Genomic DNA, 52,732 nt, shown 5'->3' with positions numbered 1-52,732 from the left:
GAAAGAAGTCTAAGCAGTAAAAACCGTCCGTGCTGTTGAATTGCCTTTGTGCTTGAAAGTTACCTTTCTCGCAGAAAGGAGGTGATCCAGCCGCACTTTCCAGTACGGCTACCTTGTTACGACTTCACCCCCCTTACCGAGCGTACCTTCGGCGCCGTCCTCCGTAATGGTTAGACTAACGACTTCGGGTACCCCCAACTCGGGTGGTGTGACGGGCGGTGTGTACAAGGCCCGGGAACGTATTCACCGCGCCGTGCTGATGCGCGATTACTAGCGATTCCACCTTCATGGAGTCGAGTTTCAGACTCCAATCCGAACTGAGGTTGGCTTTTTGCGTTTCGCTTGACCTCGCGGTTTTGCTTCGCTCTGTACCAACCATTGTAGCACGTGTGTAGCCCAGGACATAAGGGCCATGATGACTTGACGTCGTCCCCACCTTCCTCCGGTTTGTCACCGGCAGTCTTGTCTGAGTCCCCAACTAAATGATGGTAACGGACAATAGGGGTTGCGCTCGTTGCGGGACTTAACCCAACACCTCACGGCACGAGCTGACGACAGCCATGCAGCACCTGTAAAACCGTCCCGAAGGAGGGCGTAATCTCTTACGCTTTCGGTTCTATGTCAAGCCCTGGTAAGGTTCCTCGCGTATCATCGAATTAAACCACATGCTCCACCGCTTGTGCGGGCCCCCGTCAATTCCTTTGAGTTTCACCGTTGCCGGCATACTCCCCAGGCGGTGCACTTAACGCGTTAGCTACGGCACCGAGTCTTAAGACCCGACACCTAGTGCACATCGTTTACGGCGTGGACTACCAGGGTATCTAATCCTGTTTGCTCCCCACGCTTTCGCACCTCAGCGTCAGTTCATAGCCAGGAGCTCGCCTTCGCCACTGATGTTCTTCCAGATATCTACAGATTTCACCCCTACACCTGGAATTCCAGCTCCCCCTCTTGAACTCAAGCCTAATAGTTTCCAGTGCGTTCCCGCAGTTAAGCTGCGGTCTTACACACCAGACTTACTAAGCCGCCTGCGTGCCCTTTACGCCCAATAATTCCGAACAACGCTCGCCCCATACGTGTTACCGCGGCTGCTGGCACGTAATTAGCCGGGGCTTATTCATGGACTAATGTCATCATACCGGCATTCCCTCCGATACTTATTCTTCATCCATAAAAGGGCTTTACAACGTTTCCGCCTTCTTCACCCACGCGGCGTCGCTCCGTCAGACTTTCGTCCATTGCGGAAGATTCTTAGCTGCTGCCTCCCGTAGGAGTCTGGGCCGTATCTCAGTCCCAGTGTGGCCGTTCACCCTCTCAGGCCGGCTACTGATCGTCGCCTTGGTAGGCTCTTACCCCACCAACTAGCTAATCAGCCGCAGGCTCATCCAAAGGCGAGGCCGAAGCCCCTTTCCTTATTTCACCACAGTAAAATAAGCTCATTCGGTATTACCCTGTGTTTCCACAGGCTATCCCCAACCTCTGGGCAGATCACCTACGTGTTACTCACCCGTTCGCCACTCGTCAGCGCCCGAAGGCCTGTTACCGTCCGACTTGCATGCTTAAAACGCGCCGCCAGCGTTCGTTCTGAGCCAGGATCAAACTCTCCATGATATAATTCTGTCTCATAAAGAGACAGTCTTGTTTCATTAAAGTATGTTTGCAATCCTTCTCGCTAAACCAATTGACTGGTCGCTTCGCACGAGCAGTTCCTACCACTCGTTCTTGACTTCTTTCCCTTCTCTATTTCCTGTTAAAGAGCGTTCAATACCGCGCACAACACTGTCGTGGTGCTTGCCGGTGAGGATGTACAATATAGCATCGTTCCGGTTTTGTCAAGCAGGTCAACCAAGAACCACAGAATGTTGGGAACAGATCCCGGCTCTATGATTCAGGGACAAACCGCGAAGGTTTGTAATGTCTGCGCGTGAGGGTGGAGAATAGCAAGGGGGATGGAGAATGTCAAGGTCCGGCGTACGGTTTTTTTGCTCCGTGGCGGAGGACCGGGCATTGGAATCACCCTAAGAAAAACACTATATACAATTTCAACGATCCCGGCTTGTTGTACTGGGGGATTGCTCGAGTTCCAGGCGCTTAATCTTGAGCGATTCCGATTCCAGAAAGAGTTCCTGTTGGCGGAGATCGAGTTCACGCTTCCGCAGACTGAGACGCCGCCAGCCGAGGATTCCGAGGCCAAGGATTGTGGGTACTCCCAGACCAAGGACTATGGTGATCACCATTTGCGTGATCCAATAGGTGTTTGAATACATACGGGCTCCCTGTGTTGTAATGGGCCGTTTTAAGACACGGCGGTTTCAAGGGGATTTTATCGCATTTTTTTGGGTCCACAATGGGTTTTAAAAAAATTGTTGTTGCTATCCCCTGAGTCGGGACACGGGTAGTTCAGCTATATCCGGTGTGATTTACAGGCTTTTGCGCACAATCTAAGGGTTTTGGCGGGAAAAGACCTTGCCACGGTAGGATTACATGAATTGGCAAGAATTAGCGTCACCAGGGAGGCTTCGGTATGTTATTATAATGAGAAATCACGACAATGCAGGAGGTTTGTATGAGCAAACGTATGGCACTGGTGGTAGTGTTGGCCATGCTGATGGTCGGTACTGCCGCAGGACAGATCGTCGCTGACCGCTTTGCCAGTTTGGCAGACTGGACTCCCGGACCCGGGCAGTGGTCAGCCAGAAATGGACGCTTGGTTCAGGCCAACGAATCTGAGGCTTTAGCCCGGATAGACCGGCGGGTCGATCAGTCCCGTCCCTACGTGGTGGAGTTCTCGGTACGGTACGAGGGCGGCGGGTATGCTGACGCCCAGGCTCTGAGAAATGAGCGGTACCACGGGGGCTTTGGTATCCAACTAGGGGTTGAGAATCCGGCTCTGGGAAGACGCGCCTGGGGTCATGGTCAGAGCTACCTGCTTTGGGTGAACCTGGATACCCGGCCCGAGACCCGTCAGAATTACCCGGAACACTACGGTTTGCGCCTCCAGGTGTATGAGAGCGCCAGTAATTCACGGATGTTCCTGGAACGGGATGCCCGAATCCGCAGAGATCCGGTTACCAGTCGGTATGCTGTGGATGACAGATTGAGCATGGATTATTTGCGGGTTCTCTCGGATATGGGAGTGACGCTCCGAGCCTCGGATGTCGCCTCTCTTTTTGCTCAGGAGGCCACAATCCGCTTGAGTGTTGATCCTCGGACCGGTATTGTTTCAGCAACCCTGCCCGGACTTCCTTCACCGGTTAGCTTTTCCCTTCCTAATCCTGAACTTCTTCGTGGGACACATATTTCTTTACGGACCAATAGTATTGCAGCGAGCTTCGATAATTTCAGAGTGGTCCGACAGTAGCCAATGCTGGAAAGACGGACGTCCCAACCGACTCTAAACTAGTGTTCGGTTTGCCTGGGTAATTCTGCTGTCTTTCCGGATCATACCCTTACCTTCCTAGCTTCTCACCAAGAGGCAGCGGCTAACACCGCTGCCTCGGTATGCGGGTATGTGCTGTTCTATTTTATCCCCAGGAGGTTAGCCCCAGGAGGCTGTAATTTTGCTGCTGACGACCATACCCCTGGCAGGGTGCGTGGGTGGAGTCGCTGTTTCCGGGGTTGTTACCTTTGCGTGTACACAGAGGGTTCGATACTCAGTGCCTAATACAATGTATAGTGCGCAAAAGGTTGTAAACGGCACCAGATATAGCGGTGCAACCTATAAGTTCACCCATGGTGTGGTGTCGCCGGGGTCAAAAGTTACAACCTTTTGCGCACTATCAATACAAGTGAGCCAGGGGCGATTTCTGAAGCCTGATGGAGACGGGTTATTGTTTCATTTCCCCGTTGCCTGGTACAGGATCGCAGAACAGGCGCCCCCCACCCTCTGAACTCACGGGTCCCCCGGGCACGTCCAACTGCCCTAGGCATGCTGCAGCGGGTCGGTGATCGGACGCCGCTTTTATCCCAAGATACGAGGAGGAAGGATTGCACCGGGGCTGCACAATAAACTACACTTTGGAGTAATGACGATGCATCTCAGGTTTTTCTTAGTCTTAGTAGTTTTTGCTGCCTTCGGCATAGTACGCTCTCCCTCCCTACCCGCACAGGTGCCCCACCATGATCAATCCGGACATACTCAGACCGAGGAACCTGGTACCCCTCAGAATCTGGTCTTTGGTATGGACCAGGACTATATTCCCCTGAGTTTTTTGGATGATGGGGAAGCCCGGGGGTTTGATATTGATCTCGTTAAGGCTCTATCGTTAGAAATGGGCGTTGCCATAACTAAAAAACTGGATACCTGGCATAGGACCCTTGAATCATTGGAAACCGGGGGAGTTGATGCCGTTTCTGGTATTGTCAAATCTGCAGGTCGGGCAGAGAACATGGATTTCAGCATTCCATACCTGGTGGAGTCTTATACGGTGTTTTATAGGAAGAATCTCTCGGTAACCCTGGGCAGCCTGGAGGGGTTCCACGGAGTCATTCTCAAGGGTGATATAGCCATCGAAAAGTATGTTGTACCATCGGGATTATCAGAGTCGGTTGAACTGGTGCCTACATATTCTGAGGCCTTTCAACTAATTGAGCAGGGAAAGGCGGATTATACCATCGCACCCTTTAGTCTTGGGCGATACGTTCTGCGAGATCGGGGGTACCAACATGTGGCCGAATCCGGGCGCAGTCTTTTTTCCGTAGCGTATCGGTTCGGCGTGGAGAAAGGAAACCAGGAGCTGCTTTCTACCTTGAACGATGCCTTGAGTTCATTGATTGCCAAGGGAAAAACCAAGGAACTGAGCTCAACCTGGCAGTTTTTCCAGTATTTCCCACTATCACAGGCATCGCCTCCCTCCCAGTTTCTACTACTTTTGGTCTCTTCAATATTTGGTATTGCCCTTGGCGCAATCGTCGGAATACTCCTGTACCGAATAAAAAGTCAAAATCATATTCATCGGCTGGAGCGAGGAATTGCCGAGGGAGATAAGATGCTGCAGATAATCCCTATTCCCCTGATGTGGAAAAAAGAGGGGGATAACCGGATCGGGGTGAATGCTGAACTGTACACAGCGATCCGAGAGCTCTCTCCTGCAAAACAATCATCTTGGGACGGCATCGCAGGCTACCTGAAAGCCAATGGGTATCGGGAGGTTGAACAGATTTATCCTGGGGATTCCCAGAGTTCCCGGTTGATTCTCAGGGCGTACAAGGATCAAAAGGAGATTGAGACATTGTCCTCGACGGTGGAACAGCTCTCTGGCGCAGTGAGCCAAAAGGATCAAACTATTCAGGAACTCAGTGTCCGGGATGATTTGACAGGTCTCTTTAACCGTACCTTTATGTATAGGCAGATTGACCACGAAGTCGTCATGACACAGCGGTATGATTATGCCTTTTCGTTAATTCTCCTGGATATTCGCGGGTTTTCCTCCATCAACCTTCAGTCCGGCTTTGACCGGGCTGATGAACTTTGCTGCGCAGTGGCCGAAGTGGCCTCTACCCATGTTAGGGAGGCCGATATCCTGTCACGGATTAGCGGCGGCCGATTCCTCCTGCTGCTCCCGAACACCAGGGGGCATCAGGCGTATAAAACTACCGAGAAACTGGCCATGGAGTTTTCCCGTACTGCTCAGCTCGCATCCCTTCGGATTGACGCGGCGTATATCGAATGCGACGGCCAGGACCGCAGTGAACTGCTTGCAAGCCTTGAACATACCCTCACCAAACATACCGGGGAGGGAGATCAAGCAGCAATATTACATGCCTCGGGGTGAGCCAGTATGAGTGGTTATACGCTTGGGTAGTTTGTTGTTGGATTATGATTGTTTTAAGAGCCTATTGGAAAAGTCGCTTACAGTTGGCATGTGTGGTAATATGGAATGTTACATTATTTACTATTAATGATGTAATGCAGTTAGTTCAAACCATGGTTCATTCAAACCTGTGTTTCGAAAGAACCTCTTATGTAATAAACGGGAAGGAACCCTCGGATGAATAATTGGACGAAATTTGAAGCACGATTTACCTTTGTCTTGGCCGCTCTGACGGCGATACTGATTGTTATTATCCTCTTAGTATCTCAGTTTGATTTTCAGTCGGAGGGTGCGGCAGGAATTGATTACCAACTCTGGGTGAATCAAAGCAACGTCAGAAAATCTGCCACCCAGCTGGCGGACCGAGACGGGGCGTACCAGGAACTGTCGGCAGACTCCTTTTCCACATCCAGCTTATATGCATATCTGTGGATTGAGATACAGAATAATCAGGATCGTGAACGCTCCGTGATGTTTGCTAATAGAAATTCTAATTATTACACAGAACTGTTAGCCCCAAAACCAAGCGGCGCGGTCACCATGTTCCGTCATGGCGATATTGTGCCGACGTATCAGACTCCCGTCAGAAGCCTGAATGCCGCATTTCCGCTATCGGTCCCGGGAAAGTCCACTCGAACCGTGGTGGTGGAATTCCACGGCCCTCGGGGAATTTTGATTACCCCGGAGTTACTTGGGGTTACGGAATTCACAAACCGCACGGTGACGGAACGTTCGTTGATCGGAGGGATAACCGGTTCGTTTCTCACCTTAGTGATTGTCAGTATTCTAGGGGGCATACTCCTGAGGGAGAGGGTTTTCTTTGTGATTGCAGCCTTTGATACCTCAGTGTTCCTCTTTTTTCTACGCCAGAGCCGGGCTTTGCTGCTGTATTTTGATACCCTGGTGTATCCCGAATGGCTGTTTCCCCTTACGATTTTCTTAAATATGGCGGGAGCCTACGTACTGGCTGAGGGGTTATTTTCCCGGGAACTGCCAAAAAGCATACGGTATTTTCTCAGAAGCATGCTGGGAATCGGATTGGTTCTGGTTGTCATAAGCGGCTTTATGATTCCCTACCAAATCGCGGATATTTTAAACCTGCTGTCGATACTAATGCTGCTTTCTCTGGGATTTCCGATTGCCTTAGTGATTCGAAAGAGAGATGTAGAACGAATCTGGATCATTCTAACCTTCGTTCCTTGGGTTGTTATGATGGTGCTGGATATTCTCAGCGGCTTAGGCGGCCTTCGAGAACCTGCCTTTTTGAAATACCGCCAAATCTTCGGACTACTGGCTCACATGTTTTTGGGCAGTTCGGTGCTGTTAAATAGTATATGGCTCCGCTTTCAGAGATCGGTAAAACAGGCACAATCCGAGGTTGAAAGGCTGAGAAGCCAAGCCGACCAGGAACTCCTATCGCTACAAGGCCTTTCTCAATCCATGGTCTTCGAATTACATAACCAGCTTCGCCGGCCGGTGGAAAGCATTATTGCCACCGCCCGGATTTTAAACCGGAAATTCACCAATCCGCAGATCACGGCTGCAACCCAGGTTATTGCAGACGAGGCGATCGCGTTGAAGCACCAAATCCAGCAGACAGCGGGCTGTATTGACGAGGATGACAGGATTTTGGACCGCCCGGATTGCCGACCCTTGGTTGAATTGCGGGAGCAGGAAGATATTGATGAATCAGCAGAGCACGACCATGGTACCATATGGATATTCGAAACAGACGATAGAAAGGCCACCCACCTCGGTCTGCTTCTCCAGGCAGAGGGATACAGAGTGAATACGGCCCACACCGATATAAGTGTTCTCCAAGCGGCAGTTCATCAGAAGGTTGATACACTTATTCTTGACCCAACATCGACTGGTGAGGGAGCCTACCACCTGTGCAGACTGATTAGAGACAATCACAACCTCTTTGAGTTGCCCATCCTGATGATAACCAATTATTATGCCGATCACCTGATGCAAAAGGGCTATGCGGTCGGTGTAAACGACTTCTTGACCCGGCCCTTTGAGGCTTCCGAATTAGCAGTCCGGGTACAAACCTTGGTTCGGCTTAAGCAGATAGCTGGACATAATCTATCACTTTCTCAATCCGAACGGGAGAAAAACGCCTTTCTCTTCTTTCTGACCCACAACGTAAATACCCCGCTGACCATCCTGCTCAATCGTATCCGGGACCTAGGTTCATTGAAACAGTCTGATGATTCAGGTATTGGAGAAATATATGATGACTTAGCGGTCTCCAGCAGGGAGATTAACGATATCGTCCAGAACGTATTGATTTCCTTTCGACTTTCCGATGGGCGCCAAACCGTTCGACTGGAGGATGTAGATTTGCAGGCCCTTCTCCACAGCGTAATTCAAGACCTGAGCCGAAAGGCGGAGAACAAGGACCAGCATCTGAGTCTCGATATACCCCAGGACTGCCCCCAAGCCTACGGCGATTATACGGCAGTGAAGGGGATCCTCTATAATCTCATAGATAATGGTATTAAGTTTACCCCGCCTGGGGGTACTATTACCGTTACGGTTTCTTCGGAAAACCCAATTCTCGTTGAGGTTGCAGACACGGGACCCGGTGTACCCGAGGAGGAAACGAATAAACTCTTCGGACGGTTCGAGAAACTCACTACCCGGCCAACCGGCGGAGAGTCCTCCACGGGGCTTGGGTTGTTCGTCGGCCGAGAACTGGCGCGGATGGTGCAGGGAGATCTTTATTACCGGGTAAATACTCCCCATGGATCCCGCTTTATTCTTCAGTTGACCACATATGAGGAAGAGATTCATGGTTAAGAAACAGTATATCGTGTATCTGGTTCTACTGCTGACCGCAGGATTCAGTATCCTAACCTGGATGAATGCCAGTAAAAATGCCCAAGAACTAGAAGTTTTTATCATCGACCATGAGTTACCCACCATCGGACTTTCCCTGCAGCTGAGCCTGCACATGAAAGCCTTGGTATATAAACAGGCGGGGGAAGCCCTTCTTCAAGATGGATTTATTGAATCCTGGATTCTGAATGGGGAAAGGGATGTTCCCGCACTGATGGATTTCATGGAGAACGTACGGGCACGCCACGGGTTATTAGATGCAAGTCTAGTAAGTGATGAGACCGAGACGTACTACGGTACGGATGGGAGGGTCGTTTCACTCAGCCCGACAACCTGGGAGAGGGATGGATGGTACTACATATTCCGAGAAGCGGTTCGGGACAATGCAGGACAATCGACTATTGATTCTTGGTACTATCCTGAAGAGGACTTTCTAGGCATTTATGTAAATGTTCCTGTATATGACAGCTCAGGAACCTTCCTCGGGGTTACCGGCGGCGGAATAAACGCCGCAGAATTCAGAGAATCCCTAGACGCCTATGAGGAAGCCTTTCCCATCACGGTCTATCTAGCCCGGAGGGACGGCAGCCTTGTTTACTCTTCCAATCCAGATGAGCTGAAACAACCCGTAAGCATAGGAGACAAATGGGGGGATGATTTTTTTGGAGAACTGCAACGGAATCGAACGACCACCGGTGTTGTTCACCAGGGTCAGTGGGTACCAAATGGTGTCATGTGGAGCAGCTACATGGAGGATTGGGATACCTATGTATTGGTGAGATACTGCGGCATGGCCCTGCAGGAGAAAATAGAGAGCGAATGGCGGGATTCGATTCTGAGATCAGGGATTCCCTTGGGGATTGCCTTGGTTCTGATACTTGGCTTCTTTTTTTTGCTGGAACGGAGGGTGAAAGCCCGGTTTTTGGCGGCAGAGAAAAATGTATCGGTTCGAGATTGCCTGCTGTATATGACCACCTGCCTGGTACGTCAATCAAGAAGCGACTTTATCCGCCAGGAATGGTCGGAGCAAAAATTCTCCGATCTTCAGAAGTTACGGTCTGCCCTGGGCATCCGGGGCCTAGGGTCTCGGGACTACCCCTCCTTCGAGCAGTTTTCAGTAGCACGCATTCTTCATGAGTTGATTCTTGACCTCACGCCTATGGCAGTACAGAGTGATGTTGCATTCCATGCCACTATACCGGAGGAGGTAGCGTCCAGAGCAGGATTGCCAGGAATCACGAGATTATTGTTGGAGGACCTATTTGTTCGGTTTTTGATAAACGCAGAAGCAGGTGCCGCGATCCTGGTGGGGTTGACGGATCGGGAAAATCCCAGAGTATCAGTGGTTTTCCAGACAAAACAGCCGTTTTCGCACCCTGATCTGGAGCTGTGCAGCCGGGTTTTGGGGGATTACATTGGAATCACCCTGGAAACCCAGTCAGGCCAAGAAGGGGGAACTATCTACAGAATTAGCTTTCCCCATGGTCATTCAGAGTGCCCTAGTTGACCAGAGAGGGAATACTCAGCCTGAATCCGCGACCCCTGACGGTTTGCAGGAAGGCGGGTCTGTCCGGATTATCTTCTATAAGGCTGCGGAGTTGTCGGATGTGGACATACAGGGTATTGGAACTGGCCTCCTCCCAGTTTTCCCAACAATGGTGGAGGATGGTTTCCTTGGCGATGGTTTGATTAGGACTCTGGGCGAGAAACAGGAGGATGTCGAAGAGCTTTTGCCGCATTTCAATGAGGACCCCCTCTTTGTAAACCTCGCAGGTACGGAGGTTGAGACTGAAGGGTGGCAGGGTTAGGTCTTCCTCAATAAACTGAACATTTTGTTTTGACCGAATTTGTTCTCTTCTCTTCAGCTGCCGCTGCACCCGGACCAACAACTCATCTGAATAAAATGGCTTCGTCAGGTAGTCATCGCAGCCGATTTGAAATCCATCCACCTTCACGGAGACATCGGTACAGGTAGACACGATGATTACCGGCAGAAATTCATTCTGCCGACGGATGAGCTTGAGGATCTCGAGACCGTGGGTATCGCCTAGCATGAGATCTAGCAGGACAAGGTCAAAGTCTTCATGACGGAGTCTCGAGATGGCCGACTCACCGGAATCTGCAAGGGTTACGAGATAGCCGCTGGATTCTAGGGTCTTTCCGATGTATTTTCTAAGCTGGAGATTGTCTTCAACGATTAGTATGTTCGTGCTGCCATTCATGACTTGGATTATAGCATCTCAATCTTAACTGGAGCTTAAACTAGGGCGTTAACCTGTTTTTTTCTTAAATAGTGCGCAAAAGGTTGTAACCCTGCCCCTCGACGGCACTATTCCTGGGGTTGAAACCGGGGTGGCGCCGCTAAATCTGGCGTAGTTTACACGCTTTTGCGCACTATATTTTTCTTATAGTCAGGGGTTGTAACCATGGTGACTGACAACCGACCCTTGGATCTCGTGCCTGGTTAGCACGGCACCGTTCCGGTGTAGGTTACGCTCTTGGACTCACCTTCTTTGGTCTTGAGAGGCTCTTTACGGTAAATGGAGAATGTATGAAACAGGGGAAAATGGATGAAATTCCGGGTCAAGGAAGGGCTTTGAGGGGAGAAGCTTGGTTGGGGGCGACTATGGGGGTTGTACGGCTCGATTCCTTGAGCCGGTTTTTTTGCTCCCGGCTTTGGTTACTCATACTGCTTTTCAGTATAACCCTCGCAGGATGCACCAGCATCCCCCAGGATTTCCCGCCAGAAGTCTGTGTTACCTTGGACCATCTTAAATCCGATCTCATTGACAGCTCTCCGGAGTTGGTGTCGATTAGCGGATTTGACAACCTGAGAGCCTATGCATCGACCTTTACCTTGGATAGCACCCTGCAGCGGGCCGGGTATCTGAGCACCGATGAGTACCAGGTTTTTGTGAGCACCCACCATCCCCCCGAGGGGATCGGGGTGAAGGGATCGGTGCTGGTGATCCACGGCTACACCGCCCATGGCGGGCATATGGCAGAGCTTACATCCCATCTGGTGAACAAGGGATGGCGGGTGTGGCTTATGGATCTACCGGGTCACGGAATGTCTACGGGGGGGCGGTATGCAATAGACGATTTTCGCCAGTACGCCGAAGCGGTCCGGACGGTGTGGGTAAAGCTTACAGGGGAGTCTGAGGGGCCCTTCGTCATGATTGGCCACAGTACCGGCTGTACTGCCATACTGGAGCTACTCATCCAGTACCACCTTGGGGAGAATCCGGAGAAGATCCTGGAAACCCTTCCCCGGGGTATTATTTTGGGCGCGCCGTTGATCGACCTTCCGTCCCGGGAATTACGATGGGTGTTCAACCGTTTGGCAGGTAACCATTCCATTCATCTAACTGGGTGGATGCAGCAATTAGCCGCCTTTAGTCCCGGGGTGAGCACCAGCGATGAGTATATCCGGTTTACCCTGCAGGGAGATCCGCTGTATGAACCGGTGTACCATCCCTCCTGGCTCGAAGCATACATCAGGTGGGTACATCACCGTCAACCGGACCTCTATAACGGGAGATTGGTGGGGGGCTATACTGGATCTATGCTCTTGATTCAGGGCACTGCCGATACGGTGGTGGAATGGGAGCGTAACATTGAAATTCTCACCTCTGTGGTGCCGGAGGTGGAGGTGGGGCTGCTTAAAGACTATCCGCATACAATTTTTAATATGGATGAACCTGAGCGTGGGGTTGTTTTTGATAGGGTTTCAGGGTTCCTCTCATCCCTGGCTTCGGAATAGCGATCGCTCATAGATAGCCCTTGGTAGTGGGTACAGGGTTGTGCCATTTGCCCAAGGGCGGCGATAGTCCTAGAGCAGGTCACCGGCAAGCACCCCTTACATGAGTCATACCACCCCTGGGTGCTCCACCCTCCCCAAAAAGCCCGGAACTAAACAGGCCCGGAACTAAAAAAGCCTGGAACTAAAAAGCCCGGCCCTCCGAGGAAGGCCGGGCAAGGCAGGGGGAGGTGCCTTATTTTCGAACTATAACAACGGTCAGGGGATCGAGGGTGATGTTCCCTGCTCCCAACCTGAACCCGGAGGGATCGGCAACCCCTGCAGGTCCGGCTTCATCATTGTCCACTACCACGGTGCCGTCCCGGAGATCCTGATCGAGACTGAGGGTTCGGACCTTGGTATCCGCATTGATGAATACATAGTACACATCGCCGTTGGTAGCCTTCGCACTGAAGGGTAATACGAGATCCACAGCCCGGACCTCTGGTATGTCCAGAAGCTGGACATTAGCCTCTACCAGCTCTTTTGTCCCGAGGCGGAAGGCATCGGTGGAGCGGCGTAGGGATATGAGACCTGCGGTGTAGGCTCTTGTGAGGTTGTTCTCCGGATATGCCTGGGGATCGGTAGCCTTTGCCCAGTCAAACATATTGATGATGTCTGAAGAATCGTAGGAGTCGTGGACAAAATACGGGTAGGCAAAGGGACTGCCATCTCGGTTCGTCATCCGGGTGTCCTTGTGTTCGGGTTTCCCCGGGGCACGCCACTGTTTTGTTCGCCCGTATTCCTGCCCGGCATGGATGAAGGCAACACCTTGGCTGGTTAGCACCATGGCATTACCGATCCGGATTCTCTGGTGGATTTCCCGGTTGTTTTCGGGAACATCGGGATCTTTACGGATCGATTGGGCAATGACGTCGTGGAGGGTCAGGTTGTCGTGGGCTGCGATATAGGGAACCACGTCACCGGGATCATCGGCGGTGAAATTATGAGGCTGTGCTTTGATATTGTCAAAAATCTGTTGAATATTCCGCGGACCGCCGGTAATGAACCGGGGCTGCCCCTCACTGCCGAAACCGGATTTGAGTTCGTTCCGAATCTCATCGGAGAACACTGCTACCCCGTCGGTATGGGCCATCCAATCCTGATCGGCGGGCTGCCGGGGATCCCCGGCATCGCCTGCATAGGTCCGCCATCCTTCCCCAATCACTACAATATTCGGGTTCAGGGCTTTGACGGCATCGTATGCTGCCTGTACGGATTCTGCATCATGATCACCCATCATATCGAAACGGAATCCATCAACTTTGAACTCCCTGGTCCAATAGGAAAGGGCATCAACCATCACCTTCCGGCTCATCGCATGGGTGGTACCGAGACGACCGCCGCCAAAACTGGTTCGGGGTGTTCCGTCGGCATCCATGAAGTGGTAGTACCCGGGAGCCAGATCCTCAAATATTCTTAGATCGGCGGTGTGATTGAATACCACGTCTAAAATAACCCCCATGCCGCGGTCATGAATCGCCTGGACAAGGGCTTTAAACTCTTCGATCCGGCGCTCCGGATCATCCGGATTTTCTGAGTACATACCGCTGAGGGAGAAGTAACTATGGGGGTCGTAGCCCCAGTTATAGTTATTATCCTTGGCGGAGTATTCCATTTCGCGCTGCCGGGTGGCGTAGTCATCTCCCCACTTATAACTCATTACCGGCAAGAGCTGAATATGAGTTACTCCCAGGGACTGAATATATTCCAGGCGGTCAATGATGGCCTGGAAGGTGCCGAAGGGTGCGGATAACTCCCCTTCAATGGAGGGGTCTACGGTAAGATCCCGGACATGGGCCTCCCAGATAATGGCGTCTTCCTCCTTGGTGAACCCGGGGATGGACGCGTACTCTAATCGAGGTCCGATAGCTGCCACATCGGCAGTGATGGCGCCTTTGCCAATCTCGTAAATAGCATTATTGAAGGGTGCCATGGACTTTGCATAGGGATCTAGGGCTAACCGAGTATTCCCGTCCCCGGAGGCGTCTACCTTGTAGTGATAGTAGTAGCCCCGAAGGTTTGAAACACCGGTATTGCCGGAATCAAGGACCACGGACCATACACCGTCATCTCCCTTTGTCATGGGAATATCATCACGGATAACCCTGTCCTGATCGTCCTTATCGTAGAGAACAACCGAGACCCGGGCTACCATGGGAGACCACATTTTCAGTAGGGCGGAACCATCGTTTTGGAGGAAGGGACCCAGCTCCCCGTCATAGGCGTATTCGCCGTCTACGTACTGCCAACCCACGGTGGCAGTAACCGTCTTTTCATCGTAGGTAACGGTGTAGGGTGCTAGGTCTATATCTATGGGGAGAGAAATTTCTATCGTTTTTCCATCAGCCTTTACCTCCACTCCAGACGGAATTACCATTGTTCCGTCGGCCTGTTCAATCGCCAAATCCTGGACTAGGTCGTCGGCCTTCAAGCCCTGGGTGGAAATAAATGTAGCCTTGATGGAGGAGTTGCTGGCCACGGTGGCCGATACAATTCCAACGGGTTTTGCATAGCTTGGAGTCACATATACCTCATCATCACCCTGCCGGATCCAAACACGGTTATACTGGTCGAGCATGGCAAAGCTCTTGTCGCCGCCATCCTTCCCGGAATCCCCCAGGGTGCGGTCCACCGCCAGAAATCCAACCTGACTCGCCCCTTCTTTCAGAGGAATATCGTAGTATGCCCCGAATTCGTCAATTCCTGTTTTGGGCAGTCCCTCAGGCCAGCCGTCGGCACTCTCCCAGGTAGTATCGTTCCAGATCCACAGGACATAGTTTTCGTAGTTACCGTCATCCCGAGTGTAGTGTACCCGTAGGGTATTTTCAGGGATTTGAACGGGTTTGGTGAGCATGACCTCATCCGAACCCTCCACGAGCCAAAGCTCGCGAACCGCCGGGAAATTGAAGTCGATTATCTTATCGCCACCGTCTTTTCCGGCATCCCCCAGGGTCTTTTCTACTACAACCATACCCAGCTTCATGGCATCGGATTTTACCGGAACATCGTAGTAGGCTCCGTAGCTGTCAACCCCGGCCTTTTCTAACCCGTTGGGCCAGCCGCCGTCACTTTCCCAGGTTGTATCGTTCCAGATCCAGAGAACATAGTTCTCATAGTTCCCGTCGGTCCGCTGGTAGTGCACCCGGACGGTATTCTCTGGTATGGCTGCTGCAGCCTGGACTTCCCCGGCAGCCTGGGCACCGTCAACAGTACCCGGTGCGGATGCACAGGAAACAGCGAGAAATAGGACGGCTAACAGTCCTATCACAAATCTCAGTTTTGATTTCATTGAAACCCCCTTGTAGATGTGGGGTAATTCTAGAATGGAAATCAAACCTACTCCCCGGGCCGGCCGGGCGGTAGATTTGATGAGTTGCCCCCTAGTAATGTACCCCCTGGGTAGCCCACATGGTTTTGCTGGTTAAGGCGATCGAATCACCCTAAACCGGTTTACAAACCCATCCCCCGGACTACGGTTTAAAATTGTACGGCGTGCCCGGCGATCCGTCAAGATTTTTCTGGATAGGGTGATTTGAATGTCCGGGACACTGCCACCTTCCGAGGGGGGCCATTCAACCCCGTTCAACCATGCCAAGGCTGTGGGTAGGTGATTCCGGTTCCGGGCAGGAATGCATTTCCATCTTTTCGATCCCGGGGTTTTCAGGGTACTATGGCCCAATGAAACAACCTGTGTACGTAACCGGCCACATCAATCCCGATATGGATTGCACCGTGGCTTCCTATAGTTATGCCTACCTAAAGGCAAAGTTGGACAATTCAAGAACCTTTATTCCGATCCGTTGCGGAGCCTTGAATGATCAAACCAAGGCGGCATTTAAGAAAGCCAACATTGCTCCTCCTGAGCTGTATAAAAATCTATACGCCACCGTGGGGGATGTGGTTAAAACCGAGTATATGGCCCTGAAACCGGAAAGCCCCATTCTCGAGGCGGCACGGATCTTCTACCAGGAAAACATCAGTTTACTGCCCATATTAAAGGACGAGGATTATGTTGGCTCTATTTCGGTAAACGAGGTCTCAAGCTACCTGGTGAGCCAGTCAAGTATGGGTCGGCCCATGCACGAGTTCTTGGTGGACAACATTCCCCATGTAATTCCCGGGGTGTTTCTCAAGCGCGGGGCCGAACATAGTTTTAAGGCACCGATTATGACCGGGGCCATGCCCTTCGACGTGTATCTTACACGAATGAACGATCTCATGACCAAACCCATTCTGGTGGTGGGCAACCGGCAGAAAATCCTCCAACATGCCATCGAAAATGAACTGCCCGCCATCGTGATTACCGGACTGGATGATCCGGATCAACTCTCGGTGGACATCTCGGCGTATCCGGGTACCGTTTTCTTGTCCAATGCCGATACGGCCGAGTCAATACGGCTACTGCGGATGAGCGTACCGGTGTACACCATAGCCAATAAATCCCTTCCCAAGGTCCAACAGGATATGGGTTTCGAGGAGGCAAAGCATCTTCTTATGGACTCGGAACATCGGGGTTTGCCGGTATTCGAGGGTGACCGTTTTATCGGCATTGTCACCCGGCGTTCCTTCATTGAAAAACCGGTGAAGGACCTTATTATGGTGGATCACAACGAAATCCACCAAAGCATAACGGGGGCTGATGAAGCACGGATTGTTGAGATTATTGACCATCACCGCTTCGGGGCGGAAAAAACCCTGATGCCTATTTATATCGCCAGCAAACCAGTTGGGTCCAGTTCTACCATTGTATTTCAACACTTCAAGATGCACGGCATCTACATGCCGCCCCACATCGCCCTACTCCTCTTTTCGGGTATCATCAGCGATACGGTTAATATGAAGAGCCCTACCGCCACTTCCGAAGATGCGACAGCCCTCCAGGAGCTTGCAGCAGTGACCGGTTTAAATCCCGATGAATACGCCAAGGAGATGTTCAGCCAATTAAAGGCCTTGGAAGAACGCGACCCCCGGGAGGTTGTCCTGGCGGATTTCAAGACCTATTCACAGTTTGGAAAATCCGTGGGAATCGGCCAGGTAGAGGTAATCAGTCTCGAAGGGGTACAGGAGCTTGTTTCGGGCTTTCAGGAAGCTCTCGCATCCGTGGCCAAGGAAAAACATCTGGACTGGACGATGTTGCTAATTACCGATGTTATGAAACAGGATAGCTATCTGGTGAGCCAGGGGCCTGATCAACTAGAGGGCGGGTTACTATACCAGCGGTTGGACGAAGGTATCTTCTTTTTACCCCAGATTCTCTCCCGAAAAAAACAGGTGTTGCCGGAGATTCTCCGGGTTTTGGAAGATCAGAGTAAGTGAGAAAACCTCGTATGAAGCCGGGACGATCCTTCGGGATCGGCGGCTCTACCCGGAGTTAGTCCGGAGTGAGCCTGGTGTCGATCCGGAGCCGGTCCGGAGTTAGCCTCGTGCACCCCCGGAGGTTGTCCGGTGCACGGTTCGTTTAAATCCCGCTTTGAAAGAACCTCTACGGTTTTTTGTAGTGTGCAAAAGGCTGTAAACGACACCGATATAGCAGAGTAATCCATACGTTCACGTATGTGGTAGTGTCGCCAGGGTACAATGTTACAACCTTTTGCGCACTAGGCATTTTTTTTGTGCACCAAAAAAGGTTCCGGGAACACCGGAACCTTTTTCAGTTCTGCTGGGAAGTGGTACGGAACCATCCCGGGGCCGACCCTAAGAAATCTGGATTTTCCGGGGCTTAACCGCTTCTTTCATACCCAGCTCCAGAGTAAGCACCCCTCTGCTCATGGAGGCAGTAATCTTCTCCGGATCGATGGTTTCATCCAAGGTGTAGGTTTTGCTATACCTTCCAACGGGACGTTCGCGTAGAACATAGCGCCCCTGGGGTCGCTCGTCCTGGGGCTTTTCAGCCTGAATCCGCAGCTGGCTTCCCTCCACCTGAATATCGAGATCAGCCTTTTCGACGCCCGGCATCTCAAGCCGGACCAATACACTCCCCTCTTCCTCACAGATATCAGCCAGGGGATTAATCATCCGTCGGGATGTATCTGTACGAGCATCCTTCGGGCTGGTGTCCTGTTTAACAATCTTGTTGGCCATAGTGTATCCTCCTTCCACTAGATTGGATGACCGGGGGTCGCAATGCCCCCCGGACAGCTCTCTATCTACCGTACCTGGATGGCGATCTGCCGGGGTTTTAGCTCCTCCCGTTTCGCTACCCGGATGGACAACACCCCGTTCTTCAGCTGGGCTTCAACCTTATCCGGGTCCACTGATTCAGGAAGACTCAGGGTACGCTGGAAGCTTCCGCTCCAGCTCTCGCTCCGGTAGCTCTTTCGGTTCTTCTGCTTTGATTCCGCGTGTTTTATTCCCTTGACCGTCAGAATGTTCCGGGTAATGGCAATATCAAGATCCTCTTTATCAACCCCGGGAACATCCACGGTTACGAGGAACCCCTCATCCTCCTCTAGGATGTCCACTGGAGGACTCAGATGCCGGTCGAACAAGCCGGACATCTCCGGATAGCCGAAATCAAACAGACTATTGATCTGTTCCTGTAGTTCCTGGAAGTCTCTGGCGGGATTCCAGGGGTCTTTGGTTCGTCGTACAAGGTTCATAGATACCCTCCTTACATCGAGGCAGTAATCTGGTAGTTCTGAAACTCAGAACGGGTTTCGGCTGGTTCCAATGCCAACCATCCCGTTAATAAATTTGCAAGAAGCGTGCCAACTGAAGAGGCGCAGATCGGAAGGTTCCTAAAAACCATAAACAGCGTAGAGAGGGATTTTTGTATCTTATTACATTATAATTAGTTACTGAATAGCAAACCATACCGAATCCGGCTTCCATGAACCGCCTCCATTGCGCGGGCGAGAGATATCAATCACCATTCATGGGGGCCATAGTGCGCCACAGGGGACCGATAGAAGCCCCAAGAGTGGCGCAAAATGAAACACCCCGCCGGTGGTGACGGGGTGCTGCGTTTCAAAACGACATAGGCGTCAGTCCCTGAAAACGCCAGGTTCGAAGTAGATATGATGCCCGGCGGGCTGCTTCTCAGAGAGCCCCGGGGTGACTTCAGGCGCCGGGGGCGTCGGCAACCAGGGATTTCACGGCTTCAGCCAGTTCCCGCCCCCGTTGTTTGATGAGATCCAATTCCTGAGGGCTGGGCTTACCCTTAAACTCCACTGGTTCAAGGAAATCCCAGTTCATTTTAAGCCGTTGGGTAATCTCATCCAGCTCCTTCTGAGCACCGCCGCTCCAACCGTAGGAACCGAACCGGAAGGCCTTCCGGTTCAGAACCTTCTTCTTTCCGAGCTCGTCCAGGACCGCCGCCATGGGGGGAAACATTTTATATTCATAGGTAGGCATAGCCAATACCACCCCGGTACTGGTCCAGACGCTGGCAAGAATATCGCCCAGGGGACTTTCAGGTACCCGGTGCTCATGAACAACCACTCCCCCCTCCTGGAGTCCCTCGATGACCGGCCGTACTCCCTGTTCGGTCATGCCGTACATGGAACCCCAGATGACCGTCACCTCTTCCTTTGCCGGTCCCTTGGAGTAGGATGCATACCGCTTATAATCATCAACAATCTTCTGGGGATTCTTCCGCCACACGATTCCGTGGCCGGGTGCGATTATCTTTACCGGAAGCCCCTCCACCACCTTGATGGCCTTACTGGTGGGAAGGCTGAAGGCGGCTACGATATTGGCATAGTAGCGGACAGCCTCCTGCTCGAAAAACTCAATCTGTTCATCGGATAGCTGGTCATCGTAGGGCGCATCGGTAATGGCCCCAAAACTCCCGAAGGCATCGCAGGGCAGAAGGGTACCGCTCTTGGTGTCGAAGGTTGCCATGGTCTCGGGCCAGTGCACATTGGGAATATCAGCGAAGGCCAGAACCCGGCCGTCACCGAGATCCAGGGTATCCCCGGTCTTGACCGTCCGAATATTGTCGGTTATCTCGTAGAAGGCCTCCAGGAGGGCCTCGCCCTTTACGCTGGTAATAATCTGAAAATCCTTGCGTATCTTCTTAAAATCATCAAGCCACCCGGAATGATCGGGCTCATGGTGGTTAATAATGACATAGTCGATATCCTCAGCCTTGATCTTCATCTGATCAAGCTGTGTAAAAAGGGTCTCGGGTACTCCATCCCAGCCGCAAACACCATCGACAATCGCTACCTTTTCACCCTTAACGATGTAGGAGTTCATGGAAACTCCGTTAGGAATAGGCCAAATTCCCTCGAACAGGATGTCCTTGGCATTCGCCGAAAGCCGAAATATTCCGTCAGTTACCTCTGTTACATGCATGAACCATTACTCTCCTCTAAAATTATAAGCACATTACTAATGTATCCGCTTTGATCCGGATCTTCAAGTCAAACCTGCCCCGGTGAAATATCAGCCTGAGGCCTATCGTCATTTATTAGGGTGATTCAAACGCGTCAGGATCCGATCGAAGGCATCTGCAAACCCCTTGAGCTCCCTGGCACCAAAGCGCCTTCCCCCCTCCCCGGCGAGTCCCAGAAGGCGCATCTCCGCCATGGTATTCCGCTGGAGGAGCCGGGCTTGAACATTCTCCCGGGTATACTCCACTCCCAAATGATTCAGGACCAACCGGTCGTCCTCCACGAGACGGGCCGCCAGGGGGATGTCCTGGGTTATAATCAGATCGCCGGGCTGGGCGTGCTCCTGAATGTAAGAATCCGCAGCATCCTCTTGCCGGGGTACAACTACGCAGGTTACCCCAGGAATAGACCCGGCAGGCAGGGGCCGGTCGGATACCAGGACGACCCGGAGGGACCGGCGGTCCGCTGTCCGGAGAATCAATTCCCTCACCTGGCGCGGACAGGAATCACCATCAATAAAAATACATCCCTGCCAAGGCATCACCGCGACCCTTGCAGACAGCGGGCGAATCGCCCCTGCCCGGAGACAGCGATTGATCCCGATCCCGGGGGAATAAACACCGACCGGCCCCGGGGCAGGGTTATTTCCTGGACAAAACCCTCAGGCAGGTTGCCACCCTGCTTCGGCCGGGAATACCGTAGAATCACCTCCCCCTCAAGTCCCAGAAGGATGGCTGCGCTGGGGCCGCTGTCGAAGCCACGGGACGGGGTCGGGAGCCGGTTCTCATGCAACACCAGCTCAAACTCTGAAAACCCGGTTCCGAGGGGGGTTTCCAGGTCTGGGGTAACCGGGCGGCTGGTATCCTCGTTGAAGGAGACAACCCGGAGGAGTTCAGGAATGTCGACATGTTTGGGGGTGCAGCCCGCCCGGAGGACGTTATCGGAATTCGCCATGGCTTCAAGCCCGATGCCCTGGAGGTAGGCGTGGAGTACCCCGGCGGGCAATACCACCGCCTGGCCGGGTTCCAAGCGGAAGATCCGCAGATAGAAGGGAGCGAGGCTGCCCGGATCGCCGGGGTACTGGTCCATGAGCCGGAGGGTCCAGATCGCCGGCCAGTATTCCCTATCCGCGGTCCCAAGGTGGTCTTGGCTGGTGTAATCGATGCCCCGGGCATTCAGGGTCTCCCGGGCCTGGCGGGACACCTCCTGAAGCAGTAGATCTAAATCCCGGCCGGAACACTCCAGAACCGCCGTCAGAAACCCGGAGAGGGCCTTCGCAGGATCGGAAAGGCCAAGGGGTTCCACAATACCGGGACAGCTATCTTGGAGAAACGACAGATCCCGGGCAATGTCCCGGGGATTACGGAATCCCCGGAGGGCCCAGAAGGTGCTGAGGGCGTACATACACTCGGGTTTGTGATTCGGATCCCGGTAATTGCGGTGGGGGGCATTCGGGTCGATCCCCTGGGCGTTCTCCCGCTCCCAGCCCTGGCGGGCCTGCTCCAGACTCGGATGAGCCTGGATACTGAGGGCCTTTTCTGCAGATAGTATCTTGAATAGGAAGGGCAGTGGATTTGGGGCACCGGCGGGCGGATTATTCCGCAGGCGTTCCCCCGAATCATCCCCTAATTCAGGGGCCCGTCGGCTGCCTTCCGGGGATGGGGGGGCTGCGGAATACTCGGGATGGGCATGGAGCAGGTCAAGAAGGGTAAGATCCTCCAGGGGTAATCCCGTGGCAGGATCCATGATCCGGCTGGGACCCCGGGGATGGCTGCCCATCCAGAGTTCAGCGAGGTGAGAACCTTCGGGGATTCCGAGGTCAAAAAACTGGTTCACCAGGGCAGTGTTGCCCCAGTCATAGTACATTTCTTCGGGCTTAATCCAAAACATGGGACTAGTATGCCCTGGTTGCCCGTAAAAAGAAAAGGGCGGCGGATGGTATGGCAGTAAAATCACCCCAAAATACCCCAAAGGCTGCCCAACCTTGCCCAGGCCAGGGCTTTCCGGTAGAATGAGGCATTCCCAATGACCTATTTATTGACAAGGAGATTACATGGAAATTTCAGCTTTGCAGAAGGCTCGTCTCGAGTACTCCCCCAAGCTGCCCCCCGCTCTATCCGGAGCTATTGACGCAATAGCGGTGTCCTTCGGTGATCCCACCGAATCCATTGCAAACCAGGCTGAGCTTAAACAGCTCTTTGCAAAGACCTACGGGAAGCCCATCGCAGCCTTCGGAAAGGGTGCTAATCCTAACGTAGGTAAAGAATTACGTGTCGGGGTGATCCTATCGGGCGGTCAGGCGCCAGGCGGCCACAACGTTATTACCGGGCTCTACGACGGGTTGAAGAAGGCAAACCCCAATTCCGTACTCTTCGGGTTTCTCGGCGGCCCTTCAGGATTGATTGATGACGAGGCTGTGGAGTTTACCGATGAGTTCATCGACCGATACCGGAACACCGGCGGATTTGACATCATCGGCTCGGGCCGGACGAAGATTGAGACCGATGCCCAGTTTGCCGCAGTCTTGGAAACCGCCAAAAAGCGGAAGCTCAATGCCGTGGTGGTTATCGGGGGTGATGATTCCAATACCAACGCCGCCCTTTTGGCGGAGTATTTCCAAACCCAAGGTACGGACATCCAGGTTATCGGGGTTCCGAAAACCATCGACGGCGACCTGAAGAATGAATACATCGAAACAAGCTTCGGGTTCGATACGGCCTGTAAAACCTACTCTGAACTCATTGGAAACATCGGCCGGGATGCCAACAGCGCCAAGAAATACTGGCACTTCATCAAGCTCATGGGCCGGAGCGCCAGCCATATCGCGTTGGAATGCGCTCTCCAGACCCAGCCCAACATCGCCATTATCAGCGAAGAGGTGGAGTCCAAGAAAAAGAGCCTGGCCCAGATTGTGGAAGAGATTGCCGATGTGGTGGCCAAGCGGGCTGCCAAGGGAAACAACTTCGGTATTGCCCTGATTCCCGAGGGTCTGATCGAATTCGTACCCGAGATGAAGATCCTGATCGCGGAACTGAACGACCTGCTTGCCCACAATGCCGAGTATTTCGCCAGCCTGAGAACCTTCGATGACCAGGCAGAGTTTGTGAGCGGGAAGCTGACCGACCACAGCGCCAAGGTATTCGGCAGTCTGCCCCGGGGAATCCGCGCTCAGCTCATGGCAGACCGGGATCCCCACGGTAACGTGCAGGTTAGCCTCATCGATACCGAGAAGCTGCTCATCGAGATGGTGGGAGAGCGTCTTGATCAGATGAAGGCCGCCGGTTCCTTCAAGGGTAGTTTTAAGGCTCTTGCCCACTTCTTCGGCTATGAGGGCCGCTGCGCCTTCCCCAGTAACTTCGATGCTGACTATACCTACAGCCTGGGATTTACCGCCTTTCTCCTGATTGCCAATGGTCTGACCGGCTATCTTTCCAGCGTACGGAACCTGTCGAAGTCCGCCGATCAGTGGGTGGCCGGTGGAATCCCCCTGACTATGATGATGAACATGGAACAGCGCCACGGTGCCATGAAGCCGGTTATTCGTAAGGCCTTGGTTGAATTGGATGGAGCACCCTTCAAAACCTTTGCATCCCACCGGGATACCTGGGCGGTAGAAACCAGCTTCCGGTTCCCCGGTGCGATCCAGTACTACGGACCTGGGGAGGTTTGCGACCAGCCTACCATCACCCTTGTTCTGGAGCAGCAGGCCTAGCCCTCCGCGTTTTCAGCGCAGTCTAGGTGCACCAACGGTAGTACCGTTTCATGCCGGCGACCCTAGCCCCGAGGCCGGGTCCCGGCTCGCACCGGTGTAGCTGGGGTAGCTACAGTCTTTTGTGCACCCTAGAACTAAGCAATTGAGATCCCAACCACAGCCCAATTCATCGGATCGGGCTGTGGTTTTTTTGTGGCAGCGCGAGGCGGCAAAATTCCCCGGGGCCGGAGAATGCCCAGGATTGTGCTGGATTATGGGCAGCCCGGCGGGGGCGGCTAGTGCGGGGGCGGCCTGTCTGGGGGCGGCATCTTTTAGTGTCTCGCGCGACGGGCGAATACTGTGATACAGTAGGTGACCCGGAGAGGAGGAACCATGGATTACCCGAAGATAGATACCCTGGTCTGTACGTCCTGCGGGGCATGCAGAGAGGATTGTGTCGCCCAGGCTATCAGTCCAGATCCCTATACTATCCGGGAGGATCTGTGCATCCGCTGCGGGCATTGTTATGCCGTATGTCCTGTTTCCGCGGTTTCTTGGCCGGTCTCCGAAATAAATTCCTACCAGACGACTGAAAATCCTGTTGGGCCGGGTGAGCAGAATCCCGGAAGGGATACCGGAGTTCATTTCGGCGGCGAACCCAGGAGGGATGAAGTACCGGGCCAGGCAGCCAGATTCCTGGAGAATTTGGTGTATACCCGTCGCAGCACCCGGCAGTATCAGAACCGCCGGATTGCACCCGAGGTCATGGAACGCCTGGTTTCCCTGGCGAGTTATGCCCCTTCGGGCACGAATGCCCGGGTGGCAGGAATAACCATTATTGACGGAACCGCGGAAGTCCAGGAGCTCACCCGATGCTGTATGCAGTTTTTCGCCGGTGCAGCGAGGATAGTACTAAACCCGGTAACCCGGTGGGTCCTGATGCTCCTCCTGGGGAGGAAGACTACCCGCCAGTTGGAGGGATACCGCCGATCCATGGATAGGTACTTCCGGGGCGGCCGAGATATCCTCACCCACCACGCTCCTGCCTTGGTGTGTATCCATGCCCCTGCCCGGCTGCCGGTATCCAGGGATGATTGTTTGATTCTCGGGCATAGCATGGTTCTCCACGGGGAATCCTTGGGCCTGGGCAGCTGCTACAACGGGTTTCTGGTACGGGCCTTGGCCATCCATCCCGGGCTGCGGAGAAGGTTGCAGCTTCCCCGGGGACACCGGGTATTCTCTGTCTTTACCCTGGGCTATCCCGCAGTCCGGTACCGGCGGGGGGTGCCCCGGTCGAAGCTGGTCACCAGGATTATCCCAGGGCACCCGGAAACCCCAGCGTAGATACTCGATGACACCCTAGAAGGGCCGGATTATCCCGGGGCACCCGCCCCCCCGATAACACTATCCGATTTGTCACAATCTGCGCTCTGGGCTGCTGCAAGGCAACAGGGGCGCCATGGCCCGATCAAGGATTCCCCCCCGGCAGTGGGCAAGAACCATCCCGAAGTTCGTCATACCCACACCGCACCTGGCAAACAGCCTCTGACGTCGAAGAATCTCCTGGCGGTGCGCCATGCACCCCCCGCAGTGCACTGCCAACGCGTAGTCCCGAGGGTTGGCATCACCGTGGAGATGCCGGCTGAAGGAAAACTCCAGATCAGCCCGGGTATAATGGCGGAGTAAGGCCGGGATCTGCCGAGTGGCGATATCGTCGTTTTGACGGTGGTGTTTACAGTTTTCTAAGATGAGGACTCGGTCTCCATCCTTAAGGGATTCAAGGCGTGAAATCCCCTTATAGAACTCCGGCAGATCCCCCCGAATCCTGGCATAAATCAGGGAAAAACTGGTCAGGGGCTGGTCATCGGGCAGCTGATCCCTCACCAGATCAAATGCCTGACTATCGGTAATGACCAGCCGCGGTCCGGCCCCGCTCTGGATGAGCCTCCGGTAGGCTTGGGAAACCCGGGATACCCCCAGGGTCAGCACCATGCAGTCCCGGTCCAGGGCATCCCGGAGGGTCTCAGCCTGGGGTTTGATGAGACGGCCGGCGGGAGCGCCGGAATCCTGGGGCGTAACGAGGATGATAGTGTCCCCGGGTTCAAGCAATCCCTCCAAGGGGCTGGAGGCATTAGAATCACCCTGGGAGAAAAACCGCTGAAGAGCCTGAACCGCCTGATGATACCCCTGCCCGGTGGGATTATCCACCTGAATGACGGATTGGCATCCAAATGGGGCGGAAGAAGAGCGCGGCACCTCCTCCGGTACCCGATGGGGGGTGCGAGGCTGTACCGAAACCGCCGGCGGCAAATCTCCGGCGGGATTCTGGGGGTCAGCCGGCCATGGGCCGGATAGCCCGGTCGAATTGGGACCATGGGCACCAGGGGGTTCAAACGGCCAGGAGCCGGATTCCAGGAGAGCGAGTTTTTTGGGGTGAACAGGTCGTGCAGCATGGGTGAGAACCGCCATCCAAGGCTTGCCCAGGGCGGTAATGTGCCTCAGAATTTCAGTTTCCCGGGGTTGGGGAGGCTGGTTCCCCGGGCTGATCATCAGAACCAGGTCCGCAGCAGCCAGGCGGTCCAGAGCGGTGCGGTGGCGGGATAGTCCCAGTCCGCCGGTATCATTCAGCCCGGCGGTGTCCGTCAGGGCTACCGGTCCGAACCCGGGCAGCTCCCATCGGCGGGTTACCGGATCGGTGGTGGTACCCTTTTGGGAATGGACGATGGTTACTTCACTCTGGAGCAGGAGATTGAATACGCTGGATTTTCCGGCATTACATAACCCGGTGATGACAATGCGGGGTACGGAGCTCATAGAGACAGACATGGTTGACCTCCTTGGTTTGGGGGTGTGAACCCCGGGCTGGTTCCCCGGCTGTAGTCCAGGGTCCGGCGGATGGTGCGGGTTTTGATGCTCAGGCAAGAAAGGCATTCAAAGCCGCTTTCGGTGATGCAGATTTTTCCTGGATAGAGTTGGTACATGGGTTTTTTGTCCACCGGAGTGATATTCGGCATGAGGACATTGGCTCCGGCACACAGCATGGCCTCCCGGCCCCGGGGGTGCAGTGTTCCCGCAGCAGTGGTGGCGGGAATGTTTGCCTGGGGGAGTAGCAGCCTCAGTAGGGCGGTAGCCTTCAGGGCAAGTTCCAGGGGCTGTTGTGGCGCGGTACCCAGGGGGGTGGCGGGGTGAGGGATGAACGGACCAACCCCCACCATGTCTACACCCAAGTCGCGACATACTAGGGCGTTATTGATCCGGGTTTCTTCAGTTTCTCCAGGGAGTCCTGTCATGTACCCGCTTCCGACCTCAAGACCGGCATCGCGAATGGCGCGGAGGGTATCGATCCGCCGGGTAAGGCTTGTGCCGGGTCTGAGGTTTGAGAAGAGTACGGGATCGCTAGTCTCAAAGCGCAGGAGGTAGCGGTCTAAACCGGAATCGGCAAGCCGGCGATACACCGGAATGGCAAGACACCCTGCTGAGAGGGTCAGGGCCGTATCCGGGGCTGATGATCGTGCAATGGCGGTTTTTATGGTCTCCACAAGGCGGCAGAGCCGGTGGGGTTGCCAGGAGGGATCTTCGCCTCCTTGGAGTACAAAGCTCCTCAATCCGGCGTCCATGCCCCGGCGGATTACCTCCATGATCCTCTGTTCATCCAACCGGTAGCGGGATATCCGGGTCTTCTTCCTGTGTTCGCCTACCCCGCGGGAAGACCTGTCCAGGGATGCACCGTGGGTAGAAAGATTTGGGAACTCACGGGGCGTTGGATGATCTGCCGAATCACGGTGGTCCGTAGACTCACCCCGAGATACGGTTTTCGGTTGCCTGCCGGTATCCCGTGCACCGGCCCCGGGTTCAGGACCTGCAGGGTTCGGTAGGTCCCGGGCAATGCCGCAGTATAAACAGCCCTGGGTACAGTAGTTGGTGTACTCAATGAGCCCCCGGAGATACACCCCGGGGCCGAAGACCTCGAGGCATTGCTGCTCGGCCCTGCGGTATAGCTCCCGGGGATCCTTCCGGGCATAGAGCCCCAAGGCTTCATTGTCGGAAACCGGGAGCAGCGTCTGAGACGCAACAGATGAATTAGACATAGACATCCCGCTCCCCCCTGGTGATCTCTGCCAGATTTCTCCGGAGGTTCTCAGCACCCCGGGGTGTAATCTGGGTCTCAAGGGATCGGATGAGCTGATAGCCCCGATCCCGTAACGAGGGGCCGGCAAAATCCTCCAGGTATTCCGCGAAGCTTGTAAGCCCGTTAGGCAGACAATAATCCCGTATGAGGCCGGGTTTCGCTAGGTCCATGAAATCCTGCCCCACTCTTCCCCGGCGGTAACACCCCGTACAAAAACTGGGTACGAAGCCCTGGTCAACCATATCGCCGATGACCTGCTCTAAACTGCGGTGATCCCCCAGGGCAAACTGCATCTGACTGCCATCATCATGCTGCCGGGCCGTTCCCATGAGATCCTTACGCTCTGAATGATTCGGGTCGAACTGCATCCGGCTCTCTTCCTCACCCTGACCGACGGCGTTCTGGTAGCCTCCTGGAGCAGTGTTGCTTCCGGCGCTCACCTGACTAACCCCGTAGCGGAACAATTCACTGCGCAGGGTAGAGGATTCCCGGGTGCTCAGAATTATCCCGGTGTAGGGTAGAGCCAGGCGTAATACCGCCACCAAATGCTTAAACTGATCATCCGAAACGGAATGGGGAACCGCACGGCTCAGGGGCGCTCCCGGAGCCGGCCCGAGCCTTGGCACGGAAATGGTATGGGGTCCACAACCCCAGACCTGTTCAAGATGCCGGGCATGCTCCAGAAGGGCGAGCACCTCAGCGCGGTACTCTGCAAGCCCGAAGAGGGCTCCAATTCCCACATCGTGAATCCCACCCTCCATGGCCCGATCCATCACATCCAGGCGGTACGCGAAGTCAGCCTTCGGCCCCCGGGGATGGTACAGTCCGTACAGGGATGAATCGTAGGTTTCTTGAAAACAGGTGTAGGTTCCAATGCCCTGGGTGGATAGCAGCCGGAACTGCTCCACCTCCAGGGGGGCGATCTCCACATTAATCCGGCGAATCCCCTGGCCCTCCCATCGGACCGCGTAGATCCTGGGTAAGACATGGAGAATTTCTTCAAAGCTCCCCCTGGCCTCGCCGTTGAGCACCAGCAGCCGCTTATGCCCCTGGGCCAGGAGACAGCGCACCTGATCATCTACCTCCTGGTCGGAGAGACGATGCCGAGGCATGGCGGTGTTATCTGAACGGAAACCGCAGTAGCTACAGGCGTTACTGCAATGGTTCGAGGTATACAGCGGTGCAAAGAGCACCATTCGGGGGCCGTATATTGCCTGTTTTACTTCTCCGGCTACCTGGAGAAGGCGTTCAATACCCCGGCCATCCCTGACCTGGAGTAAACTAGCGGCCTGATTCAGATCCAATCCCCGGCAATCCAGAGCCGTCTGCAGGATTGTCTCCAGCTCGTCAGGACTTGGTTCTGGGGAGCTCTCTACTAGGAATTGTAAGGCCGGATAATCCAAGACCTCGCTGAACCGGCCAGGTTTCGGGTTAGCCCGGGCCCTCGGTTGACGGGTGGGCGTCGGATGATGAGGGGTCGTCGGATGATGGGCGGCCCTCGGTTGACGAGTGGGTGTCGGATGATGGGGGGGCGTCGGTTGACGGGGGTTCGTCGGGGTTCCGGTCTGACGGACGGGACGGTGGTGATCCATGGCGTGCCTCCTTCGTGGCGCTGAGCAGGGTTTTAATGGTAACCCCGGGCAGGCGTCCGACCTTGCCGGCAAGAGAGCCAATTCGATCATTCGTTCCTTCAAGAACCAGAGAAATAATACGCAATCCCCGGTCCGTCAGGGGCAGCCCCTGGCGAGCCAGAATTATTCCGCCGTGGTCCGAGAGAATCTGGTTGAGTTGTGGTACAGAGGCAGGACGTTCAATCAGAATCAAGGCCCCGCCGATTCGCTTCTCCATAGGTACACCTCAGGATCAGTTTGGTTAGCTTGCCCGCGGACCAGAAACAGCCAGCCCGAAGGGTTTGGTACCCCACTATCCTACCTGTATTTTATCTATATGTCTATATCTATATTTTTATAGTGATTCTAATGCCCGTACCACCCGCCAGGGATTGAACCCACCCCACCCCCCAGATCCTCACTTCCCAGGTTCGGAGAGCCAGTCCGCGGCCCCGGCGCCGAATCTGCCCGGCTAGGACCGGTTTTGAGGAAGTCGGATGATGCGCTGATCCGGCTCACGATTTTGACGATAGATGGTCAGAATATTACCGATGAGGTTTACAAACTGCGCCTCCAGCTGGCGGGCGAGGTCTTCGGAGATGGGACGGCGTTCGGCCTTGTAATCTTGAAATTTGATCTTGATGAGTTCATGGCTGTTCAGGGCTTGGTCAGCCGCCTTGAGCACCTCGGGGCTCAGACCATGCTGGCCGAGCATAACCACCGGTTTGCGGCGGTGGGCCAATTTTTTGAGGTAACTGCGTTGGAATCCCTGTAAGGAAAAAATATCGTAATCCATATCCGGGCATACTACACCCCCCGGAAGGCCTTTCACAAGCCCCGGAGTAGAACTTCAAAATACTAATTCTTTTGCCCTGGTTCAGAAAGAATGGTACCATGGAAGATGGATTCAAAACGATCTCAGGAGGGTTCATGAATAAGGAACGATACTCGATACCGCAGCTACTTCAGAAGAATGCTCAGCGCTGGCCCCAGGCGATGGCCCAGTATGCCAAAGATACCCAGGGCGAATTCCAGCCTACAAGTTATCCCCAGCTGGTGGAAGAAATGTACACTGTGGCGGCGGGATATTTAGAATTAGGACTCGGCAAGGGCAGCTTGGTGGGGCTTATCTCGGAGAACCGGAAAGAATGGCTTTTGGCTGACCTGGGACTGCTTGCCCTGGGAGCAGCGGATGTTCCCCGGGGATGCGATACCATGCCCCAGGAGATGGTTTTCATTCTTAAGACGGTAGAGGCCCCTGCAGCAATTTTTGAGAATACAGCCCAGTTAAAAAAAATAGTTCCCCACCTATCGGAGCTTCCGAAGCTGAAAACGGTCATCCTTCTGGATCCCCCGGATGATAAGGACAAGGCTCCGGAACTTCCCAAAGAAATAAAAACCTACAATTTTCATGAGGTTGTAGACCTCGGATCTAAGACCCTGGAAAAACACCGGAAGGCCATAGAAACATCCATTGCCGAACTGACCCCGGATGATCTGGCAACCATCATCTTCACCTCGGGCACCACCGGAGAACCCAAGGGAGTTATGATCAGCCACTGGAACTTCCTTAGCCAGGCACTGTACATCGATAATAAGATCGGGATAAAACCCGGGGATATCTGGCTCTGTGTTCTCCCGGTTTGGCATAGTTTCGAACGGGTTATGCAGTATATCTCCATAGCCAACGGTACGGCCCTAGCCTACTCTAAACCCATCGGCCGGATCATGCTGGCTGATTTTCAGGCCGTCCGCCCCACCTGGATGGCCTCGGTTCCACGAATTTGGGAGAGCCTGCGGGCCGGTATTTACAGCAAGCTTCAGAGCCAAGGAGGTGCCAGCTGGGCGCTCTTCCGGTTCTTCGTATCCGTTGGTAAGGCCTATAAAAAACAGGAAAGCAAACTCAAGGGCCTGTTCCCCACCTTTAATAAACGCAGCAGGGTCTTGGACTTCCTCACCGCCCTGATTCCCTGGCTTCTCCTGCTTCCCCTCCACGCCTTGGGTACCGCCCTGGTATTCAAAAAAATCAGGGCCAGGTTAGGCGGCCGATTCGTAGCGGGCATCTCCGGGGGCGGGGCTCTCCCCCCCTATGTGGATGATTTCTTTTCTGCTGCGGGGATTCTACTCCTTGAGGGCTACGGACTGACCGAGAGCTCTCCGGTAATCTCCGTCCGGACCCAATGGGCCCCGGTTGCGGGAACTATCGGAAGTCCCCTGCGCTACACCTTTGCTCAGGTCCGAAGCGAGGACGGCAGGGTTCTGCCTCCCGGTGAGTTAGGTGTCCTGTACGTTAAGGGCGACCAGGTGATGATGGGCTACTACAAGAGACCCGACCTTACCAAACAGGTGATCGGTGAGGATGGTTGGCTCAACACCGGGGACCTCGCGATGATGACCCACCGCGGCGAGATTGCCATTCGCGGCCGAGCGAAAGACACCATAGTGCTCATGGGCGGAGAAAATATTGAACCATCCCCCATTGAGGCCCGCCTGAAGGCATCACCCTACATCGATAACGCGGTGCTCCTGGGACAGGATCAAAAATTCCTCGGGGCCTTGATCGTACCCGACCAGGAGGCCGTCTGCGCCTATGCCAAGGAAAACGGCCTGGACTGCAGCGATTGGGAGAGCGTTTGTGAATCACCTGAGATCAACAGCCTGCTGCGTAGCGAAATAAACGATGCTATCAGCAGTAAAAACGGCTTCCGGACCTGGGAACAGATCTCCCGATTCGCTGTCATTCCCAAGGCCTTTGAGGTTGGCAAAGAACTATCGGGAAAACAGGATATCAAACGCCACGTTATTACCGATCAATACAAGGATGTGATCGATCGGTTATTCAAGTAAGGCTGATCGGGGCAGGGTCCACACAGCTGGGGGCGGGAAGACGAGATTCCTACTCCAGCCCGGGATTCCATGCCGAATTTACGGTTGCCCCGGTCCCCCGATCCTTGAACGTTGACTTCTGACCGCACCCGGCCCGGGCTCATGAGCTGAGTCCGGGTACATCCCTTCCATAATGCGCAAAAGGTTGTAAACGCCACCAGATTTAGCGGAGCATCCTAAAATTCCACCTAGGGGTTGTGTCGCCAGGGTGCAATGGTACAACCTTTTGCGCACTACCCAACCCTTTCAGACACTCCCCATTCTCGGGGATTCCAATTGCAAATGACTGCTCAAATTAGCTCATGAGTCCCCGGATACCCGGGGGTTCAGCCGACCAGGGCCATAAGTCCTTGGAGGATCGCTATGAGGCCTTCGGTATCTAACCGGGAATAGAGTTCAAGTTTGGGTAAAAATTCCTGGGCAGACTCGAGGCCGAGCTGCTGACGCTGCCCGGGATCGTCGGGAGCCTGATCGCTGTAGGAGAGAAAATAGTATCCCAGGCTTGCATCTGCACCGTTTTGGACCTCCAGGTCCTGGTAGAGGGTCTGGGAAGAGAACAGGGGCAGGATGTTTTTCAGGGAAACCTTTCCGCCCTGGAGAGGGTGGTAGTACCAGAACTCAGCGAAGGGTGTTTGCAGGTCAACGATCCGTTCCATGATCCCCTGGAGATCCCCAGCCGCCTCCGGATCTAAGGCTGATAAACGGCGAAGCACAAAGCGTTCAAATTCTTGGCCGTAGACCAGTACTGAACCCCGGGAGGTTCCCAGAAGGGAACGCAGCCGGGTAGTCATTTCAGGACGCCCGTCGGTTCCCGGGTCAGCAATGAACACCTGAGAATCAGCTATCTCCAGGGTATTAGGATCGTCTACCCTGCACACCGAATAGGCAAAGGGCATATGTTCCCAGGGGTGAAGTCCTCGGTAGGGGGGGACAGCCTGATGGATCGATTCAAAATCCAGACAGTACAAGGGAAAGGTAAGTCCATCTAAAAACCGCACCAGAGCCTGGGAATCTACCACAGGCTCTCGGGTTTTATATGCCTGGTATTGAATCCAATGCCGTGGTTTTAGGTACCTACGTGCGTCACCCTGGGCCCCAGGAAGATCCAGGATGCTGGTAATTCCCTGTTCCCGGAGAAGCCGCACCGCAGCTCCGGCCCGAAAGAGATTACACACATCCGGATTTATCTCGGTGGTTACTGGCATCGGCACAGCTGTACAGTATCCGCAGAACATGGGTTGACGACAGGTTCCGTTCTGAGGCGCGTGAATCAGGTCATGCAGAACCGCCTGCTCACGGTCTTCGAAGCCTCGACGCAGATGTTTTACCCGGGAAGTGAGACTTTCGCTGGTAAAAAAACCTTGGAGGTCCAGGGATTCTTCCCGTTGATAGTTTTTATCAGGATGAAACACCCTCACAAGATGGATCGCGAGCCCCAGGCGTTGAAATCCCTTAATAATCCAATCGGCCTCAAGAACATACCGCTCCTTGAGTTTCACGCCGGATTTTATCAAGGTAAGGGTCCAGGTGCCGTCCTTCTCGAGCTGCAGAAAGTCGGCCCGAATATACCGTCCCGCCTCTAGAATACCGGCTCCGAAAATTCCGTCGTGATGCATCTGTCCAGGATCGGCTGAGGAAAGCCAGGATCGGGTCTGGCTGTCGATCTCGCCAAGGCTTACCCCCCGAGGACGAAAGGCCCGGTCAAAAAATCCCCGGGCCTTGTCATACACCAATATGCCTTGGTTGTGTTGGTGAAGGGAGGAGATGTCCCCCGGGGTTTCCCAGAGATCATCCTCGGCCAGTTCGGTAATGCCTAAGCCCGGCTTCGAGGCCAATTGCATAGCCCGCTGACCTAGCCGATGACGCAAGCTGTAAATACACCGCATCCCCAGCACCAGATCCTGAAAGCAGAGCAGCTGATCAAAACCAGGACCGAGCCAGGGTTTGTTATCCCGGCTGATCTGGGGGAGCGATAGATTCATGGTGTACTATGCCTGGGCAGAACCGAATACCAGGGAGTAGGTATCCTTAGCAATCTGCAGTTCCTCGTTGGTAGGGACCACGAGAATGGTTACCGGGCTGTAATCGGTGGAAATTATCCCTAGTTTAGAACCGTTTTCCCGGTTTTTTTCATAGTCCATGACAATTCCCAGGTTCTCTAACCGTCGACAGATGCGCTCCCGCATATGCGGGGCATGTTGGCCGACCCCTCCGGTAAAGATCAGGGCATCAACCTTCACGAGGTTGGCCATGTAGGCACCGATATACCGGCGAACCCGGTGGGCGAACACTTCCAAGGCAGACTCCGCCCGGGTATTACCTTCCAGACTCGCCTTATGAACATCCCGCATATCGTTGCTTATTCCCGATAGCCCCAAGAGTCCGCTTTTTTTATTCAGGAGGGTATTCAGTTCCTCGGGACTGTAGCCGCGCTCCATGAGATAGAAGATGATGGCAGGGTCGATATCTCCGGACCGGGTGCCCATTACAAGGCCTTCAAGAGGCGTGAACCCCATGGAGGTGTCGATGGATTTACCCCGGGCTACCGCGGTAATGGAGGCTCCGTTACCCAGATGGGCGGAAATCACGTTGGTATTCTCCATGGCGCGCTTGAGGAACCGCACCGCTTCGTTTGCTACATACCGGTGGCTGGTGCCGTGGAAACCGTACTTCCGGATCTTAAACTTCTCGTATAACTCATAGGGAAGACCGTAGAGGTAGGATGAGGAGGGAATGGTTTGATGGAAGGCGGTGTCAAAAACCGCAACCTGGGGTACGCCCGGGAAGAACTTCATGGATTCCTGAATTCCTGTGAGATTGGCGGGGTTATGAAGGGGGGCAAGTTCAATATTCTGTTTAATCGCTGCCAGAACCTGGGTGTCAATAACCACAGACTGGGAGTAACTCTCTCCCCCATGTACCACCCGGTGTCCGACCCCGACTACCTGCCCAAGATCAGATAGCAGTCCGTACTGACTATCTATGAGAGCCCTCTGCACCAACTCCATGGCCACTGCATGGTCCTTGATTTCCTGTTCATGATGGTACTCGCCCCGGGGTGATTCCTGGTCGATGTTTCCCACACCCATTCCGATGCGTTCCACAACACCTTTGCCCAGGCTTCTGCCCTCGGGCATCTCATACACCTCATACTTCAACGACGAGCTGCCGCAATTCACCACGAGAATAGCCTTCGTTTGTGCCAAAATAGTCCTCCGATAGTTCTGTACTGTCTATTATCTGAGTAAAACCTGAAGTTTTCCACCAGAGAAGGGGAAAAAAAGAGCGGATCTTTTCGGTTTTCTGTGATTTTTGCCACATTGTATACCGGAGTTGCTGATCTGTACAGACCTATAGTACATTAGTTTATATGCCATCCCAGTACGCCCATGCCCAATTTGCAGCCGATATTCTGCATGCTATACATCGTCCCGATCTGGTTACCTCAGCCCCATCCTGGCTCGCCTTGGGAGCCCAGGGTCCGGATATGTTTTACCACAACCAGAGAACAAAACCCAGCGGTATTGCCCTGGGTTCCCTCATGCACCGCCGCGGATACGGTAGTTTCTGCGCGACCCTGGTGGCTACTGCCCTGGAGAGAAACTGGGAACCCGCCAGTCACCTGGGGCAGTATATCCTCGGGTTTATCAGCCATGCCATCCTCGACAGGCACCTGCATCCCTACATCAATTATCATTCGGGATGGTTCGAACCAAGCATCCCCGAAAGCCAGCAGTACCGGTATGCCCATGCCTTCTTCGAACGGATCATAGATACCTACGCTATTCAGGGTGATTTTGCGCCCGGTACCAAGGGTACGGGGCATCGGATCTTCCCCGGACTAACCCCGCCCGGGGGACCGGAGAGCCGCTTCGCCCAGGTCTGTGACCTGGGGGATGACCTGCCAGAGGCATTAGAATCCCTTTTCATTTCAGCACTACACCGTGTATACCCCAAGACCAGGGAGGACGAGGTGCTGCCCCAGCGGATTAGAAATGCCTACGGGGATACCATGGGATTTTACAGGTTCTGCGATCAGGCAGAGAGGGAGCGCTGGGCTCAATGGAAGGCAGGAGCGCTGGAACCAATTTCGTCCCTACGTTGGGTGGGCTTACTGCATCCATTGGCCCTCCCCCGGGAGTTGGATGTTCTCAATGAACAGGGGCGGCAGTGGGTCGATCCCTGCGGGATCGGTGAGGATAAGACCATGGGACTGGGAGATTTATGGAACACCGCTGTGTCCCAGGGAGTCCGGATTTTCACGGATATTCTAAATTTATGGGAGCATCATGATTCCCCGGAAGACTTCATCGGACTTGCACCCCTGATAGGGGATTCTGATCTGCGTAATACCTTCCGGGAAGTCCATCTCTGCACCCTGACTGAATCGAATCCCCTGCCCTTCCATGAGGTGCTTCAGGTCTTGGCCACGGGCCCTATTCCTGATGACTGGAGAATCCTGGTTTAACATCGGTTAGGTGTCACGGGATCGAGGGTTCGGTGCTGGCGGGCCTACCAGTGATGCGGGTCGTGGAGGGAGAGGGCAGATCCCGACTCTTTGCGCTGATTCGTGGGCTGCCGGTGGATCCCAGGACGTTCATGATAGCAGGCCGCGATTTCCGTATCCATCCTCACGGCTTCGTTCCCCCTCCGTCCCGGAATTAACGCTTGTAGGACTCGGCAATCAAGTCGCCCAGTAGGTTCAGGGCAAAGACCACCGTCGCTAGGCAAAGTCCGGGAGCCAGGGCCAGATTTCCATGGGTTAATAGGTAGTTCCGAGCTTCTTGGAGCATGAGTCCCCAACTTGCCTGGGGCGGCTGGGAGCCGATCCCCAGAAAAGAAAGGGAAGCCTCCAGGCTAATCGCCAGGGAAAACAGGCTGCTGGCCTGGATCGCTACAGCGGGACCTACCTGGGGAACGATATGGGATGAGAAAGCCCGGAGAGCCGGGGTACCTAATACCCGGGATGCGAGCATCCAGCCCGCCTCATTGGCAAGCCTAACCTCAGACCGGACTACCCGGGTTATGACCGGCGTAAAAACCACCCCGAGGCTCAACACCATCTGGCCCTGCCCGGACCCAAGGACCGATACCAGGGCAATGGCCAGAAGCACTGTGGGAATAGCCAGCACCGAATCGCTGAGCAGCGACACGGCATCATCAACCCGGCCGCCCGCACTGCCGGCTAATCCCCCCAGCACCCCGCCGACCACCAGGGATATCCCCAGGGCACCCAGACCGACAGTCAGGGCGGCCCGGGCCCCGTGCATCAAGCGGCTCAGTATATCCCGCCCCAAACTATCCGTACCCAGGATAAAGATTTCACCGGCTGTCCCGGGAACCACCGTTCCCGGGGGGGCGAACCGGGCCTCCAGATGCTGCTCCCAAGGGTCGAAGGGAGCAAGGACCCCGGCGAAGATCGCCGTGGTCAGCCAGAGGGTTACAATGGTTATTACTAATCCTGCAGCGGCTACACGGTTTTTACCGGTTTTGCTTCGGGACCGGGGGATGCGGAGAGCCCCGGAACCACTGGGATTGTCGGAGCCACTGGAAACCCCGGGATTTGACTTCTTGCGCTCCCGGGGCTCATCCTGCATCCCAGGCAGATCCCGTCTCTTATCCTCCATATCTCCCCAACCTAGGGCTGAACCCGCTCAACCCGCCGGAAGTCGAAGGTGTCCAATACCGGGGTCATCTGGAATCCCCGGACATCACTTCGTACCGCTACAGTCCGGTTGGAAGAACCAAGGAAGAAGAACGGCAGATCCCGGGCGAACAGCTCCTGGACCCGGCTGTAAATAGCCTGACGGGATGTAAAATCGAGGACTCGTTTTCCTTGATCGATCAGGTCAGCGGCCTCAGCATTCTCCCACCGTACGTACCGGCCTCCCCTGGCGTAACCGGCAAAGATTCCGTGGGGATCAAGCTTTCCGGTATGCCCGATAACAGACATCTGGTAGTTTGCATTCCCGTAGACCTCGCCGATCCAGTAGCTCCAATCCACTAACCGAAGGGACACCTGGATCCCGACCTGCCGCAGCATCTCCTGGTACAGTTCCCCGGCCCGGACATGGGGTGCAAAATTCTGGGGAACCACCAATTCAACGGGCTGTCCCTGGTAACCCATCTCAGCCAAAAGCCGGCGGGCTTCTTGAGGATTGTAGGGGTAGGGATTTTCAAGATCAGCGAAAAAGGGATTCCCTGCATCCATGAAGGTATGCACCGGCACTCCGCCCCCGTATGCGATATCCAGCACCTGCTGCTTATCAATACTCATCGCCACCGCCTGCCGAAATCGCCTATCCTGCATAGGTTCTGCTGACAGGTTCATCGGCATTACCAACACCAGGGAAGAAAGGCTCTGTTGTATGGAAACCTCTCCGCTGGCTTCCAGCAAGGCAAGATCCTCGGTATCGACCAGATACACCACATCCAAATCACCGCTTATCAACCCCTGAATCTGCAAGGATCGCTCGGGAACGATTCGGAATACCACCTCATCCACCCGGGGGCTTCCGGCCATCCAATATTCGTTATTCTTTTTCAGGGTGATTCGATCGTCTTGACTCCAATTCACCAGGGAGAATGCACCGGTACCGAGGGGAAGCAGGGCAAAATCATGCCCGGATTCAATCTTCTCGGAGGGCAAAATCGCTGCCCACCCGCTGGCAAGACTGTACAGAATGGGTGCAGAGGGTTCGGACAGATACACAACCACGGTATGCTGATCGGGTGTAGTAATCTCACTGATTACTTCGAACTCAGGCCGGTTCGGGCTGTTGAAATCCGGATCGAGGATACGTTCGAGGCTTGCTTTGACATCCCGGCTATCCATGGCACTGCCGTCATGGAAGGTCACCCCTCTCCGGAGGGTAAAGCGAATACTCTTATTATCCTCGCCGAAATCCCATGATTCAGCCAAAGCAGGTACCAACCGCCCCTCTTCATTGGGTTCCAGCAGGGTATCGTAGATACTTTTTACCACCTGGAAGGTGAGGGTTTCGCTGGTTGCATGGGGATCCAGGGTGCTGGGATTTCCGGAGAGGCCCAGAGAAATCTGCACCTGCTCTCCTCCCTCATTCCGCCCCCCGGAAAACAGGAGCCCAATACTGCCAAAAAAAAGAAATCCAGCTAGTACTATTCGTGGGTTACAGCGTTTCATTGTCATTCCTCCTCGGTGTACCAATCATAATGGTGTGCCTGGGTCGCCATCAGGATTTTGCTATACTCGTGTTGGGGACGCTGCAGGATATCCGTTGCGCTTCCCTGCTCCACTAACCGTCCCTGGTAGAGAATCCCGATGTGATCGCTCATGTATTCGATTATATCAAGATCATGGGATATAAATACATAGGTTAAGCCGAGTTCCCTCCGCAATTCCTGAAGCAGATTCAATATCCGTGCCTGGATAGATACATCCAGGCTTGCCACCGGTTCATCCAAAACGAGTACACAGGGCTCTAGGGTCAGTGCCCGGGCAATACTCAACCGCTGCCTCAGCCCCCCGGACAGTTGGCCGGGCCGATCCTTGCGCTTGGACCAGGGGAATCCCACCAGCTCGCAGACCCGCTGCATCCGGGCTGACCATTGGTCCCGGGGAACCATCATATTCTTCAGAGGCTCCAGCAGAATGTCCTGCACCTGCATGAAGGGATTCAAGGTCCCGAAGGTATCCTGAAAAACCATCTGTGCCTGGGTAAAAAACCCGCTCCTCCGGGCCTCCCCGGGGCTTTGGGGAACCGGCTGCCCCTGGAGCAACACCTGACCATCCTCGGGAATCAGGAGTCCTAATAGGATCCGCCCCAGGGTTGTTTTACCCGACCCGCTTTCTCCCACAACGCCGTAACAAACCCCCTGAGGAACCTCCAAACTTACGTCATCCAGAGCTAGAACCCGCCGTCCTCCCCCGGGAGTAGAGAAGACCTTGGTCACATGGGAAACCTGAATCATCATCGGGCAATCCTGGGATCAAAAAGATGACATGCTACCTCGGCTCCCGTACCGACACCGCTGGAATGGCCAGGATGCTGGAGCCAAGGCACAAGCTTCGTGCAGGGTTCAAAGCGCTGTTTACACCGGGGTGCAAAGGGACAACCGGTTATCTGGTCATGGGGTTCAGGCATGGCACCGGGAATCTCGGTGAGTGTCCTGCCCCTGCGATCCATCCGGGGCTGGGCCTGGAGTAGATCGCGGCTGTAGGGATGAAGCGGGTTAGTAAAAAAATCTTCCGCTGCCTGCACTTCCACTACCGTACCGGCATACATCACTGCAACCCGGTGGGCGATTGCGTCAATGGCCTTCAAATCGTGACTGATGAACAAAATACCAACCTGCCGCTCCTGAGCCAGGCGCTGGAGCAACCCCAGTACGAGATCCCGGCTGACACCATCCAGGGCCGTCACCGGTTCATCCGCGTAAATAACCTCAGGCTCCTGGGCCATGGCCAGAGCAATCATTACCCGTTGCTGTTGACCTCCGCTGAGCGGACTAGGCCTACTGGAGAGAAAACCCTGATCGGAGGGAAGGTTTACAAACCCTAACAGATCGGCGATCCGGTCTCTCCATTGGTGTTTCGGTATACCCCGTACCCTTAAAATCTCGTTAAAATGCCCCCGAATACTCTGACCGGGATTCAGAAACTGCCCGGGATCCTGGAAGATCATCGCATGCCCCCGGGGACGGTCAATCTGCCCTGACACCCTGAGCTGGGGCAGGACCCGGTTCAGACCGTAGAGGGTCCTGGCCAGCAGAGACTTCCCTGCTCCGCTTTCACCCAAAATACCGAGAATCTCCCCGGGGTACAGGCTCAGAGAAACACCCCGGACCGCCGCGCCGCCCTCGGGCAGGCTAACCTCCAGGTTGGCACAGGAAACTGCAGGCGTACCCCTCACCCCTGCCTCCCGCGTCTCAACTGGGGGAACAACAAGCCCTGAAGGGTATCTGCCAGTATACCCACCAGGGAAAAGACCCCCGCGGCCAAAAACACCCCGCCCTGGATCACCGGCAAGTCTCTGGCGGTGATGGAACTCAACAGGAGCCGCCCGAGACCCGGCAGGGCGAAGACCTGCTCCACGATTACCGCACCCCCCAAGAGATACCCGAACTGAATCGCCGCCATGGTCACCAGGCTTAAGGCGGCATTGGGCAATAAAAACCGCCACATAATCCGGCGGGATGAAACCCCCGCACCGTAATAAAACAAGACGTAGGGTTTCGCCGCCTCCTGTATCAGGGCCCCCCGGATCGCCCGGAATAATACCGGTGCTCTGTTAAGGCCAAGAGCCACTATCGGCAAGATAAAATGGGCCGGACTGCCGGAACCGAAGAGGGGTAGTATACCCAGGCCTACGGAGAATACCAACACCAGTACCATGGCAATCCAGAATTCGGGAAAGGCCATAATACCATGGGCCACCGCCATAAGAAGAGAATCCCTGGCTGTCCAGGGCTTGGATGCCCCGGCAACCCCACCAGGCAGGGCAATTACCAGGGCGCAAACCATTCCGCCCAGGGCCAGAAAAACCGTAACCCCCAACCGGCCGGCAATGGCTTGAAAGACCGGCCGCCCGTTGGCAAAGCTCGTACCAAAATCCAGGGTAAGGCTCCCGGTGAGCCAGGAAAGGTACTGGTAGACAATCGGCTTATCCAAACCATGGCGGCTTTGGAATTCTTCCACTGCGGCCTGATCTGCCTGCATACCGAGAACTGCCCTGGCCGGATCGCCGGGAATAATGCGGAGAATGAAAAACACGAGACTGGATACGGTAAACAGGGTAAGTACAAGCCGCAGGATCGCCCGAACCCCCTGTCTACCCCAGGAGAGGGACCGAATCATGGCCTTATTGCAGGGCCATGAGAATCCGCTCCAGGACCTTCTTCCGGTCCAGGGGCTTAACGATGTAGTTCCGGGCGCCGATGATCAGGGAATTCTTGACCAAATCATTTTTTCCCAAGGCGGAGATCATCACTACCCGCGCCTTGGAATCGAATTCCATGATCTTCTGAAGGGTGGTAACCCCATCCATCTTGGGCATGGTAATATCCATGGTCACCAGATCAACATTGGGGTGCAGCTCCTTGAACTTCATCAAGGCTTCCTCCCCGTCTCCCGCAGTACCGACAACCTCGAAACCCGCAGAGGTCAGAATCTGACTCAGCTGCTTGGCAATAAACATGGAATCATCACAGATCAGAACCCGATACGGTCTACCTTCAGGACTCATTCCCTCAGGGGACTTTTCATTCAGATTCGGAAAATCACCTTTACTACGCATACAACACCTACTCCTCTTCTCTCACCTCGGCCAAATCATCCAGTTTTACGACTGATTCCGACGCAGCCAGCGGCTCAGGGTGGACTGGCTCACACCTAACATGGAAGCCGCTTTACTTTGGTTGCCCTCACAAAGGGCCAAGGCACGATCATACAGAAAATCCTCCACCGCCGCCATAGTCGGAACTCCTGTTCCGGTGAGCACCAAACCCTCCGGACCATGAACTGCCTTATTTGGGGAAGATTCGAACGCGCCGCCATCCTCCGACGGCGACACCACAGTATCTAGTCGGGCATCCATACCCGCGGCGGAGAGATAGTCCCGGATAACCTGCACCTGCAGCTCCTCACCCTGACTAGCGCCTACTGCATTATACATCATCCCCTGCAATTCCCGGACATTTCCAGGAAAATCGTACTCCGTCATCGCTTTCAGGAGATCATCGGGAATCCGGAACCGAATACCCCGCCGAAACTCCCGATCGGCTTGTTTTAAAAAATGATAGGCTAATTCGGCTACATCCTCCCGCCGCTCCCGGAGGGGCGGAAGAATAACCTGGTGTGCAATAAGCCGGTAATAGAGATCCCGGCGGAAATTGCCCTGGCGAACCAACTCGGAGAGGGAAGCATTGGTGGCCGCCACGATCCTGGCCTGGCTCATCCGGGGGGTATCGGAACCTAGGGGATAATACTCTCCCTCCTGAAGCAGCCTCAGAAGTTTGATCTGGGAACTTTGGCCCAGGTCACCAATCTCGTCAAGAAAGAGGGTTCCTTTTCCGGCTTCCTCGATGAATCCCTTCCGGGGCCGGTCCGCTCCGGTAAAACTGCCCCGGCGGTGACCGAAGAGGGAATCGCTGAATACCATGTCCTCAATCCCCGACACGTTTACCGCCACAAAGGGCTCATCCGGTCTGGCTAAACGGTGAATTGCCTGGGCAAGAAGCTCCTTACCGGTTCCGCTCTCTCCGGTCAAAAGAATCGGCTTGGGCGAATCGGCCACTGCCTCCAGGTAGGAAAAAATCCGGAACATCTTCGCCGACCGGGTTACTATCCCTGCAAACGCCTCAGGATGCTCAAGATCCTGGTCCTCCGCCAGACGAGAGAGCTTGCTCACCTCCCGCTGCAGCTCCCGGATGGTCAGAGCATGGCGGATCGCCATATTCAGCCGGGTTGAGTCCACCGGTTTGGTCATGAAATCGAAGGCTCCGCGCTTCATGCATTCCACGGCAGTTTCCAGCTTCTCTTCCCCCGTAAGGATAATGACTGGTATGTGGGGATACTGAACGGTAATCTTCTCAAGAAGTTCTTGTCCGCCCACAAAGGGCATTATTAAATCCAGGAGGACCAAGGCTATGGGCTTGTTCTCCATCATCGCCAGGGCTTGGCGGCTATCGGTACAAATCAGGGCCGTGCCGAGCCCGCCTTCCTCAATGACGGTTTTATAGAGGGTTGCCGGTACATATTCATCCTCAATGATAAGGATCTGCGGTTTTTCATCCATAACGATAGTAGTATATTACAAATATGGAACAGCGAATACGTCTTGTAAACCCCAAGCCCATGGGAGATTCCGGGCCTGTCCTCTACTGGATGCAGGCTGCCCAACGAATCCGGCATAACTATGCCCTGGGCTATTCAATAGAGCTTGCCGCGAAAAAACAGGTACCCTTGGTGGTGGTTTTCTGTTTGACTGCCTTTCCCGAGGCCAATCTGCGGCATTATTGGTTCATGTGGCAGGGGATTCGGGAAACCGCCGCGAATCTTTCAGACCTGGGCATCCCCCTGGTAATCTACCACGGCCATCCAGAGGACTGCATCCCGGGTCTGGCGAGGCGTCTTGATGCTTCGGCGGTGGTAACCGAGAAAGCCTACCTCCGCACCCCCCGGCACTGGCGCAGCGCAATATACCCTGCTCTGGACTGCCAGGCCGTGGAGGTCGAATCCGAGGTGGTCGTCCCCCTGCACCTGGCAAGCACCAAGGAAGCCTACTCCGCAGCCAGCATCCGCCGCCGGGTCACCTCCATGTGGAACCATTACATAAGCGATTATGAACTTCCCTCCCCGGCCGGGCTACCATCCCTGGGTGATTCCCTGCCGGACCGCCTCGAGGAGGCCACGAATGCTCGGTCCTTGCAGCCATCCTCCATCACCCAGCCAGATCAGTTGGCATCTCTTCTGGGGCTCTCCCCTACTCCCGGCATCAGTCCGGTCTTCCAGGGCGGAGCGACCCAGGCCCAGGCCCACCTGGATCACTTTCTAAACACAGGACTGCACCGATTCGCCCAAGACCGCAGCGATCCGAGCCTGGGGGTGCAATCTAACCTGAGCCCCTATCTGCATTTCGGCCAGATATCGCCCGTCGATGCAGCCCTTCAAGCGTCCCAATTCTGGAAGGGACCGCAAAACCGTCGATTCAATCCCCAGCTCCAAGCTGTTCCCCTGGAGCCCCTGGATGCGTTTTTAGAGGAGCTCATCGTGCGAAGGGAACTATCCTTCAATTACGTTTATTACAATCCCCGGTACGATGAGTACGAAGGGCTGCCCTCCTGGGCGTTGAAAACCCTGGCAGAGCACCGAGAAGATCCCCGCCCCTACGAGTACTCCTACCAGGAGCTGGAGGCCGCCCAGACCCATGATCCATACTGGAATGCGAGCCAACGGGAGATGGTAATAACCGGTAAAATGGCGGGATACATGCGGATGTACTGGGGAAAAAAGATCCTCGAGTGGACGAGGGATCCCAAGACAGCCTTTAATACAGCCTTAAAACTCAATAATACCTACGAACTGGACGGGAGAGATCCCAGCTCCTTTGCCGGGGTCGCCTGGTGTTTCGGAAAACATGACCGGCCCTGGGCCCAGCGCGCTATCTTCGGCACTGTCCGCTACATGAACGACCGGGGGTTAGAGCGTAAATTCAACATCCGGGACTATGCCGGACATTGGAATCACCCTAACCCCTGACAATACTAGAATCCCCGCACCGGGTATGATTCCCGTATCCCATGACACCTCACGGCTCCCCGGCCATACCCCAGGGGTTAAATCTGGACCCGTTGGTGACCATGCCATAGCTCATCCCGAAGGGCGATGATTTCCTTGCTGGCCATGTACTCATCGAAGGGCATCATGCGATCGATAATGCCCCCGGGAGCAAATTCCACGATCCGATTTGCAATAGAGGATATGAACTGATGGTCGTGGCTGTTGAAGAGAACGACCTCGGGAAACTCGATGAGGCCGTTGTTCAATGCGGTTATCGACTCCAGATCCAGGTGGTTGGTAGGTTCGTCCAAAATCAGGGTGTTCGCCCCGGAGAGCATCATCTTGGAGAGAAGACAACGAACCTTTTCGCCCCCCGAAAGCACCTTCACCGGTTTGAGGGCATCCTCGCCGCTGAAGAGCATCCGCCCCAGGAACCCCCGGACGTAGGCTTCATCGGTAACGGGGCTGTATTGGGAAAGCCAGTCCACAATGGTCATATCCGAGGTAAAGTAGCGGCCGTTATTCTTGGGAAAGTAGCTCGTGGTTATGGTCACTCCCCATTCATACTCACCTGCTTCGGGGGTATCCTCGCCGCCGATAATCTCGAAGAAGGCGGTTTTCGCGGCGTTCTGAGGGCCGACGAAGGCTATTTTGTCTCCCCGGTTGACCGTTAGGCTGAAGTTATCCAAGAGGGTTTCTTGTTCATCCGCCTTTTTCAGGTTACGAACCTCCAGGACGATCTTTCCGCATTCCCGTTCGGGCTTGAATCCTACGTAGGGGAAGCGGCGGCTGGTGGCAGGCAGATCTCCCAGATCCAGTTTTTCCAAGAGTTTTTTCCGGCTGGTGGCCTGTTTTGCCTTGGAGGCATTGGAACTGAATCGTTGGATGAACTCTTTCAACTCTGCGGCCTTATCCTCGGCCCGGCGTTTTTCGTCTTTTTTTTGCTTGGCGATCAGCTGGCTTGCCTGGTACCAGAAGTCGTAGTTTCCCACATACATCCGGATATTTCCGTAGTCTACATCACAGATGTGGGTACAAACCTGGTTCAAAAAGTGTCTGTCATGGCTTACCACAATGACGGTGTTTTCAAACTTGCTGAGAAAATCCTCCAGCCAGTTTATGGACTCAAGATCCAGGTGGTTTGTGGGTTCGTCCAAGAGAAGAATATCAGGATTCCCAAAGAGGGCCTGGGCAAGCAACACACGAACCTTCTGACTTCCTTCGAGATCTCCCATTTGCTGGTAATGGAGAGACTCTTCAATGCCGAGCCCGGAGAGAAGGATGGATGCTTCCGCCTCAGCTTCGTACCCTCCCATTTCACCGAACAGCCCTTCAATCTCCCCTACCCTCATTCCTTCTTCTTCAGTCAGGTCCGACTTGCTATAGAGGGTTTCCCTCTCAACCATAATGTCGTAGAGGGTCTTATTTCCCATAATCACCGTATGGATGACCGAATGTTCGTCGTAGGCGTATTGGTTCTGGCCTAACACGGACATCCGAAGCCCCGGAGCGATAGAGACTTCGCCGGAAAAGTTATCCAGCTCGCCGGACAATACCTTTAAAAAGGTGGATTTTCCTGCGCCATTGGCGCCGATTACGCCGTAACAGTTTCCCGGCGTAAATTTGAGGTTGACCTCTTTGAAGAGGGGCTTTGTTCCAAAGGTTAAACTTAGATCTGATACGGTAATCACCGGCAACTCCTTCAATATACTTCGCGTTGTATGTGGAACGTTTATGTGGGATTATGTGTTCACAAGCCAGACCCTCTGGGCTGCATTCTCAGTTCGACCTGAATACTTCATGGGTAAGCGCCGGGGTCTTCGGTACTGCGCGTTAGAATGCTCCTTTGTACCCGGCAATGAGCGATCTGTCAAGGTTCCTCATTATTGACATTACCACCGCCCCCCTGCATAGTCATACCTATGGAACTCTACCTCATCCGTCACGGCCAATCAAAGAACAACGAACTGGATAATGCATCTGATGGCGATACCCTGCGAAATCCCGATCCGCCCCTTACCAAAACGGGACATCTCCAGGCCAGGAAGGTAGGAGGCCATCTCGCCAAGCCGAAACAGCCCTACGACCCCTCTGAAAATGAACAATTCTGGGGCTGGGATCATTACAATCACCTAGGGTACGGCCTGACCCATATCTACGCCAGTCTGTTAACCAGGGCACTGCAGACTGCAGCCGAGATTGGTCATGCCACCGGCTTAAAGCCTGTTTTATGGCATCGGATTCACGAGGTTGGGGGAATAACTACCTATTTCCCCGAGATGGATGCCAGGGTACCCCGACCCGGACTCTCCCGGAAGGAGATACTCACCACCTACCCCGGGGCTGTCCTGGATCCCGAGACCGAGGGACACCTGGCAGAACTTGAAGCAGCCCATGGTCCCGACACAGGATGGTGGAACCATGCACCCCAAGAATCCCCGGAACAGGCCCGCATGCGCGCCCGGAAATGGGTAGCGAGTTTGAAAGAACGCCACGCTGCTACAAACCACCGGGTAGCCGTCGTAAGCCATTGCTGGTTCATAGTTCTGGTTCTGGCCGAACTCTGCGGTATTCCCGATATCGAATCCCTATGGTTTTCTACCAATAATTGCGGAATCACCAGGGTAGATCTTGTTCCAGGTTCCACCCGCATCGTTTATCAAAACCGCTTGGACCATCTGGAACACCCCATCATAACTACCTAGGCGGCCGGGCAGATTCACAACTATTGCGTCCTGGAACACCTTGTTTATTCCTGAGTGTTTTTGTATATTTTACCCATGTTTGGAAGAAAACGATCATCAGAACCGACTGCTCCGTCCCCGGAAACAATGAAACATGCCGTACTGGATGTAGATGGCGCAACCTGTACATCCTGCGTATACACCATCGAACACGTGGGCTCAAAGTTAAAGGGAGTCCATGAATGCTTCGTAGACCGCAATACCAGTCAAATCCAACTGGACTACGACGGCAACCCCGAAACCCTGGAACGTATCATTGAGCTGGTGGATCGTATTGGGTATACGGCTGTCATTAACCAAGCCGACCAACCGGTTTCCTAGTCCTCCTATGGAGTCCACGGGATACCAACCATTCGTGCCGGTACGGCTATCCCTGGGTTGTTACTAGGATGACGCTGCTATAGCTGGGGTATGAAACGACGTTTCGCCCAGGAGAACGTACCAGACAGCACCCCCCTATCCCGATTTACCAAGCCTAGATTCACCACCCGCGAACCCATGGAGGTTCCTCGTTCCCGATAGCCCTCAGGGCAATGCCTCCACGGTGGTTCAGGACCGCCACACCGTGATTGCTTCGTTTCCAGGGTGCGTCACTCTGGGAAACCACAGGCCGGGGCCCCACAGGAGTCCGGTAATCCCTTCCTGGGCATCCGGCATAGAATTGGTATTGCGCGAAAGGTTGTACACTTCGCCGGAGATAGTAGCATAGACAGGAAACTAGTCCAGCTATGGTGGTGCCAGGCTGAATAGTTTCAGCCTTTTACACACTACGCATAGATTTACTGCACAGCAGTAACGCTGCTCATCTCATCAATCTCCGGATCAGCCAGGTTCATACTATCCATCCGAGCCTGGAGCCGTGACATATGCCCGTTCAGCCGGTCAATCCTGGCAGCCAACAACCTGGCTAGGAGGATACCGTAGTGAGGCTGGGCTTTTATACTGTTCACAAAGGAGTTCTTGCTCACCTTAATCAGCACACTGGTACCGCTGGAGACCACCGTTGCCGACCGCTTATTCGAGAGCAGGAAGGACATCTCTCCCAGAAAAATATCATCCGGGGTGAGGGTAGAAACCTGCTTTCCCCCGCTGTAGATTACCAACGAACCGGAGACGATGTAGTATAAAAAATTGGACTGCTCGCCCTCATGGAAGACCACATCACCGTCACGAAACACTATCTCGCCCTGATCACTGAAGATCGAGGGAACCACATTACTCTCCATGGGTTGATGACGGATCTCAAAACTCACCTGGTTTCCCTCAGGGTTGTATCCCAGGTTTTCTACATACACCCCCGTCATGAGTATGCCCCGGCCGTGAAGATCCATTTCTCTACCCTCTTGGGGTTTCAGCCGGGATCGCCAATCAAAGCCGGTTCCCTCATCGCGGATGGAGTAGTAGGAGCGGTCGGGGGTAATCCGGTAGGAAAAGTGAACCTTTTTCCTGCGTATCTCCGGATCGGTGCACTTCTGGCGGATGAGATCAAGAATATCCCCGTGTTTATTGAGCCAATGGGATTTCTCATCGTAGGTGATATTGCAGTTTCCATGCTCCACGGCATTCATCAACATCTCAAACAGGGCTACATGCAGCCCCTCACGCCCCTCCCGGTTCAGATAGTTGATATTGTAAAGGTAGTTGGGTATGAGGTTGGCATAGGTTCCCACATTAAAGGGATCATTATCCATAACCAGGGTTCCGGATATGCTCTTGAGCAGATAGCGCTGTAAATCCCGCTGGAAGAGAATCTGCCGGTTCTGCAGCAATATCCGCAGCACACGGAAAAAGCCCCGGACAAATTCAGACCGGCTCATGGTGGCAATAACGTTCAGATCCTTCACCACCTCCCCTACCCGGGGCCGGTCCTTAAGATTATGAACCATCACAATACCACCGTAGTGCAACCAGGGATCCTGACGGATTTCATCCAACAAGGCTGTGGTGTCTATCTCTTGGTCGGAAAAGTGAATCAAGCTGATATCCGGGAGCTCATACTTTAAAAATTCCAAGGCTTCCTGTCCGCTGGTTACCACCTGGGGCTCAAAAAAGTTTTGGTATTTCCTACAGATCTGCACCACCCTGTCGTTCAGGTCCTGGTCTGTACTAAAAACAGCTAGCTTACGCACGGTATCTCCTCACATCGTATTATCCCAGGCTTGGACCATTGGTACGGCGCCAGGACTGGGATAGGTGTTTCGGGGTCTGTACCTATAGTAATTCCTCCCCGGCGATCTTTCCACCGGAATATACCCGCTAACGTCTATTTTCTTGTAAGTGAGCAAAATAAAGAGTCTATTACAGAAGTGGCTGCTACAATTGGCTCGGGATCCATGGGATAGTAGCCGATACCGTCCATCGAAGGCGAAAGGTTGGAAACTACACCAGATAAGGCGGAGCAATCGATAATTCCGCCCATGGATGGTGTCACCGAGGCGCAATGGTTCAACCTTTTGCGAACTATACAGTCCTTTAGGCACGTGCAAAAAAAGCCTCCCGACCCGAAGGTTGGAAGGCTCTTTGAAACAAGAATCCCAGGAACAGAACTCCCCGGGATTGAAGCGGTAAGAATTACTTCGAGTAGAACTCGACGATCATCTGCTCTTCTGCAATTGTCGGAATCATATCCCGCGTAGGGTATACAGAAACCGATGCACTCAGTTCATCCGCAGAAAAACTCAGCCACGGCGGAATGGGCCGATGGTTATTTTCTGCGATCTGACGCCGCAGCATTTCCTTGGTAGCTTCACGGGGTTTCGCGGTAATCGCATCCCCGGGACGTACCAACGCGGAGGGTACATTCACCCGCCGACCGTTCAGATACACATGTCCGTGGCTCACCAATTGCCGTGCCTGGGACCGGCTTGCAGCCATCCCCAGCCGATATACAACATTGTCCAGTCGCCGCTCCAGAAGGATTAACATATTATGTCCCGCAACGCCCTTCATCCGCTTTGCCTTAGCAAATACGTTTCTGAACTGACGCTCCGAAAGTCCGTAGGCGAACTTTACCTTCTGCTTTTCTGCCAGCTGCCGGCCGTACTCGGTTTGACGAACCCGGCCCTTCTTGGGCTCTCCAGGAGGGGCGGGCTTCTTTTTCAAGAGCCGGTCGTACTTCGCATTTCCAAAAATGTTAATGCCGAAGCGACGAACAATCTTACCTTTGGCAGTACTATTCTTTGCCATAAAAAAGAAACTCCTTATGGTACCAGAACTCGGTACCTTATGTAGTGGTCTGAAAGGCTATACGAATCCCTAGGGGATGTCAAGATTTGCCAAACAGCCCCTTGATAAATCCAACAAACCCCTTGGTATCCTTACCAGATTGGGATTCCTTATTTCTAGGGGTATTTTGATCAGACCGAGAGGGATTCTGTTTTACCCTCCCAGGCCTGGTCTTTGCAGCTGCCTTGGGGGTGTCGGGCTTCTGTCCTTTTGGGGCAGTGGCCGGTTTTTGCTGGGTCTTGCCGGGTTTTCCCCTCCGTGTTGCCTTGCCGGCCTTCGGTCCCTTGGCTGCCTTCCCCGGTTTACCGGGTTTTCCGGAGGTTCCTACCCGAGAGGCGGCGGGGCCTGATTTTAGGGTAAAATCCTCTCCGTATTTTTGCTGGTAGTAGGCCAG

39 protein-coding genes and 1 rRNA gene (1 of these 40 running past the window's edge) are annotated in these 52,732 nt (G+C 54.3%); 13 read left to right on the top strand and 27 right to left on the bottom strand.

From position 1 onward, the window contains the following. Nucleotides 1–74: 74 nt before the first annotated feature. Nucleotides 75–1,611: ribosomal RNA gene (locus DC28_RS07065) — 16S ribosomal RNA — on the bottom strand. Between the two features lie 431 nt (nt 1,612–2,042). Beyond that, nucleotides 2,043–2,267 carry a hypothetical protein gene (locus tag DC28_RS07060; RefSeq protein ID WP_037547229.1) on the bottom strand — a complete coding sequence of 75 codons (225 nt, stop codon included), beginning with the start codon at nt 2,265–2,267 and terminating at the stop codon, nt 2,043–2,045. 299 nt (nt 2,268–2,566) lie between these two features. Between DC28_RS07060 and DC28_RS07055 the strand changes: the two genes are divergently transcribed. The 4 genes from DC28_RS07055 to DC28_RS07040 all read left to right on the top strand — a co-directional run bounded on the left by DC28_RS07055 (nt 2,567) and on the right by DC28_RS07040 (nt 10,164). After that, a complete protein-coding gene (locus DC28_RS07055) occupies nt 2,567–3,361 on the top strand; it encodes a hypothetical protein (protein WP_037547228.1) in 795 nt (264 codons plus the stop codon). 664 nt (nt 3,362–4,025) lie between these two features. After that, nucleotides 4,026–5,774 carry a transporter substrate-binding domain-containing protein gene (locus DC28_RS07050; RefSeq protein WP_081942035.1) on the top strand — a complete coding sequence of 583 codons (1,749 nt, stop codon included), beginning with the start codon at nt 4,026–4,028 and terminating at the stop codon, nt 5,772–5,774. A gap of 216 nt (nt 5,775–5,990) precedes the next feature. Next, nucleotides 5,991–8,618 carry an ATP-binding protein gene (locus DC28_RS07045; protein ID WP_037547224.1) on the top strand — a complete coding sequence of 876 codons (2,628 nt, stop codon included), beginning with the start codon at nt 5,991–5,993 and terminating at the stop codon, nt 8,616–8,618. Further along, complete coding sequence (locus DC28_RS07040; protein ID WP_037547222.1) at nt 8,611–10,164, top strand: cache domain-containing protein; 1,554 nt, start codon at nt 8,611–8,613, stop codon at nt 10,162–10,164. Before DC28_RS07045 ends, DC28_RS07040 begins: the two co-directional genes overlap by 8 nt. Here DC28_RS07040 and DC28_RS07035 read toward each other — a convergent pair. Further along, the gene (locus DC28_RS07035) at nt 10,157–10,879 is read right to left on the bottom strand and encodes a response regulator transcription factor (protein WP_037547220.1); all 723 of its coding nucleotides are present in this window, start codon (nt 10,877–10,879) and stop codon (nt 10,157–10,159) included. The two genes, DC28_RS07040 and DC28_RS07035, sit on opposite strands and share 8 nt — an antisense overlap. A 329-nt stretch (nt 10,880–11,208) precedes the next feature. Here DC28_RS07035 and DC28_RS07030 point away from each other — a divergent pair, with 329 nt between their 5' ends. Further along, nucleotides 11,209–12,420, top strand: coding sequence for an alpha/beta hydrolase (locus DC28_RS07030; protein WP_037547218.1), 1,212 nt, complete (start codon nt 11,209–11,211; stop codon nt 12,418–12,420). Nucleotides 12,421–12,652: 232 nt separating this feature from the next. Here the strand turns inward: DC28_RS07030 and DC28_RS07025 are convergent, their stop codons facing one another. Beyond that, nucleotides 12,653–15,748 carry a pullulanase gene (locus tag DC28_RS07025; protein WP_052078587.1) on the bottom strand — a complete coding sequence of 1,032 codons (3,096 nt, stop codon included), beginning with the start codon at nt 15,746–15,748 and terminating at the stop codon, nt 12,653–12,655. Nucleotides 15,749–16,137: 389 nt separating this feature from the next. Here DC28_RS07025 and DC28_RS07020 point away from each other — a divergent pair, with 389 nt between their 5' ends. Further along, nucleotides 16,138–17,775, top strand: a complete 1,638-nt coding sequence (locus tag DC28_RS07020; RefSeq protein ID WP_037547270.1) for a putative manganese-dependent inorganic diphosphatase — start codon at nt 16,138–16,140, stop codon at nt 17,773–17,775. Between the two features lie 378 nt (nt 17,776–18,153). Here the strand turns inward: DC28_RS07020 and DC28_RS07015 are convergent, their stop codons facing one another. The 5 genes from DC28_RS07015 to manA all read right to left on the bottom strand — a co-directional run bounded on the left by DC28_RS07015 (nt 18,154) and on the right by manA (nt 22,685). Next, nucleotides 18,154–18,540 (bottom strand): Hsp20/alpha crystallin family protein, encoded by a 387-nt coding sequence (locus tag DC28_RS07015; protein WP_037547217.1) that lies wholly within the window; start codon nt 18,538–18,540, stop codon nt 18,154–18,156. A gap of 65 nt (nt 18,541–18,605) precedes the next feature. Continuing rightward, complete coding sequence (locus tag DC28_RS07010) at nt 18,606–19,058, bottom strand: Hsp20/alpha crystallin family protein (protein WP_037547215.1); 453 nt, start codon at nt 19,056–19,058, stop codon at nt 18,606–18,608. Between the two features lie 460 nt (nt 19,059–19,518). Continuing rightward, nucleotides 19,519–20,757: an FprA family A-type flavoprotein gene (locus DC28_RS07005; protein ID WP_037547213.1), complete on the bottom strand. Its 1,239-nt coding sequence runs from the start codon at nt 20,755–20,757 to the stop codon at nt 19,519–19,521. Nucleotides 20,758–20,865: 108 nt separating this feature from the next. Beyond that, nucleotides 20,866–21,336 (bottom strand): YaiI/YqxD family protein, encoded by a 471-nt coding sequence (locus DC28_RS07000; RefSeq protein ID WP_037547212.1) that lies wholly within the window; start codon nt 21,334–21,336, stop codon nt 20,866–20,868. Next, the gene (gene manA / locus DC28_RS06995) at nt 21,336–22,685 is read right to left on the bottom strand and encodes a mannose-6-phosphate isomerase, class I (RefSeq protein ID WP_052078585.1); all 1,350 of its coding nucleotides are present in this window, start codon (nt 22,683–22,685) and stop codon (nt 21,336–21,338) included. Before manA ends, DC28_RS07000 begins: the two co-directional genes overlap by 1 nt. 163 nt (nt 22,686–22,848) lie before the next feature. Between manA and DC28_RS06990 the strand changes: the two genes are divergently transcribed. After that, complete coding sequence (locus tag DC28_RS06990) at nt 22,849–24,507, top strand: diphosphate--fructose-6-phosphate 1-phosphotransferase (RefSeq protein ID WP_037547210.1); 1,659 nt, start codon at nt 22,849–22,851, stop codon at nt 24,505–24,507. A 372-nt stretch (nt 24,508–24,879) separates the two neighbouring features. After that, entirely contained in the window at nt 24,880–25,830 is a 951-nt protein-coding gene (locus DC28_RS15435) for a nitroreductase family protein (protein WP_052078584.1), read from the top strand. A gap of 72 nt (nt 25,831–25,902) precedes the next feature. On the opposite strand, the gene DC28_RS15430 is transcribed toward DC28_RS15435, so the two are convergent. The 5 genes from DC28_RS15430 to DC28_RS06960 all read right to left on the bottom strand — a co-directional run bounded on the left by DC28_RS15430 (nt 25,903) and on the right by DC28_RS06960 (nt 31,021). Continuing rightward, the gene (locus DC28_RS15430) at nt 25,903–27,312 is read right to left on the bottom strand and encodes a GTPase (protein WP_162180205.1); all 1,410 of its coding nucleotides are present in this window, start codon (nt 27,310–27,312) and stop codon (nt 25,903–25,905) included. Then, the gene (locus tag DC28_RS15425) at nt 27,297–28,574 is read right to left on the bottom strand and encodes a radical SAM protein (RefSeq protein ID WP_052078582.1); all 1,278 of its coding nucleotides are present in this window, start codon (nt 28,572–28,574) and stop codon (nt 27,297–27,299) included. The genes DC28_RS15430 and DC28_RS15425 overlap by 16 nt, the downstream gene beginning before the upstream one ends. Further along, entirely contained in the window at nt 28,567–30,018 is a 1,452-nt protein-coding gene (gene hydG / locus DC28_RS06970) for a [FeFe] hydrogenase H-cluster radical SAM maturase HydG (protein ID WP_037547208.1), read from the bottom strand. The genes DC28_RS15425 and hydG overlap by 8 nt, the downstream gene beginning before the upstream one ends. Before the next feature lie 28 nt (nt 30,019–30,046). Further along, nucleotides 30,047–30,463 carry a TM1266 family iron-only hydrogenase system putative regulator gene (locus DC28_RS16215; protein ID WP_081942032.1) on the bottom strand — a complete coding sequence of 139 codons (417 nt, stop codon included), beginning with the start codon at nt 30,461–30,463 and terminating at the stop codon, nt 30,047–30,049. Nucleotides 30,464–30,697: 234 nt separating this feature from the next. Further along, entirely contained in the window at nt 30,698–31,021 is a 324-nt protein-coding gene (locus DC28_RS06960; RefSeq protein ID WP_037547206.1) for a YhbY family RNA-binding protein, read from the bottom strand. Nucleotides 31,022–31,155: 134 nt separating this feature from the next. Between DC28_RS06960 and DC28_RS06955 the strand changes: the two genes are divergently transcribed. Then, nucleotides 31,156–33,072: an AMP-dependent synthetase/ligase gene (locus DC28_RS06955; protein ID WP_037547205.1), complete on the top strand. Its 1,917-nt coding sequence runs from the start codon at nt 31,156–31,158 to the stop codon at nt 33,070–33,072. Nucleotides 33,073–33,437: 365 nt separating this feature from the next. Here the strand turns inward: DC28_RS06955 and DC28_RS06950 are convergent, their stop codons facing one another. Both DC28_RS06950 and DC28_RS06945 read right to left on the bottom strand, forming a co-directional pair. Next, nucleotides 33,438–35,093, bottom strand: coding sequence for a DUF2779 domain-containing protein (locus DC28_RS06950; protein ID WP_037547203.1), 1,656 nt, complete (start codon nt 35,091–35,093; stop codon nt 33,438–33,440). Nucleotides 35,094–35,099: 6 nt separating this feature from the next. Beyond that, entirely contained in the window at nt 35,100–36,317 is a 1,218-nt protein-coding gene (locus DC28_RS06945) for an acetate kinase (RefSeq protein WP_238565784.1), read from the bottom strand. A gap of 164 nt (nt 36,318–36,481) precedes the next feature. On the opposite strand from DC28_RS06945, the gene DC28_RS15420 reads away from it, so the two are divergent. Further along, the gene (locus tag DC28_RS15420) at nt 36,482–37,579 is read left to right on the top strand and encodes a zinc dependent phospholipase C family protein (RefSeq protein ID WP_052078579.1); all 1,098 of its coding nucleotides are present in this window, start codon (nt 36,482–36,484) and stop codon (nt 37,577–37,579) included. Between the two features lie 193 nt (nt 37,580–37,772). On the opposite strand, the gene DC28_RS06935 is transcribed toward DC28_RS15420, so the two are convergent. Genes DC28_RS06935 through DC28_RS06905 form a run of 7 tightly spaced genes read right to left on the bottom strand, consistent with a single transcriptional unit; the run spans nt 37,773 to nt 44,885 of the window. Continuing rightward, nucleotides 37,773–38,738, bottom strand: coding sequence for an ABC transporter permease (locus DC28_RS06935; protein ID WP_052078578.1), 966 nt, complete (start codon nt 38,736–38,738; stop codon nt 37,773–37,775). An 11-nt stretch (nt 38,739–38,749) separates the two neighbouring features. Continuing rightward, nucleotides 38,750–40,273 carry an ABC transporter substrate-binding protein gene (locus tag DC28_RS06930; RefSeq protein ID WP_037547201.1) on the bottom strand — a complete coding sequence of 508 codons (1,524 nt, stop codon included), beginning with the start codon at nt 40,271–40,273 and terminating at the stop codon, nt 38,750–38,752. Between the two features lie 2 nt (nt 40,274–40,275). Further along, nucleotides 40,276–41,064, bottom strand: coding sequence for an ABC transporter ATP-binding protein (locus DC28_RS06925; RefSeq protein WP_052078577.1), 789 nt, complete (start codon nt 41,062–41,064; stop codon nt 40,276–40,278). Continuing rightward, entirely contained in the window at nt 41,061–42,002 is a 942-nt protein-coding gene (locus tag DC28_RS06920) for an ABC transporter ATP-binding protein (protein ID WP_052078576.1), read from the bottom strand. Before DC28_RS06920 ends, DC28_RS06925 begins: the two co-directional genes overlap by 4 nt. Beyond that, nucleotides 41,999–42,946, bottom strand: a complete 948-nt coding sequence (locus DC28_RS06915) for an ABC transporter permease (protein WP_037547198.1) — start codon at nt 42,944–42,946, stop codon at nt 41,999–42,001. The genes DC28_RS06920 and DC28_RS06915 overlap by 4 nt, the downstream gene beginning before the upstream one ends. A 4-nt stretch (nt 42,947–42,950) precedes the next feature. Further along, nucleotides 42,951–43,385, bottom strand: coding sequence for a response regulator (locus DC28_RS06910; RefSeq protein ID WP_037547196.1), 435 nt, complete (start codon nt 43,383–43,385; stop codon nt 42,951–42,953). A gap of 45 nt (nt 43,386–43,430) precedes the next feature. Next, nucleotides 43,431–44,885: a sigma-54-dependent transcriptional regulator gene (locus tag DC28_RS06905; RefSeq protein WP_037547194.1), complete on the bottom strand. Its 1,455-nt coding sequence runs from the start codon at nt 44,883–44,885 to the stop codon at nt 43,431–43,433. 23 nt (nt 44,886–44,908) lie between these two features. Here DC28_RS06905 and DC28_RS06900 point away from each other — a divergent pair, with 23 nt between their 5' ends. Beyond that, nucleotides 44,909–46,348 (top strand): deoxyribodipyrimidine photo-lyase, encoded by a 1,440-nt coding sequence (locus tag DC28_RS06900; protein WP_037547193.1) that lies wholly within the window; start codon nt 44,909–44,911, stop codon nt 46,346–46,348. A gap of 77 nt (nt 46,349–46,425) precedes the next feature. Here the strand turns inward: DC28_RS06900 and DC28_RS06895 are convergent, their stop codons facing one another. Further along, nucleotides 46,426–48,060: an ABC-F family ATP-binding cassette domain-containing protein gene (locus DC28_RS06895; RefSeq protein ID WP_037547191.1), complete on the bottom strand. Its 1,635-nt coding sequence runs from the start codon at nt 48,058–48,060 to the stop codon at nt 46,426–46,428. 231 nt (nt 48,061–48,291) lie between these two features. Here DC28_RS06895 and DC28_RS06890 point away from each other — a divergent pair, with 231 nt between their 5' ends. Further along, nucleotides 48,292–49,074, top strand: a complete 783-nt coding sequence (locus DC28_RS06890) for a histidine phosphatase family protein (RefSeq protein WP_037547189.1) — start codon at nt 48,292–48,294, stop codon at nt 49,072–49,074. Between the two features lie 75 nt (nt 49,075–49,149). Continuing rightward, complete coding sequence (locus DC28_RS06885; protein WP_081942030.1) at nt 49,150–49,434, top strand: cation transporter; 285 nt, start codon at nt 49,150–49,152, stop codon at nt 49,432–49,434. Nucleotides 49,435–49,892: 458 nt separating this feature from the next. Here the strand turns inward: DC28_RS06885 and DC28_RS06880 are convergent, their stop codons facing one another. From DC28_RS06880 to DC28_RS06870, 3 genes are all read right to left on the bottom strand, one after another. Next, nucleotides 49,893–51,242, bottom strand: coding sequence for a cyclic nucleotide-binding domain-containing protein (locus DC28_RS06880; protein WP_052078574.1), 1,350 nt, complete (start codon nt 51,240–51,242; stop codon nt 49,893–49,895). A 442-nt stretch (nt 51,243–51,684) separates the two neighbouring features. Beyond that, nucleotides 51,685–52,299, bottom strand: coding sequence for a 30S ribosomal protein S4 (rpsD, locus tag DC28_RS06875; protein ID WP_037547187.1), 615 nt, complete (start codon nt 52,297–52,299; stop codon nt 51,685–51,687). 79 nt (nt 52,300–52,378) lie between these two features. Further along, nucleotides 52,379–52,732: the 3' end of a DEAD/DEAH box helicase gene (locus tag DC28_RS06870; protein ID WP_037547185.1), read on the bottom strand. Its footprint extends 1,416 nt past the window's final position; only the last 354 of its 1,770 coding nucleotides appear in the window; the start codon falls outside the window, past its right edge; its stop codon occupies nt 52,379–52,381.

Source organism: Spirochaeta lutea, from assembly GCF_000758165.1.
Classification (GTDB): Bacteria; Spirochaetota; Spirochaetia; order DSM-27196; family Salinispiraceae; genus Spirochaeta_D; species Spirochaeta_D lutea.
Note: the sequence above shows the minus strand (reverse complement) of the source record. Positions and strands in the feature narration are given on the sequence as shown.

Coding starts and splice junctions, on each gene's coding strand:
- DC28_RS15420 (WP_052078579.1), top strand. CDS start 36,482: ATGCCATCCCAGTACGCCCATGCCCAATTTGCAGCCGATATTCTGCAT.
- DC28_RS06905 (WP_037547194.1), bottom strand. CDS start 44,885: ATGGATGAAAAACCGCAGATCCTTATCATTGAGGATGAATATGTACCG.
- DC28_RS07020 (WP_037547270.1), top strand. CDS start 16,138: ATGAAACAACCTGTGTACGTAACCGGCCACATCAATCCCGATATGGAT.
- DC28_RS07040 (WP_037547222.1), top strand. CDS start 8,611: ATGGTTAAGAAACAGTATATCGTGTATCTGGTTCTACTGCTGACCGCA.
- DC28_RS06910 (WP_037547196.1), bottom strand. CDS start 43,385: ATGCGTAGTAAAGGTGATTTTCCGAATCTGAATGAAAAGTCCCCTGAG.
- DC28_RS06915 (WP_037547198.1), bottom strand. CDS start 42,946: ATGATTCGGTCCCTCTCCTGGGGTAGACAGGGGGTTCGGGCGATCCTG.
- DC28_RS06885 (WP_081942030.1), top strand. CDS start 49,150: ATGTTTGGAAGAAAACGATCATCAGAACCGACTGCTCCGTCCCCGGAA.
- DC28_RS06925 (WP_052078577.1), bottom strand. CDS start 41,064: ATGATGATTCAGGTTTCCCATGTGACCAAGGTCTTCTCTACTCCCGGG.
- DC28_RS07050 (WP_081942035.1), top strand. CDS start 4,026: ATGACGATGCATCTCAGGTTTTTCTTAGTCTTAGTAGTTTTTGCTGCC.
- DC28_RS07030 (WP_037547218.1), top strand. CDS start 11,209: ATGAAACAGGGGAAAATGGATGAAATTCCGGGTCAAGGAAGGGCTTTG.
- DC28_RS06960 (WP_037547206.1), bottom strand. CDS start 31,021: ATGGATTACGATATTTTTTCCTTACAGGGATTCCAACGCAGTTACCTC.
- DC28_RS15425 (WP_052078582.1), bottom strand. CDS start 28,574: ATGTCTAATTCATCTGTTGCGTCTCAGACGCTGCTCCCGGTTTCCGAC.
- DC28_RS07025 (WP_052078587.1), bottom strand. CDS start 15,748: ATGAAATCAAAACTGAGATTTGTGATAGGACTGTTAGCCGTCCTATTT.
- DC28_RS15435 (WP_052078584.1), top strand. CDS start 24,880: ATGGATTACCCGAAGATAGATACCCTGGTCTGTACGTCCTGCGGGGCA.
- DC28_RS06990 (WP_037547210.1), top strand. CDS start 22,849: ATGGAAATTTCAGCTTTGCAGAAGGCTCGTCTCGAGTACTCCCCCAAG.
- DC28_RS07035 (WP_037547220.1), bottom strand. CDS start 10,879: ATGAATGGCAGCACGAACATACTAATCGTTGAAGACAATCTCCAGCTT.
- DC28_RS06950 (WP_037547203.1), bottom strand. CDS start 35,093: ATGAATCTATCGCTCCCCCAGATCAGCCGGGATAACAAACCCTGGCTC.
- DC28_RS07060 (WP_037547229.1), bottom strand. CDS start 2,267: ATGTATTCAAACACCTATTGGATCACGCAAATGGTGATCACCATAGTC.
- rpsD (WP_037547187.1), bottom strand. CDS start 52,299: ATGGCAAAGAATAGTACTGCCAAAGGTAAGATTGTTCGTCGCTTCGGC.
- DC28_RS06935 (WP_052078578.1), bottom strand. CDS start 38,738: ATGGAGGATAAGAGACGGGATCTGCCTGGGATGCAGGATGAGCCCCGG.
- DC28_RS16215 (WP_081942032.1), bottom strand. CDS start 30,463: ATGGAGAAGCGAATCGGCGGGGCCTTGATTCTGATTGAACGTCCTGCC.
- DC28_RS06930 (WP_037547201.1), bottom strand. CDS start 40,273: ATGAAACGCTGTAACCCACGAATAGTACTAGCTGGATTTCTTTTTTTT.
- manA (WP_052078585.1), bottom strand. CDS start 22,685: ATGTTTTGGATTAAGCCCGAAGAAATGTACTATGACTGGGGCAACACT.
- DC28_RS06890 (WP_037547189.1), top strand. CDS start 48,292: ATGGAACTCTACCTCATCCGTCACGGCCAATCAAAGAACAACGAACTG.
- DC28_RS07045 (WP_037547224.1), top strand. CDS start 5,991: ATGAATAATTGGACGAAATTTGAAGCACGATTTACCTTTGTCTTGGCC.
- DC28_RS06955 (WP_037547205.1), top strand. CDS start 31,156: ATGAATAAGGAACGATACTCGATACCGCAGCTACTTCAGAAGAATGCT.
- DC28_RS15430 (WP_162180205.1), bottom strand. CDS start 27,312: ATGTCTGTCTCTATGAGCTCCGTACCCCGCATTGTCATCACCGGGTTA.
- DC28_RS07000 (WP_037547212.1), bottom strand. CDS start 21,336: ATGCCTTGGCAGGGATGTATTTTTATTGATGGTGATTCCTGTCCGCGC.
- DC28_RS06900 (WP_037547193.1), top strand. CDS start 44,909: ATGGAACAGCGAATACGTCTTGTAAACCCCAAGCCCATGGGAGATTCC.
- DC28_RS07010 (WP_037547215.1), bottom strand. CDS start 19,058: ATGAACCTTGTACGACGAACCAAAGACCCCTGGAATCCCGCCAGAGAC.
- DC28_RS07055 (WP_037547228.1), top strand. CDS start 2,567: ATGAGCAAACGTATGGCACTGGTGGTAGTGTTGGCCATGCTGATGGTC.
- DC28_RS07015 (WP_037547217.1), bottom strand. CDS start 18,540: ATGGCCAACAAGATTGTTAAACAGGACACCAGCCCGAAGGATGCTCGT.
- DC28_RS07005 (WP_037547213.1), bottom strand. CDS start 20,757: ATGCATGTAACAGAGGTAACTGACGGAATATTTCGGCTTTCGGCGAAT.